33 protein-coding genes are annotated in these 40,807 nt (G+C 46.9%); 14 read left to right on the plus strand and 19 right to left on the minus strand.

The features are described from left to right. The first annotated feature begins 138 nt into the window (after window positions 1-138). Entirely contained in the window at window positions 139-309 is a 171-nt protein-coding gene (locus ACFQZI_RS19925) for a hypothetical protein (RefSeq protein WP_377145643.1), read from the plus strand. Between the two features lie 57 nt (window positions 310-366). Here ACFQZI_RS19925 and ACFQZI_RS19930 read toward each other — a convergent pair whose 3' ends face one another. The 4 genes from ACFQZI_RS19930 to ACFQZI_RS19945 form a co-directional block, all read right to left on the minus strand. Then, complete coding sequence (locus ACFQZI_RS19930; RefSeq protein WP_377145645.1) at window positions 367-1,119, minus strand: hypothetical protein; 753 nt, start codon at window positions 1,117-1,119, stop codon at window positions 367-369. 4 nt (window positions 1,120-1,123) lie between these two features. Next, a complete protein-coding gene (locus tag ACFQZI_RS19935) occupies window positions 1,124-5,551 on the minus strand; it encodes a DUF6443 domain-containing protein (RefSeq protein WP_377145647.1) in 4,428 nt (1,475 codons plus the stop codon). A 114-nt stretch (window positions 5,552-5,665) separates the two neighbouring features. Next, window positions 5,666-8,776, minus strand: a complete 3,111-nt coding sequence (locus ACFQZI_RS19940; protein WP_377145649.1) for a hypothetical protein — start codon at window positions 8,774-8,776, stop codon at window positions 5,666-5,668. A 1,092-nt stretch (window positions 8,777-9,868) separates the two neighbouring features. Next, window positions 9,869-10,147, minus strand: coding sequence for a helix-turn-helix domain-containing protein (locus ACFQZI_RS19945; protein ID WP_377145651.1), 279 nt, complete (start codon window positions 10,145-10,147; stop codon window positions 9,869-9,871). Between the two features lie 96 nt (window positions 10,148-10,243). Between ACFQZI_RS19945 and ACFQZI_RS19950 the strand changes: the two genes are divergently transcribed. After that, the gene (locus ACFQZI_RS19950; RefSeq protein WP_377145653.1) at window positions 10,244-10,492 is read left to right on the plus strand and encodes a hypothetical protein; all 249 of its coding nucleotides are present in this window, start codon (window positions 10,244-10,246) and stop codon (window positions 10,490-10,492) included. On the opposite strand, the gene ACFQZI_RS19955 is transcribed toward ACFQZI_RS19950, so the two are convergent. Further along, window positions 10,470-11,285, minus strand: a complete 816-nt coding sequence (locus ACFQZI_RS19955) for a hypothetical protein (protein WP_377145655.1) — start codon at window positions 11,283-11,285, stop codon at window positions 10,470-10,472. The two genes, ACFQZI_RS19950 and ACFQZI_RS19955, sit on opposite strands and share 23 nt — an antisense overlap. 530 nt (window positions 11,286-11,815) lie before the next feature. On the opposite strand from ACFQZI_RS19955, the gene ACFQZI_RS19960 reads away from it, so the two are divergent. Both ACFQZI_RS19960 and ACFQZI_RS19965 read left to right on the plus strand, forming a co-directional pair. Then, a complete protein-coding gene (locus tag ACFQZI_RS19960) occupies window positions 11,816-12,907 on the plus strand; it encodes a sensor histidine kinase (RefSeq protein ID WP_377145657.1) in 1,092 nt (363 codons plus the stop codon). Continuing rightward, window positions 12,904-13,641: a LytR/AlgR family response regulator transcription factor gene (locus tag ACFQZI_RS19965; RefSeq protein ID WP_377145659.1), complete on the plus strand. Its 738-nt coding sequence runs from the start codon at window positions 12,904-12,906 to the stop codon at window positions 13,639-13,641. Before ACFQZI_RS19960 ends, ACFQZI_RS19965 begins: the two co-directional genes overlap by 4 nt. Here the strand turns inward: ACFQZI_RS19965 and ACFQZI_RS19970 are convergent. After that, window positions 13,630-16,539: a lantibiotic dehydratase gene (locus ACFQZI_RS19970; protein WP_377145661.1), complete on the minus strand. Its 2,910-nt coding sequence runs from the start codon at window positions 16,537-16,539 to the stop codon at window positions 13,630-13,632. The two genes, ACFQZI_RS19965 and ACFQZI_RS19970, sit on opposite strands and share 12 nt — an antisense overlap. Before the next feature lie 105 nt (window positions 16,540-16,644). Between ACFQZI_RS19970 and ACFQZI_RS19975 the strand changes: the two genes are divergently transcribed. Both ACFQZI_RS19975 and ACFQZI_RS19980 read left to right on the plus strand, forming a co-directional pair. After that, the gene (locus ACFQZI_RS19975; RefSeq protein WP_377145663.1) at window positions 16,645-17,076 is read left to right on the plus strand and encodes a MauE/DoxX family redox-associated membrane protein; all 432 of its coding nucleotides are present in this window, start codon (window positions 16,645-16,647) and stop codon (window positions 17,074-17,076) included. Window positions 17,077-17,136: 60 nt separating this feature from the next. Further along, window positions 17,137-17,418 (plus strand): hypothetical protein, encoded by a 282-nt coding sequence (locus ACFQZI_RS19980; RefSeq protein WP_377145665.1) that lies wholly within the window; start codon window positions 17,137-17,139, stop codon window positions 17,416-17,418. Between the two features lie 66 nt (window positions 17,419-17,484). On the opposite strand, the gene ACFQZI_RS19985 is transcribed toward ACFQZI_RS19980, so the two are convergent. The 4 genes from ACFQZI_RS19985 to ACFQZI_RS20000 all read right to left on the minus strand — a co-directional run bounded on the left by ACFQZI_RS19985 (window position 17,485) and on the right by ACFQZI_RS20000 (window position 23,577). Beyond that, window positions 17,485-18,846 (minus strand): RagB/SusD family nutrient uptake outer membrane protein, encoded by a 1,362-nt coding sequence (locus tag ACFQZI_RS19985; RefSeq protein ID WP_377145666.1) that lies wholly within the window; start codon window positions 18,844-18,846, stop codon window positions 17,485-17,487. Between the two features lie 7 nt (window positions 18,847-18,853). Beyond that, window positions 18,854-22,006, minus strand: a complete 3,153-nt coding sequence (locus ACFQZI_RS19990) for a SusC/RagA family TonB-linked outer membrane protein (RefSeq protein WP_377145669.1) — start codon at window positions 22,004-22,006, stop codon at window positions 18,854-18,856. Window position 22,007: 1 nt separating this feature from the next. Beyond that, on the minus strand, window positions 22,008-23,324 hold the full coding sequence (locus ACFQZI_RS19995) for a TlpA family protein disulfide reductase (RefSeq protein WP_377145670.1): 1,317 nt from the start codon (window positions 23,322-23,324) through the stop codon (window positions 22,008-22,010). A 112-nt stretch (window positions 23,325-23,436) separates the two neighbouring features. After that, window positions 23,437-23,577 (minus strand): hypothetical protein, encoded by a 141-nt coding sequence (locus tag ACFQZI_RS20000; RefSeq protein WP_377145672.1) that lies wholly within the window; start codon window positions 23,575-23,577, stop codon window positions 23,437-23,439. 479 nt (window positions 23,578-24,056) lie between these two features. Here ACFQZI_RS20000 and ACFQZI_RS20005 point away from each other — a divergent pair, with 479 nt between their 5' ends. After that, window positions 24,057-24,293 (plus strand): helix-turn-helix domain-containing protein, encoded by a 237-nt coding sequence (locus ACFQZI_RS20005; protein WP_377145674.1) that lies wholly within the window; start codon window positions 24,057-24,059, stop codon window positions 24,291-24,293. Next, window positions 24,290-24,529 (plus strand): hypothetical protein, encoded by a 240-nt coding sequence (locus tag ACFQZI_RS20010; protein WP_377145676.1) that lies wholly within the window; start codon window positions 24,290-24,292, stop codon window positions 24,527-24,529. Before ACFQZI_RS20005 ends, ACFQZI_RS20010 begins: the two co-directional genes overlap by 4 nt. A gap of 199 nt (window positions 24,530-24,728) precedes the next feature. Here the strand turns inward: ACFQZI_RS20010 and ACFQZI_RS20015 are convergent, their stop codons facing one another. From ACFQZI_RS20015 to ACFQZI_RS20030, 4 genes are read right to left on the minus strand one after another with little or no spacing between them, the layout of a single operon-like run. After that, window positions 24,729-28,964: a hypothetical protein gene (locus ACFQZI_RS20015; RefSeq protein WP_377145677.1), complete on the minus strand. Its 4,236-nt coding sequence runs from the start codon at window positions 28,962-28,964 to the stop codon at window positions 24,729-24,731. A gap of 34 nt (window positions 28,965-28,998) precedes the next feature. Beyond that, entirely contained in the window at window positions 28,999-29,379 is a 381-nt protein-coding gene (locus ACFQZI_RS20020) for a hypothetical protein (protein WP_377145679.1), read from the minus strand. Continuing rightward, complete coding sequence (locus ACFQZI_RS20025) at window positions 29,370-29,501, minus strand: hypothetical protein (protein WP_377145681.1); 132 nt, start codon at window positions 29,499-29,501, stop codon at window positions 29,370-29,372. Before ACFQZI_RS20025 ends, ACFQZI_RS20020 begins: the two co-directional genes overlap by 10 nt. 11 nt (window positions 29,502-29,512) lie before the next feature. After that, window positions 29,513-29,854 carry a hypothetical protein gene (locus tag ACFQZI_RS20030; RefSeq protein WP_377145683.1) on the minus strand — a complete coding sequence of 114 codons (342 nt, stop codon included), beginning with the start codon at window positions 29,852-29,854 and terminating at the stop codon, window positions 29,513-29,515. Window positions 29,855-29,934: 80 nt separating this feature from the next. On the opposite strand from ACFQZI_RS20030, the gene ACFQZI_RS20035 reads away from it, so the two are divergent. Genes ACFQZI_RS20035 through ACFQZI_RS20055 form a run of 5 tightly spaced genes read left to right on the plus strand, consistent with a single transcriptional unit; the run spans window position 29,935 to window position 32,445 of the window. Next, window positions 29,935-30,213, plus strand: a complete 279-nt coding sequence (locus tag ACFQZI_RS20035) for a hypothetical protein (RefSeq protein WP_377145684.1) — start codon at window positions 29,935-29,937, stop codon at window positions 30,211-30,213. Continuing rightward, window positions 30,210-30,800: an alpha-ketoglutarate-dependent dioxygenase AlkB family protein gene (locus tag ACFQZI_RS20040; protein ID WP_377145685.1), complete on the plus strand. Its 591-nt coding sequence runs from the start codon at window positions 30,210-30,212 to the stop codon at window positions 30,798-30,800. The genes ACFQZI_RS20035 and ACFQZI_RS20040 overlap by 4 nt, the downstream gene beginning before the upstream one ends. A 54-nt stretch (window positions 30,801-30,854) precedes the next feature. Next, window positions 30,855-31,091 carry a hypothetical protein gene (locus ACFQZI_RS20045; protein ID WP_377145687.1) on the plus strand — a complete coding sequence of 79 codons (237 nt, stop codon included), beginning with the start codon at window positions 30,855-30,857 and terminating at the stop codon, window positions 31,089-31,091. Continuing rightward, window positions 31,088-32,206, plus strand: a complete 1,119-nt coding sequence (locus ACFQZI_RS20050) for a S1/P1 nuclease (RefSeq protein WP_377145689.1) — start codon at window positions 31,088-31,090, stop codon at window positions 32,204-32,206. The genes ACFQZI_RS20045 and ACFQZI_RS20050 overlap by 4 nt, the downstream gene beginning before the upstream one ends. Next, the gene (locus ACFQZI_RS20055) at window positions 32,206-32,445 is read left to right on the plus strand and encodes a hypothetical protein (protein WP_377145691.1); all 240 of its coding nucleotides are present in this window, start codon (window positions 32,206-32,208) and stop codon (window positions 32,443-32,445) included. Before ACFQZI_RS20050 ends, ACFQZI_RS20055 begins: the two co-directional genes overlap by 1 nt. Window positions 32,446-32,752: 307 nt before the next feature. Here ACFQZI_RS20055 and ACFQZI_RS20060 read toward each other — a convergent pair whose 3' ends face one another. Further along, window positions 32,753-33,301 (minus strand): cupin domain-containing protein, encoded by a 549-nt coding sequence (locus ACFQZI_RS20060; protein ID WP_377145692.1) that lies wholly within the window; start codon window positions 33,299-33,301, stop codon window positions 32,753-32,755. Between the two features lie 190 nt (window positions 33,302-33,491). On the opposite strand from ACFQZI_RS20060, the gene ACFQZI_RS20065 reads away from it, so the two are divergent. Continuing rightward, window positions 33,492-34,004 (plus strand): peptide-methionine (S)-S-oxide reductase, encoded by a 513-nt coding sequence (locus ACFQZI_RS20065; protein ID WP_377145694.1) that lies wholly within the window; start codon window positions 33,492-33,494, stop codon window positions 34,002-34,004. Between the two features lie 224 nt (window positions 34,005-34,228). On the opposite strand, the gene ACFQZI_RS20070 is transcribed toward ACFQZI_RS20065, so the two are convergent. From ACFQZI_RS20070 to ACFQZI_RS20085, 4 genes are read right to left on the minus strand one after another with little or no spacing between them, the layout of a single operon-like run. Next, window positions 34,229-36,712 (minus strand): GmrSD restriction endonuclease domain-containing protein, encoded by a 2,484-nt coding sequence (locus ACFQZI_RS20070; RefSeq protein ID WP_377145696.1) that lies wholly within the window; start codon window positions 36,710-36,712, stop codon window positions 34,229-34,231. Continuing rightward, window positions 36,709-38,517, minus strand: coding sequence for a DUF262 domain-containing protein (locus ACFQZI_RS20075; protein WP_377145698.1), 1,809 nt, complete (start codon window positions 38,515-38,517; stop codon window positions 36,709-36,711). The genes ACFQZI_RS20070 and ACFQZI_RS20075 overlap by 4 nt, the downstream gene beginning before the upstream one ends. Before the next feature lie 24 nt (window positions 38,518-38,541). Then, complete coding sequence (locus tag ACFQZI_RS20080; RefSeq protein WP_377145700.1) at window positions 38,542-39,918, minus strand: hypothetical protein; 1,377 nt, start codon at window positions 39,916-39,918, stop codon at window positions 38,542-38,544. A 22-nt stretch (window positions 39,919-39,940) separates the two neighbouring features. Further along, window positions 39,941-40,573: a hypothetical protein gene (locus ACFQZI_RS20085; RefSeq protein ID WP_377145702.1), complete on the minus strand. Its 633-nt coding sequence runs from the start codon at window positions 40,571-40,573 to the stop codon at window positions 39,941-39,943. Between the last annotated feature and the right edge of the window lie 234 nt (window positions 40,574-40,807).

Here is a 40,807-nt window from a genome sequence, read left to right on the forward strand (position 1 = left end):
TCTCGTTGTGGGAAATTTTAGCAACCATTATCGCAATCAGTCTAATAATCTATTTATTAAAGAGAAAACGTAAATAACATATAAATTAGTCTTTTTAACTACTGTCCGAACTAAGGGAGGGTTACAGATGCTTTGGAAGTGTCTTTGGATTATTTGGCCGGCGGTAGTGATAAGGCCGCTTTTGATAAGCAGACCTTAAAACTTATTGATGAGATCGAGGAACTGGAACCCTCTGTTAAAGATAAACTTATCTTCCTGGCCAATGCCATTATCAGGGATGCTAAAACTGGCAAAGCTTACGCTCATTAAACAACAAAGCCCAGCGATAGGCCAGGCTTTGATTAGTATCATTTAAGCTTTTTATAACTAAAAATCGATTAATATTTCCTTTGCTAAAGATTTAATCTCTTCCTTTAAACCATCAGTACTTCTTAACTTCGGGTTGTAGGCTATCGCATAAGAACCATTAGGTTCTATATTTAAAACAAACTCTTTAGAGTTATTAGATATTGCAAATACATTGTTATTAATCCACTTTGCTGAATTTACCAACTGAGTGTATATATAATATACCGGAACAGTCTTAAATAAGTCAACCTGAATAACGGTATTTTTATCGTTAGAGAAAGTAACTCGGATTAATGCATAATCTAAAAAGTGTTCTGCTGTTACAGATGCTTTAATTGCCCCTTTCTTATTTTGTTTAACACCGCCGCATAGTTGAACACTAAGTATAAAATGATTGGTGATAATTTGCTTATATGCTAATTCAACATCAGAGGAATTTAATCCAATATGTTCATATAAGTTCAACAAACTTTTATAAACACTATCAGTTAACATGCTTTTTTTTTCTAATGGCGATGCATTACTGAACTCGGCGAATGTAAACTTTTCTTGAATAGTATATATGCTTTGACCTTTTTCTTCAGGAAAAGCAAACCCTGTAATAATACTATCAGAAAACTCTATTAATAACTTTTGAGTGTGTTTAATTGTAACAACAGGCAAATTAAATGTAAACAAATTACTTACAAATGCAGCATACCTAATAAATACCTCATAGCCAGCAATCTGATTTGATGTTGCAACAATTTGAATGTAAAGTCTTTTTTGCATCTTTTTATTTAATAGGTAGTGGTTTTGGTGATACTTGTTTTGGGGGTAATGCGAGATGTAAAGTAGCATATGCACTCACTAAGAATACTTCAATAGTCTTTGCGCTTATTCTTCCATTAGTTCTTGCACGTTCCACCCATGAATAAGCACGCGTAGGATCTTGTTTATTGAATTTATTAACTTGATAAGCTGGCCTACCATTATTGCCATCAACATTATCTGCTCTACTCGTTATACCATATTTTTCAGTTCGATAATCTCCGTCTTTCCCCATACTAAATATTTCATATACAAGATGAGGATCAGGGTTATTGTCACTATTCGAATGCAGATAAGCTACGGCTAATCCACCAACAACCGCCTCGCCAACCCATTTAGGCCAAGCTCCGTCTGTAGGGTCTGGAGTTGCAACATCGGTTTGTATACCAGCTAAAACTAAACCTGCTATCTTATTACCAATATCGTCCGATTGATCTTTTCTCTTTTCTGAAACTACAGGACCCTTTTTCTTGTTTTTTTCTTTGTCTTTATCTCCGCCTTGCATTTGAGCCTGCAGGCTTCTGAACATGGCTTGTGCTTCTTCGGCATTATCAGATGATATATTACCATTAGCGTCAGTTGAAATCATTCCATCCAAATCAACGTTCCGAATAGGATTATTCATACCATACACATAAGGAGACCACCTTCTTCCTAACTCCGCCAACGGATCCACACTGGTCCACCTTCCAATAACTGGGTCATAGAACCTGGCGCCATAATCGTACTGATTTTCCAGATCGACCTGTATTTCCTTTCCGTTATAAAGAAAACGATTCTCCAGCGAAAAGTTGTAGCCGCCGCTTTGTTTTCTTAAGCCGAAGGCATAATATTCATCCTCCTGTACCACTCTGCCCTTACTATTAAAGTTGTCAATTGTTACCCTGCTGTTACCCAGGTGGTCTTTGAGGTTGTACTCGTATGTAAAGATAGTACCACCAGAAGCCGGCGGCACGGCTCGACCTTCTTCCGTTGCGATAAACTCCAGGGTATTGTTATGGTATACGATCCCGTCAATATAATCGCGGGCGCCGTCATTGCCCGTAACACGTAGCTTGTTTCCTTCGCCGTCATAGTAATAGGTCGCAATTGTGGTGCCTGACTGACTGATAAGTTGTGGCAGATTAAACAGGTTGTAAGCGATGTCCTTACCCGTTCCGTTGCTTTTGGCGTTGCCGTTCTGGTCGTATAAATAACTGCGTGGACTGTAACCCGTTACAGTTGCAAGTTGGTTACCATTATACGTATAAGATAGAGTACCTGAGGCGCCGAATCCCGTACGGCTGAGCGATAGAATATTACCTGTTTGATCATAAGTCACCTGTTCGTCAAGGGCATCATTGGCCGGCCCGCCGGTAAAGGCCGCCTTAGTAAGCCTATTCAACTTGTCGTAACTGTATTTAAAGCTTCTCAAACCCGGGTTCGTTTCCTTCGTGGTCATGTACTTCATCTGCGCAATATTGCCATTGTACTGCGCATCTGCGCCCGGCTCAGGATTGTTGTACCTAATATCTTCTGCAAACAGTTTATTGGGAGTTGCCGCTGTACCAGGATTATTAATCTTTGACAGCCATCCCCTTTCGTTATAGACATAATCGATATCCTGTAAATATGTAGATATTTGAGCATTAAACGTCGAACCTGCGGCTACAAAGAAACCCGGCGTAAATCGAATACTACTTGTCGCTAAAACTGTTTTTTGCTGGCCCGGACTCAACGCATCCGAAGGTCCTAATATCACATCAGTGGGTAGATTGGTGCCGGTCATACTTCCCATACCGTGAAGGCTCTTTTTAGAAACTTGCCCTAACTCATTATAGTTGAAATGAACCAAGACCTGATCTCCTAAATTATTGATATTAATCTTAGCATCCAGTTTTCTATTCATATGATCATAACTGAAGCTATTTGCTAAGGCCAGTTTCAATACTCCCGAGGTATTTCCGGTATAGTGTTCCCTTTTAGTATTGGTAAGCAAATTGGTGATGTTTTCATAAGTATTGGTTGATACATCGTAATTCCCCGCCGTTGAAGAACCGCCAAGATAATGTCGTTTAAATGTTTGAACATTTCGACCAAAGCCGTCATAATAATAAACAGACCAAAGCATATCCGGTGTAGGTTGTTCAAGGCTATTCAGGACAGCGACCTTACTAGCAGTAAGCAAACCAACCGGATCAGTAAGCGTACCGGGTAAATTGGTATTATATGGCTTATCCGGAAAAAGGTAATCGTCGTAATAATTGATCGTCAAAACTTTACTTGGAACCGGAAAGCTTTTGATATTATAACCTAATGGAAAACTCACAGAATTATTATTTTTATCAGCGACATCCCACTGATCTTGCATGTTGACGTTTTCCTGCAAAGTTGATATATTAACCGTTGTTCCCGCGTTCCACAGACCGGTTATAATGACACGGCCAAATTTATCATATTTGATCACTGACCATTGATGGTTTTCACGCTGTAAACCATTTTGCGTCATTACCGGCTGATCCAGTTTATTGTAAATCGTAATCTCCCAATCCTTCCCTGGAATTCTTTTCTGCGTGAGCCTGTTATATTTATCATAAATGTAGCTGTATCCCAAGGTGCCTACATTTTGTACAGAGCCATCAGGAGAGGTACCCGGCGGCAGTACGAATGCCAGGTTACCCAAGTCGTCGTAAACATAATAAGTTGAGAGGATTTGCAAAGCATCTTCCGCACCATTAAATGTCCGTTGCAGCACTACATGTCCTTCCTTATCTCTATACTCTTCCGTTGTGCCGCTTCTGCCACTTATCCAATTCTCGTCTTTACTAATGGTTACATACAACTGGCCTGCTTTATAATAATTACCCTCATTATTACCTAACACCAGCGTCTGGCTGCCGTTGGCATTAATAATTGTTGTATACAACATCGCCAGCATTGTACCGGCTGTATTAGAAAGCGGGATCTCATTGTTAGATGTATATTCGATCTTTTTCGTATGGCCTGCTGCTGGCTGCCAGTCTGCGCCCGGAGCTCCTTGCTCTACTACCCGGCTCAATGCCGACGGCTCAAATACCGTTTGAGCGAATGGCTGTGGAACCACTACGATACTATTACTCTGTTGTGTTCCACTAATACCATTACCGGTCGGGTTATAGAATCGGTCAAGCCCTGCTCCTGGATTTAGTGCATCAACCTTATAGCTTCCGTCATCGCTTACCGCGGTGGCATAAGGCAGATATGTCATTACTTGCCGCCCCAACAAATCATAAGCGTAGGGCTGAATAAAATCTTTCTTTGACGGGGAACCTTTCACCTGAACTGTCTGTAAGGGTCTGCTGAGGGCGTCATAATATTGTACCGTCCTCATCACATTGGTGTTGGCTGGGTTTTGAGGATTAGCAATACCACCAGCCCTCGGCACCGAAGTCAGAATATAATTCTGATCGGGGCTGCCAATGCCGGGAAGGTTTACATGGACCACTGCAGGAGATGAACTTGCGGATTCTGTCCCGCAGGTGATTGCGAGACGATAATAAGTGGTCCGCGTCAGCGTGGAAGGTGTGTAAAATGTCCCGGTAGCATCGGCGATCATGGTATAAATAACGCCATCAGGCGAACTGAACCATTGGTAAGTATAATTACCGCCACAATTTCCATCCAGACCGGTAGTCACCACGCTGATTGCGCCTGGACTCGCACCACTATAAATATATTGATCAGCCGGAATCGCTTTCCCTCCCTTTAAAGGTGGAATAACATTCACGGTCGCTATATTGGAATAACCGATTTGAAAAGCATTGGAAGTTACCTTTCTCCGATAATAGGTATTTGAATAAATAGCAGAACTAAAGCTCAGATTTAAACCGTTTGCTCCCGCAATATCCGTCCATTGGGACTGATCGGCACTTTGCTGCCATTGATAACTTTCCTCCACAGGAGGACAGGCCCCGCCTGATGCAGCGCTGCAATTAATGGTCGCAGGAATACTTTTGTAGACAACGGTTTGCAAAGCATCACCGCTAATACTACCCGGCAATAAAGGCGTGAGTTCTCCTACATCGATGGAAGCGCTAAGGTTAGCGTTGTAAATATGCAAACCGACACTCTTTGATCCGCCGTTGCTCCAGGTAACCGAAATGGAGGATATGCCAGGTCTCGTCTCTTTGTTACTGCCGGTCTCCGTAATGACACCACCGCTAAGCTCCCAATAGGTTTGCGAACCTTGGGTAATGGTTGTACCGCTTACGCTATATGTGTACGTTTGACCCGCGGTAACGCACCTGCTACCCGAAATGCTAATTTGAGCAACAGCCTCTTGTTGCTTGGCAACGCAAATCATGAGTACGAGTATCGTACACTTCCATATCCTGCTGTTTTTCCGTTTTGTTCCGGTGTAAACTATATTTCGCATCTTCATAAGCTTTATTGAACATGAATGATTTAGAGCCTCTGGTACTATTTTAATCGGCCCAGTGTCTTGAATGACACATTCTGATGGGTTTGCTCCTACTGAACAGCCTTTGATCTATAAGCCCAGGTAGTGGTAATCGTAACGGCTAATAATGTTCTTATCTTTGTCTTTGACGTGCATCAGGCGTTTAAAATCATCGTAATCATAATAGGTAGTCATGCCCTTAGCATCGGTTGAACTTGCCGTGCCGACTAAAGGTAAATATGTATAGGTAATTGTCTGGGCATTTTTTGTCCTGCTGTCTGTGCGCAACGTATTAAGCAGGTTCCTTAAAGCTTCCTCACCGCTGTCTGCGGCAGCATCTATCTGAGCCTGGGTGAGCACGCTGGTTACAGTAGCGTAATCACTACCGGTCACCTCGGCTACCGGATACTGCCCCTTATAACTCCATAGATAAACTACTTTTGGAGCCCCATCGGTAACCTGTTTCTCAAGGAGATTTCCCTTCAGGTCATATCTATTAAATAATGCTTTAGTTCGTAATGGGCCGTTGCCAACCTGAACCTCCATGGATTTTGGGAGTAAGATGTTATTTGAGTTGAACCGATCAAAATTGATTCGGCTTAGTAATATTTGCCGATTATCGTCTATAGTGGATGTTTGTTCGATGACCGACGTAAGCAAGCTTTTGGAAATCATTTCCTGATAGACATCTGAAGAAAAATTATACGGGTATTTATAAGTAATTTTATTAAGCGTCCCTTTCGAAGTTTCCGATGTCTCTTCTATTAGATTGTTGTAAGAATCATATTTCAATTTCTTTATGCTTACGACAGTTCCGGATTTCTCGTTTGCTACAGTTTTAACTTCTCTCAGAAGATCAGGGTATCTTTTGTATGAGATGGCCGAATAGAAAAAATCAGGAGTTGAGTTTGACATGTAAATAGCTCTGTACTCAGGAAACTCCGAATCGCTAAAATCATGTTGATATTTGAATACTTTTTCCTCAACAGGCAAAGTTTGATCATTGCTCATTTTTTTCACGGACTTCAATTTACCTCGTTTAAAAGAAAAATCGAGGAAAGCATTTTTAATGTCAAAAACAGTCGTTGTGAAATTTTTAGTTGCACTGACCTGATCGCCAAAAGAATTATCGAAATTAGTGAACTCATTAATCGTGGCTATTAAATTCCCAACCTTTTCGATTACCCTTGAATAGGTCACATTACCTGAATTAGAAACATTGGTTGAAAAGCCCCGGAGGTCAAAACTATAAGTGCCCGCATCGGAAAGAGGTGGATTAGGCGATAAATATCGCGGTGGCGGAACGGCTAGTATACCAGACGTTGTTCCGTTCTCGAGGGTATAATAATAGCTTTTCGACAATAATTCCTTTTCGCGATCTGAAGCAGTGATATTTTTGATTCTAAGCCCCGCGCCGTGATTTGGCTGATCTGAAGGCAGAGGTATTACCTGTCTGGTATCATCATCTACCTGAGCATGGTAATCGTTAGGCTCATAAGCAAAAACGCTTTTTGCCCCACTTGCAGAGGATACACTTTCAAGAATTTCTGCCTTAGATAAGACAGCATCCTGTAACTTATAATTGCTAAATGACGTCAATATGGCATCGCTGTAAGGGCCTTTTGTATATTTTGAAAAAAAGTCGACACCATTGTAATAACCCCAGTGGTCAGTTTGCCGGCTATCATACACAGGCAACTTCTCCTGATTATAACTGAATGAAAAAAAGTCGTATACGTTAGTTCCATCCGTGAATTCAATTTTCCCCAACTGAAGCCTTTCGGTCGCTTTTTCGTTGAATTTAAATTTCACTTGTTTTATTAACGTACTTTCATTGTAAATGCTAATACTGTTCAACTTGTATAAATTATATTTTAATGCTGCACCATACAGAACAGGATCCTGGTTAAATTCTTGCTCAGAGTGTATATTTTCATCACTTAATAGTTGACTGGAGAGACTTGAATCAAATATTATTTTATATCCGTTTGAACAAATAATCGATTCCAACTTTTTTGTTTGATGCATCACTTTATAATTCGCATTGTAACTGTTCCAATCGGTTGAATTCCAAGACGTAGCGATTGTGGTATTATTATATATTATATTGTTGCTTGTACCGAAGGCTGAATAAAATTTAGATCCTTGATAATAAGAGGGGCTATAGTTGAAGACTATTTGCTCTTGCGTGTTTAAGTTTTCTACTTTAGCAATATTCCATAGGGTGGGCGTCAAATCGTAAAAATAATTCCCACTCGGTGGTATAAAATAACCATATTGCGCTGCAGTCGATACTTTGGAATTTTCAAAGTCACCTTCAAAAGTATATTTGATCCCTTTGCTGCTGGTTAAAACAATTTTATTAATTACTCCAGGCGTTCTTAAACTTCCGGTCATGTAGTAATCATCCACAAATACCTCCACTTTACACGTGAGATTATTATTTGATACAAAAGACCACATACCGGTAAAATCTTTAAAAAAAACACCACTCAGCTCTCCGATTTGAACGATAAAATCATCGGGAACCAAGTCGATCACTGGATTCATGTTTGTGGTTATAATATCTGTTTTTCTAAAAGTAGGGGCTGGATTAGAGGCAGAGCCTTGATTCTGCCAACCTGTACTATAAAAGCTGGAAATCGGATCACTACTTTTATAAGACATGATCTTAGAAACGGAGTTCCAGTCATTAGTATTCAAAAGCGGATAGTTAATGAGATAGTCTCTGTTTTGCACATGTGGGGTTGTTGCAAGACTTTTAGTCAGAATAGTTTTAATAGAACCTAAGATACTTGGGTCTCCAAATGAGTCGTACAAGATATTTAGCTCTGATTTATAAGTCTGTAATTCATCCGGTTTACCTTTTATTACACGGTAAATATAACCGGGAGTATTAAGTCCCCAACCTAATCCGACCCAAGATGGCAACTCACTCACCTTTACGCCGTTTCCAGATAAGTACTTCAATTTTACAGATAGGTCTTCTCCAGCAAATTTTAAATCAATCAAATTAAAATTCACATCAAGCTTTCCTGTGAAAAGATCTACATCTGGGTTGAATGTGTTAGAGAAATTTGCAGACGGGCTAGGTTGTTTGACAGAATTTTGTCCTTTACTGGTAAACGATACTAAGACGTTTACCGATATCCACAACCAGATAAACGATGATTTCCAACTTTTACTGATTTCTTTTGCCATAACTTTTAACATTCTATTATTTTCTTGTCCAATATTTATGCGTTTAATCAGCTATCGTATGTAACCATAGGCCGTGACCTGACCTAAAGCATTTAGTAAAATTTAGGGTATTCAACAGTTTAAGATTCGATAGCTGGTAAATAAAAAAGTTCACAAATTCATCGAACTGAGCCCACGCCTATGCAGCGTCTAATGTTGTTTTGTACATTTGAACTGCCCGATGTCGGCTAACGAACCGAATTTATTTTTTGAAACTCAACTGATTACCAAGAAGTTGCTATGCCAGTACTGTTATCTCAGGTATTGGCGGTGTAGAAATTATTTTTGAAGATAACTGTTGTACTAAAGCAACAAACGGACATAAAAACGGAAGGGAAGTGATTTTTTTCATGAAAAAGGCTTAGGTAATGAGCAGGTATACGATCTGCTATCCGCTATAAATCTACAAAATATAAATCATTCTTACAAAGCATATGTGAGATGATCATAGAGGTAGTACCGCCGGTTGCATTTTTATCCAGCCGTGGTACCTTGAACGCTCAGATATGAATAAAGGTGCTGTCGGTGCAGATTACATCAGTGAATAGAAAAGTCAAAAAAACCGTTACGATTCCCAATGAATTGCTTGAAGCAACGAATGAACTAAAGCGTTTGGGTGCCTATACTGCACATATGTTCGCAAAAGCCCCCGAAGCAATGGGTTAATATACCTTGTCAAAATCGTAATCGATGGTGCCGGTCCCATTGCTGTTTTTAAGGTAATGTCCTGATGCAGGTTAAGGCTCTTGGCGGTAATGGTTATCTTGCTATCAGCATCAATACGCTTGCCGGTATTGTCCATAAGCGTAAGCATATTGTTTTTAACGCTGTATTTGTAAATGTCCCGTGTTCCATCACTTTTATAAACAACAGTGCCGTCATTATTATATTGCACGTAGCTGTTTACTGTAAAACTTCTCGTACAGCAACATAATTTAAGCAACGATGTGGATGATATCTTCCATACCTGTGCGAGACGACCTTAGTAAACTGATATTTGAAAGACTCGCCCATTTAGTTCTCAGGAACAGAAGCGTAGGCACCGGCAACGCCTCAGTGTGTGGATCCACGTGGCGGCTCTTCGAAACCTTCACTGTAAAATTCTCTTAAGGATACCCTTAACGCCTGCAGCACCTTCAGCAGGTTGGCATAATTCAGGTTCTTTCCTTTCTCGAACTTGCCATACTGTGCCCTGCCAAGACCGCGCTCATTAGCAAAGGTTTCAGCGCTCGTAAATCCCTGTGCGATCCGGATCGCCCGGATGCGCTCACCGAGCTTTTTGTACTCGTGATCCCAGGGATCATTTTCGGTATGGGAACCCTTTTTGGCCATACCGTAAAATAAATTAAAAGACGAGGTAAAAATAACTCCATTAAAGACACCTCTATATTTGGAGTTATTAGTATATTTACCTAAAGAATTTTGAATATGGTACCTGTAAAAGACATTCAGGAACAGCCGCTTAAGGACTTGGGGTTAAGCCTCGATTTTGTGGAGCGCTGTAAGCAAATGAGCTTCGTAACGATCGCAGATATTGTCGCCACCGGCCCGGAAGCGCTGGTTCACCGCCCGGGGTTCACATTTCACTGGCTCAGCGAACTGATCACATTTTTACAGGACAAAAAAGCGTTGTATCTACTGGAGGGCAGGTTACCTAAGGAAAATACAGGCGGTTGATCTCCCCGATCATGCGCTCCAGCATTCCCTGCACTTTGGCTGCCGTCACCTGCGTTGTACCATAATACTCTTTGCTCAGGCTCCTTGCAGATATTCTTCCCTGGCGTTTACTGCTAAAGTGGTCGGCAACAAAGTTAAATAACCGGCTCAGGTTGCGGGTGCCTGTGAGATCAGACATTACAAATACTTTTAAAAAGCAGGCCAGATGCGCGACCGATACATTCAAAGGGTATTTTTCCGGCTGAGCTGAGAACACCTCATTTGCAGTTAATTTGTGCATTTCGTTCAGGAAAGCGATCTCTTCGGCCATCCAGCCGCAGAGCATTGACTTTAAGGAGGGCCAACGGGGGTTGCAGGCCAGACCATCGGTTAAGGGCAGTGCTATTAACCGGGACCTTTCTGCATGGAGGTAACCGATCTTTTCCGCGGCTGGTGCCGTGCAACCCGCCAGGATCTGTTGCCGGTACTGGTAATAAGACAGATCATTGAAATTTAACAGTTCAAGGGTTTCGTGCAAACGCGGCCCTGTAAAATCTACGCAGGACATTTCACTTACCCATATGCTGAAGTAGTCCAGAAATTGGAAGGTGCTATCGGTTGTTAACGCTTCCAGGAAGGTGAGCAGGCAATCTTTGAGTTTGAGATCGAGCGAAGCCGCATACAGGCGTTCGGTTAATTCCCTTTTTTGCCCGCTAATGTGTGCCTCGAACCGGCAGCGGTAAATGGCAGGAGCCGTAAGGGGGACATCAACATACGAACGATAATATAGCCATAGATGGTCGATCAGGGACAACGCACCCGTTGATAAGCAGTGATCTGCGTCGTTAGCCAGTTCAACGCAAATTCCGGTCAGTTCCTGTAACTGATATTGAAAATACCGCTTTAGGCTTTCCTGGGTCGCCGATGAAAAGGCTGCCATTGTCCACGCGTTGCAGATGCGTTCACATTCCGCTATAACGGGACACTGATTCCCGCCTGTCGCTTCCCGGCTGATGGATACCCGGGAAGCGGCCCAGCTTTTCATGAGAACGAGTTCATTGGTAAGCATAGCGGAAAAAAGTATGACCCAGTGGCTATTTCTGCCAGATGTGCGTGGTCGTTAACACGGTTGAAGTCGTATTGGTGGGGTCTCCGCTGGTGTTCGTAGTCGTTTCTAAAAAGCCATCACTCCTGGTAAAAGCATACAAGGTCTCCGTTTTTTGCACCGGTAATTTGTTAATCGGTTTTTTCATGTTTTTAAATTGTTTTTTACTAAATTATATTCATTAAAAGAAAACGCCTATTTTGTTACATAACCAGCATTATTCGCGTGACGAAATCTGTATGAGTACCATCCGCAAGTGGCTTCCTGTCCCGGTCAAAAAACGGACTGTTTTTTTACATTTTTGCTGCTGGAGCATTTTTGTGATCTATGAACTGGCATTTCTTCATTTCACCCAGTTCAAATTCACCTCCAGATCGATATTTACTTTTCTCGTATATTATTCCGTTAACATTTGCCTGTTCTACGCCCAGTTGGGCTTCCTCGATTTCGCCTTTCATAAGCGGAAGAATAATTTCAAATGCCTTTTGCTGTTCCTGTTTATATTTTTGTTGTATTTACTGATCAAAGCATCCCTTGATCTGCTATTCGCTTCCAAGTTGACTTCATTGGCGGCGATGTTATCCGTTATCAAAACCTATCTGTTCGTCAATATATTCCGCGGCGTTTATTTCAGCGTTTTTGCCGCATTTTATTGGGTTGCCGGTAATATCGCCGGTTACCGGAAAAAAGCCGAGCTTTCTGAAAAAAACGAACTGATCGTCCTAAAGGATAAAGCTGAACTGGAAAAGCGGCTATCCGAAACCCGCAACGCCTACCTGCAGCAGCAACTTAACCCCCACCTGTTATTTAATTCCCTGAGTTTCATTCATAGCTCCGTCTACGCGCATTCGGAAGATGCAGCCCGCTGCGTTTTGCTGCTTTCCGATATCATGCGTTTCAGCATGGACAGCACCGGTAGCGACGACAAGGTTTTAGTAACAGACGAACTGAAACAGTTAGCTAATCTCATTGCGCTGAACCGTTATCGGTTCGGCCCTGAACTCCGGCTGAAAACATCTTTTGAAACGGAGCGGGAGGATTTGCGGATCATCCCGCTGGTCATGCTGACCCTGACCGAAAACCTCTTTAAACATGGCTTTGTGACCGACCCGGCGTACCCCGCTTTACTGGAGATACAGGCCAATTGTGACGGCGTTTTGAACTATCGTTCACGTAACCGCAAAAAGATCAAAAGCCGGACAGCACAGCGTCGCGGGCTTGGCCTCCAAAATACGCGTATCCGCCTGGACCATAGTTATCCGGGATCATATCAATTGGACATTAACGAAGATGAAGATAACTTTGAACTTACTTTAACGCTGCAATTATGAAGAACCTGAATTGCCTGGTGATCGATGACGAGCGGCATGCCGCGGAACTGATGTCAGCCTATATTGAAAAAACCCCCGGTCTTTCCTGCACCGGTATCTATACGAACCCGTTAAAAGCCCTGGAAAACTTTGACGGAAACCAACAACTTCCGGACATAACCCTTCTGGATATTGATATGCCGGAATTATCGGGCATGGATCTGGCCGGCCTGATCAACCACAGGACGACCGTTGTCTTTACAACCTCTTACCGGGAATTCGCGCCTGAAGCTTTTGAGCAGAACGCGGCGGATTACCTGCTCAAACCGGTCAGTTATGAACGCTTTTTAACTTGCATTCAAAAGATACGGGGAAAGGCCGCCTCCATTGCGCAGCCCGTTGCCGATTATTTCTTTGTGCAGACGGATATCAAAGGCAAAATACGCAAGATTGACATCCCGGAGATCCGGTACATCGAAAGCAAAGGCAATTATGTGCAACTTTTTTTGGGCAAAGAAAAGGTCCTAGCCTATTTGACCTTAAGCGAGGTGCTCGACTACCTGCCAAAGGGTCAATTCTCGAGGATCCAGAAATCGATCGTTGTCGCGCATACGCATATCCGGTCGGTGGAACATTTCCAGGTCAGGCTGCAGGACCTGCCGGAAGCGCTTCCCATAGGCAGGGCCTTCAGCGGGGTCTTCCTCCGGGAGATGCAGACCGCTTTGCTCATCAGCAAGCGGAAGCTAATGAACTGAGCGCTCAGTTTGTGCTTTCAAAGAACGAAGGTACTTGCTCAGGCAATACCAAACCAGCAGCTCCTGTTTACGCTGATCGTTCCGGAAAGTACGGTTGACCTGCATGTGCACGAGATCTGCTGCCAGTTGTTCTCGTTTGACCGGTGCCTCACCGCCGGCTGCCAAGGCCAGCCGTTGTAATTCTTCCAGCAACATTTTCATCCCGGTGCCGGACGCTTTTTCTTTGGCGACCGCATTTAGGACCGGCCTCAGTTCGCGGAACTTCAGGTCCAGGCTTACCCTCATTTTCTTATCCGCCCGGAATTCGGCCAGGAAACGTTCGGACATTTGACTTGCGAAATCCGCCGCCCGGCTTGCTTCAAAAAGGCAGCCGACCATCCTGAGGGCGGCGCTGAACCCCGCCCGGAATTCCTCCCCGCTGTAACCCAGCACCAGTTCGCTCCCCCGCCAGAAGACCCTTTCCGCCTGGTCGATATAAGCGGCACCATAGCGCTCCATTTCCCGCTGGTAGGTGTCACCCTGAAGATTATAGACGAGCCGGTCATGACCGCTTTGTTCCAGTTGCCGGCAGAAACGGGCCAGTAAGATAGCTCCGTCCCGGCCATCCGCGATCCGGAAACGCAGGCGCAGATGATAGCCGGGATCCGTATAACGGATAAAAAACCAGCTTTCAACCAGGTCCCCGGATCGTTTCAGCAAAGGACGTACGACATCCTGCAGGATGATATCCGAGGTCAGGGCCGTACAGTACACTTTCAGGTAAAGCCAGTCGCTGCCGGGGGCAAATTCACGCCTGACAGCTTTTTGCCGCTTATTTTCCTGCGCCAAAGCCGGAAGATAAACCGGTCTTTCGTGCTGCAGGATCCCGGTGTATTGCCCAGCAAGGGGGCGGTAGCCTGCCCTGACGGAGCGGTCAGGCAGCAGGTATTCCGTCAGGGTTATCCGGGTCAAGCCCCGGGCGCAATCCAGGAAAAATGCCGCTTCCCCTTTGTCAGCCAGGTTAAAGACCAGCTGCTGGTCAGTATCTCCCATGCTGACCCATTGTGGCAGGCGGTGCCGCTCACGGAAGCGGCGCAGATCGCCGGTCATCAGGGCCAGTTCTTTTTCACCGAACGTCCATCTGGCGGGGCTGAGCACTACCCTTCCGGTGCAGAACCTCGGGTAAAAGGACATGCCGGGGAACCATCTTCCGGGGTTAAAGGCCAGCGCCGCGTGGGTGCCCTGGTACTGCAGGTCGCAAAGCATCCGGAAGATGCCCAGCCCGCTGTTCTGATGGTTGTACGCGCTGGCCAGCCGCGGTACGACCCTTTTGCCCAGTTTGCGGGATTCCAGGACCAGTTCTCCTTGCTGCAGGGATAACAGCAGGTCCCCGGGCGGAAGCTGGCGGTCATCCGGCAGGACGGAAAAAACATCCAGCGGGATCTCGTAAGGATATACGGGCCGCCTGCGATTGATGTTATCGGCGTGCGCATGGGAGAAGTGGCCGATATCCGCAAAAGCCACGTCCGGGTTTGCCGCGCATTCCAGCGCGGCCATCTCCCTGGCCAGCCCGGCAACTTCCTCGCTGAACACACCGAAACGCGCGATAAGCGCCGCCCCGTTCGCGCCGCCCGCCGAATCGATCAGGAGCTGATCGCCGCTCTGGCAAAACAGGATACCGGTCGTGTTCGGAAACAAGGCATGACTCTCACCGATCCCGGCTTCATACAGCTCCGCTTCGGTCAGCTCCACAGCCGCGTAAGGGTCAGAAGCATTTTTCCAGACACTGAGCAAATACCGGTGTATGGCTGTCCATTCCAGGGATACCGGGCCGGCTTCCGGGGGCGGGAATAACAGGTCTTTGAGCACTTCGTTTCCGCCGCCGGCTTCCGCTAGCCCTTCATAGGCAATCCCGCTATCAGGGTCCAAAGCCAGCAGCAGGGGCACTTTTTGCCGGTCGAAACGCGCTTTGAAGTCCGCTGTAAATTGTTGAAGGCCCGGGATCATCGCGGGCGTTGAGAGTCTTTGCAGGATGCGCACGGCGCGTTCCAGTTCATCGCGGTCCTCGGCGGCGATACCGCCCTTAAACGAAGGGCGTTCGGCGGCAGCGTAAAAATAGGGTCCGGCCGCATACCCAGTGGAAACAAGCGCCGCCACATCGCTTTCTCCGGCGTTTACCGACCATCCTTTCCTGTCCTGCCAGAACGACGGATCCGCTTTGGGGATGAGATCATCACCAATGATCCCGCCCCGGTCGCGGCTATATACCATTTGCTGCTGCATTAAAAAACTGATGTAGGACGTGGCATCCTCCCGGCTACACGCACCCCTGCCCATGACCCATTTATGTAATTCTCCAAAGCGCACCGGGCCCTTATCCAGCCATTTGAACAGGCTTTTATAGAAGGGGTCCGCGGTAACGCTGTCTAAAACAAACTGGTATTTTCCCTGATCATCCTGTTCAGAACGGATAAAACGGTATTGTTTGCCAAGCGGGTAAAGCAAGGGGTTCCTGATCAGCAGGGTATCATCGGCAGGCTCACCCCCCGGTGCCCTTAAGCCTTCGTCAGGCCTCAGGTGCAGCAGTACCTCCTGGTCTTTGGCCAGCTCCACACCCTCCGCGCCATTGTCCGCTAAAAGCGTAAACGTAGCGAAAGAGCCGAATGGTGTCGGGCGGAAGGCCATCCGGTTATAATATTTGCGCAGGGTATGCCGCTCCCTTTCCAAGCACTCGTCCCAGTTAAAATCCTTGCGCCGCAGCATTTCGTAAAGTGCCGGGCTGGCCAGGTAAAGCGCGTTCCGGAAGTGCAGGTCCCCCATCACCTGTGGCATCCGTTTCAGGTCATAGACGGCAAAGCTGTAAAATGGCGCCCGCAGCAATAAGTGCGGCAATAAACGATAGACCGCCTGCTTTTTCATATCGCAACCTCCCCTTTCCCCTTCAAAAAAGGGTATACCACCCATTTACCACTGTTTACGGCCTTCACCGCAGTGTTACTTTGCCTATAAAAAACGCCACCTGCTATGAGAACATTCCTGAAGACCGGCGCCCCCGCCATGCTGATCCTCTTATTCGCATATGCAGCGATCAGCAAGCTGGCCGTCCTGCGGCAATTTCGCCATGAGATGCATAACCAGAACTTCCCGCCGGAAGCGGCTGATGCCCTTACATTCCTTATCCCCGCAGTCGAAATAACAGCGGTCATACTACTGCTGACCGAAAAATGGCTGCGCGCCGGCCTGGTCCTGTCCGTCATATTGATGACCCTGTTCACCGGGTATATCGGGCTGGTACTGGCCGGGTACTGGGACCGTGTGCCCTGCTCCTGCGGCGGCGTGCTCCGGAACATGTCCTGGCAGGCGCATTTCCTGTTTAACCTGTTCTTCCTGGCGCTCAGCCTCGCAGCGGTCGCCTTACCGTACAAGGGGAAAGCCGAAAACCTTCGAAAAGAGTAGGCAAAATGATTATTCACTAAAAGTTTTCGTTCGTTTTTGACCTTAAAAGCGTTCATCGTCATGAAAAATCTAAAATTGAAAATGTCCGTAGCAGCCCTTTTACTGGGCTTCGGCAGCGCCATGGCCACCGCCCACCACGCGTTCGCCAACCGCAAATGGGGCAAAGACCCGATGACCGGCGTCTACAGCGACCTGACCGGCGTCAGCTACATTTGTAACCAGTCGACCAGGGTCTGTACCGAAGAGTACCCGGCCGATGTCGACCCGAACAACCAGGCCGGCGACCAGCACCCCGGCACCGTACAGCCCACCAACATCGTTTTGGGCGACCTCGATTTCTAATCGGTGCCCCTTCTGTAGCCCGCCCTCAACCCGGGGCGGGCTTTTTTATGCCCTTAACATTGACCCCTACCGTTCATTTTGCGGCAAGGAGTTCAGCTTCAGCTCATCCGGCGGGATCGGATAGGTATAGCGCTTACTATCCGGCGCCAGCGCATAGGTCTCCCCGTTCAGCGTGCGCGTCAGTGTGACCGCGAACCGCGCGTCGCCGTTCAGCCTGCGCAGGTCCGTCCAGCGCGTCCCCCGCATCGTCAGCTCCTTCCGCCTTTCCAGCAGCACCAGGCGCAGCGCGCTTTCCGCGTCCGCCGCCGTGACCGCCGTGAACTGCCCGGTCTTGTAGCGTTTCACCAGCAGCGCGTTCAGGTCCGCCAGCGCCGCCGCCTTATCCCCCGCCCTGGCCGCGCACTCGGCCCGCGTCAGGTAAGCTTCGTCCGCCGCGATACCCGAGAAATAGGCGAACGAGCCCGAGTAGTTGCCTTTGAACTTATAGTTGCCCGGCGTCACCTGGCGGAAGAAGATCAGCTTCCTCAGGTCAGCGGCACCGAACAGGGCGTAAAACTCTGGTGCCAGGTAGGTCGGCGAGGAGGAAGAGCTGTAATTATAGCCCAGCGCACCAGAGTAAAAGATCACCTCCGGGTTCCCGTTTGGCAGCGCCGCCGGAAAAGGCCGCTGGGCCGTCGTGCTCAGGGTATTGTAATCCGTCAGCGTCGGGCGCAACCGGATACAGGAATCCGCATATTTTCCTGCTGCCGGATAATCCCCCATGGACAGACAGACCCGCGACAGCATCCCATACAGTGCCTCGCGTGAGGGATGGCTCTTATAACTGACCTCCAAAGGCAGGAGCCCGCGTGCCGCGGACAGGTCACGGAGCACCTGCGCGTAGGTTTCAGCGACCGTGCCCCTGCCTGCCTGTTCAGTGACTACTGGCGTCAGCTTCAGCGGGATCCCAGCATCGGAGTTCGCCGTCGCCGCCGAATACGGCCGGGCGAACATTTGCGCCAGGCTGTAGAAAGCCCAGGCGCGGTAAAACAGCGCGCGGCCCCGAAGTTCCCTGTTCTCCGGACCGGCGTCCAGCCGGCTCAGACCATCCAGCACAATATTGGCGTAAAAGACCTGCTGGTACATCCTGTTCCAGTCGAAGCCCGACTCCGTCCCAAAGATATCCGCCGACCAGGTATAGCTCGTGCGTTCCTGCAGGTTCGGATAGTTGTTCCAGCCGGCAGCCGTCGCCACCAGGTCCCCGTCGGCGAGCGTTGTCAGGCCCGGACTTTGGTTAAATACATTAATATTGTCCAGCAGCGCCCGCAGATCGGCCGTCGTGGCCGGCACCAGCAGCGCCTTGTCCGGCTTTTGGTCCAGGAAATCTTTCTGACAGCCGGCCATCAGCAGGGCCGTCAAAAGGTAAAGCGTATGTCTTGTTTTCATCATCTTTGGATTAAAAATTTAAACGGATCCCGCCCGCCACCGTGCGCGGCGTGCTGTACGAATTAATAGCATCCGGATCGGTATGGGAATGGTTGGCCCGCCAGAGGATGCCGAGATTGGCGGCATAAACGTATACCTGCAGACCCTTCCGGACGGTCCAGGCCAGGCGCAGGTCCTGCAGGCGGATATGGTCCCCCTTTTCCACCAGCGCCGAAGAATAGCGGTAAAACAGGTCGCGCTGCAGGTCCGTGACCAAAGGCAATGCCGGCACCACCGTATGCGCCTCGTCCCCCGGCTGCTGCCAGCGCAGGGCGTAATCACCGCTTTGCTGCGCCAGACCGTAATTGTTCCCGTAAGCCACCGACGGCCGTCGGTAATAATAGCCCAGCCTGTAAGTGACATTGAAGGAGAATTCCAGCGGGCCGTAAGCCAGCGTATTGCGCAGGGCGCCGAAGGCGGAAGGCCGTGACGGGCCGTTATAGACCAGGCTCTCCGGCGTCGCCGCGTTCAGGATGGCCGCGTAATCGGTACTGACCTTTCCGTCCAGGTAGCCCCTCGGCGCGCCGCTCGCCGGGTCCAGCCCCGCCGAACGGTAGCTGTACACCGCATACAGCGGTTTGCCTTCCAGCGCGTAGAGGCCCTGGTCACCGCTTTCCAGATAGTTCAGCGCGGGCGAAGCCTGCTCATAGCCCGTCACCACATCGGTCACCCGGCTCAGGAAGAAATTACTCGTCCAGCTGAACTTCCCCGTCAGGTTGCGGCTCTCCAGCGACAGGTCCAGCCCGTGCCCTTTGGTATCGGCCGTATTGCCGGTAAAGAAAGCCTGGCCCGAGGACGGCGCCAGCGCCGAACTGCCGATCAGGTCGGTCCCCCTTTTGAAATAAAGCTCCACGCTGCCGGAGAGCCTGCCCGCGAATGCCCCGAAGTCCAGCCCAAGGTTGATATGACGCACCCGCTCCCAGCGCAGCTCCGGGTTCGGCGGGTTGATGATCCGGGCATACGGCAACCTCGTCTGACTGTCGCTCCCGTCATAGTAGCCCGCCGTCGTATAGGCCGACAGGGTCTTGTTGATATTCCCGTTATACCCGAAGCTCGCGCGCAGCCTGAGCTGCGGCAGGAACGCGGCATGATAAAACCCTTCCCGGGCGATATCCCAGGAAGCGCCCAGGGAGTACAGGGGCACGCCCTTCTGATTGGAGCGAACGCCGAACAGGTTGCTCTGGTCTTTACGGGCGCTGGCCGACAGCGTGAGCCTGCCATCATAGGTATAGGCGGCATTGGCATAATAAGACCGGTAATGATCGGTCGCGTCTGACCCGGCTGTATTCGAAAGCAGGGTACCCTCCTGCCCCGGGTCATCATAGAACGGGAACAGCGTCACCATATCCACGTTCCGCGAGGTCGCGTGCTCCGCGTCATAGCCGTACAGGCGGTAACTGTCCCCCAGTACGTGCAGGGTCTGGACCTCGTAACCCGCGATCGCGGTTAGCGCATGTTTGCCGAAAGTCCGGTCATAGTTTAGCTGCCCGCGGATATCATGGTTCACAGAGGTACCTTCCGAAAGGTCCAGGATCCCGCCAAAGGGCACCGCGTGCAGCAGTTTGCCGGAACCATCATCATAGCTATACCGGTTATACAGTGTGCGCGTCAGGTAAGACCCTGGCCCGTTCAGGTCGCGTCCCGAATTCTGCGCATGGTCATACTGGTAAAGCACCTGCGCCGAAAACCCCAGCGGCAGCCGGTACCGCAGCCCCGTATTCAACCGGACATCCGAGACCTTCACCCGGTTGTCCGACGCCCCCAGTTCATCGAGCGGGCTGTAGGTCCAGTCCGCCAACACCGCCCCCGGCGCGGCATCCACGAAGGACGCCCGGTAATCCCGGGTATACGCCAGCGGCACGCCCGCATCATCCGCCAGCCGCGCGTAGGGATAGATCCGCTGCCCCCTGTTCCAGGTCAGGCTGCCCAAACTGTTCCGGTCCGTACGGCTACCCGTATAGTTCAGCCCCAGGGACAGTTCCAGCCTGTCCCCGACCAGCGACCAGGTATTATTCGCGTTCAAGGTCAGGCGCCCGTAAGCGTCCCCCGCCGTGCTTTCAATATTGCGGTCGGCTCCTGCCGAAACAAAATAACGCTGCACACCGCTGCCGCCGGCAAGGCTCAGCGCGTATTGCTGCTTAACGGACGGCCGGTACAGGTATTTCGAGATATCGTCCCGCACATCATACCGCGCCAGTTCCGCGATGCGGCGGTCCGCCTCCGCCTGGGTAACCACGCCGTCACGCGCCGCCACCAGCAGCTCCACCACCGGGGAAAGCGGCAGATAGTTATTGGACTGTTCCGCCCCGTCGAAGTAACCCTCGCTGAACAGGCGCTTTTCCAGGCCGATATAATCCGCGCTGCTCATGCGGGGCACGGCAAAAAGGTCCGGCTTTTCTCCCACGGTGACATTGGAAGAGAAACTGACCTGCGGCGCCGCATCCCGCCTGCCCCGTTTCGTTGTGATGACGATCACACCGTTCCCCGCGCGCGAGCCCCAGATCGAGGCCGCCGCCGCGTCTTTGAGCACCGTGACGCTTTCCACATCGTTCGGGTTCAGGTTCTCGATCGGCTGGTTGTACGGGAAATTATCGACCACGACCAGCGGCTCGGCATTGGAGAACAGCGTGCTCTGCCCGCGCACCGACAGCCGGCTGCTGCCGACCGTATTAAAGGTCAGGCCCGGTACCACATCCCGCAGGCGTTCCAGCACATCCGTGCCCACGCTGCGCTCGATCAACTTCCGGTCCACCTGCGCAAAAGAACCCGTCGCCCGCTCCTTCGGCAGTTCCTGGTAACCCGTAGAGACCGTCACTTCCGACAATACATTTTCTGCCGCAGCAAGTTCTACCAAAAGCGTATCCCGCAACGGCAAAGTGACCATCCGCTCCGCGTTTTGCATGCCCACAAAGCTGACGCGCATGCGGTACACGCCCGCCGGGGCATCGATCTTAAAATGACCGTCCGGACGGGTTACCGCGCCATAAGCCGTATTGGTGAGCACGACCGAGGCGCCGGCAACCGGCGAACCCTCACCCGCCTGCCGGACGGTGCCTGACAAGGTCTGCCCCAGGGCACTGCCGAACCAAAATAAGCTTAATAAAAAAGTGTAAATATTTTTCATATCATGATTTAGGTTTAGGTTTATCCGCGATCACCAGCACCTCCACGGCCTGGTCCTGCTCTTTAAAAGCAAGCCCGTAAGGCGACAGCGCGCGGTTCATATCGGCCACGTCATATAGTTTCGCATCCAGCTCCAGGTCCACCCGGCCCGTATAGCCCGTCGCATCCACCAGGGGCAGCTTATTGTTTTGCATATACTGACGCTCCAGGCGCATCATGAGTTGAGACAAATGCGCATTTTGCAGCGTAGCCTTGTAAGGGTTGATATCCACCACAAGCTCACCGCCGCGGCTTTTCAGCTTATCCTCATCACCCGACCGGACCAGCGCCAGGCAGCGCATATGGCGCTTTTCCACCGCGACCGCGTACTGCGGGAACAAGCGGGCCAGGTCCGCCTGCATAAAGCTGTAAGCAAAACCCGCGAGCTGCGGCGGCAGGGCCAGCTCGTACGTCCAGCCGTTACCCGCATCCAGCCAGCCCTCGAAATCCGCCCCCGACAGCCGCGTATCCATCGATAACGAATCCCGGGACAACAGCAACGTGCGCGACGGCGGAAACACCCGGCCATTCTCACCAAAAGCCAGCCTGCAAAGCCAGGGCAAAGGCACATTACGCGCCGTAAACCGCTGCCCCTTCACCGCATCAAAAGCCGACACCGAAACACCCGCCGTCAGCCCCCGCTTAAAGCCCGCGAGCAGCGAATGGTAAACAAAAGCCCTCCCGTCGCCACCATTACCGCCCACCAAAAGCGGCAGCCCCGCGTCATACGCCACCACACTGTCGCGCTTCACCGTCAAGGCAGCCCCGGCCCCGGCAAGCATCTTTTCGATATTCGCCGCCGTCACTTCCTTCTCCTCCGTCGTCGCCAGCAGCACCCCCGACCCGCTGATCCACACATAATGCGGTAAATACTTATGCGGGAACAACCGGCCCAGCGCCACATCCGAAAAAACCTCCGGCAGCTCAAACGGCCTGATCTTCTGCATTGCGGCCAGCACCGGCCCCGCCACCCTTTCCGGCTCATAGGTCACCGACAGGAACTGCACCCGGCCATTAAACGCCCGCTGCAGCGTATCCATCACCGGCATCATCCGCCGGCAAGGCGCGCACCACGTCGCCCAAAAATCAAGGATCAGCAGCTTCCCGCTAAAATCAGACAGCCTCGCCCGGTCAACGGGTTTCCCCTCCAGCCTCAGGCCTTTTATATTTGTTATCAACAGATCGGGAACCCTGTCCCCTATTTTAATTCCCTGAGCATTTGCCATACCGAACCAAAAAATCAGGCAAAGCAAAGCCGGGAAGCATATTTTAAGCTTCATATCAGTTTTGTTAAATAAATAATTGTATTAACGTTTCTGAGAACTCAAAAACGGACGCGCGGCTATTTACTCCGGCGGACAAATGACCAGGAACCAGACGGACACGGCGTAACTAAACATCGCCTCCCCCTTCCTGCAATAAGGGTGCCCCGCCCCCCGCTTTCTGCAGGGCTTCTACCGCCCCCGCCAAAGCGATTAACTGATCGAAGAGCGTGGCAACTTCTTCCGCGGAAACCGGTTCCCCCTTTTCCACCAGGCCCCCGTTAACGGCAAAACGATAAGTTTCCAATAAAACGTTGCGAATCCTTCCGAGACCGGACACTTCTACCCCAGTAAGCACCCGGGATGGTGCTTGACGTCTTTTAGTAATATGGTCTTTTATCCCGGCTTCCATAAATCAAACATTTAATCAATGGTAGAGCCAAAAAGGCTATTCCCCGTACGCAATGACACCTCGTTGGAAAGGCGGGAGCAAGCTCCCTTAAGCACGCGTACGGGGAACAGCCCGATATCCTACAAATATAGGATATGGGCAATTCATTCTCCGCAACCTCGCGTGCTTTTTATAGATTTCCAACGTCTGTCAAAGCAAGGTTTCTTTGTCTGAACTACCTAAATATTTTTATTTCAGTTTTATAGAGTCTTTCTTTAGATTTTTATAAAGGTAGAAATAAAAAATTAACTTGTCAATACTGACAAGTTAATTTTCGTTAATCGAGCGAAATTTCCTGCATGAAGGAAAAATTTTTACAGCATTATCAAACAATTGGGAGAAATGTTCGAATTCTAAGAGAACTTAAAGGATGGACTCAACAAGAATTAGCTAACCGTTGTAGTGTTAATGCGGAACAAATCAGCCGCATTGAAAATGCACGTAGAGATTATATGTTTTCCACACTACTTGAGGTTTGTGATGCACTTGGCGTTACCATTGAGGAAATTATAAAATTGGAAAAAACTCAAAAATGATCACCCTTTACGACTTTCATGCCATGAATATTAATGACAAAATGGAAGCTGTCTACCTTGGTAACTATATCGGCGACAGGCTGGAAGCCTCTACAGTAATCCAACTTTATAATATGGGTAATTTCTATGCGGAAGTATTTTACCACCGGGAAAAGAATGAGATCATTAAAATCCGTGGATTTAAAACAACTAAGTTAATTGAGCCTTATGTAAAGGATATTAAGATTACGTTTTGATTCAATAACATTTAAGATTAATGTATCATTGTATCAATCTGGCCTATTATCTGAAATTTTTTTAACGGGCCTTCTTTCTCGACTTTACACTTGTTAATGTTTTAATTAAGCCTTCACTCGATAATAAATAGTTATCCATTGTGACAGTTCCTAAGTCAAATTGATAAAAATAATTTAATGGCGTACCGTAATATAAATTTTATCCGCCATAGATTTTTACATCTTGGAACTCAAAGTAGCCATCGATTCCGTTCTCTTTATTAAATACAGTACGGTATTCAAAATCGAATTTTGGCTCTTTTTCGCCCCAGATACCCCAGACCAGGCATGATTTAGAGGTGTTCAGATATTCGTCTAACAGGTCTTTTCTCAGGAAGGCCAGGCGGTATTTGCGGCTCTCAGCTGTAAAAGATTCTTTATACAAAGTAGCCTGCTCTTCTTGTGACGTGATCAATTCAAAAGACGATGGCTGCGGGTAAAGCTGCATGTCCCTTGCCAGTTCTTTTGATAGAATGGTGTAATGACCGATATTATTGACAAAATCATTATTGGACCAAGCATATTCCATAACCGGGATGAGTGCCTTAAATTTTGCCGACGTAATAGCATCCACAACCATGCTTTTAGGCTTTGTGGTGGTAAATATCAGATGATTACCTTCAATCTTTGAGTTCATTTTTGGAAAATACCCTTCCTCACCCTCTTTAACCCGCTTTTTCTTCCGGGAGAGTTCAAAACTCATTTCCGCAATATTGGAATAGGATGCCGCGTGATCCAGGTACAGTTCTCCCGAAAAAGAATAGTGGTTTTGCAGGATTTCCGGAATCCATCTGCCACCAAGCCGCTGTTTTAAAAACAGAGGCATAAACTTTTCCATGTCTTCCTGTTTAACAATCAGGCCACGAATGAAGGTAAACCTTGCCCGGTCATAGAGGTTATCAACCTGATTAATATAACCGTCCATACAGATCCATTCATGCCCGCCTTCTGTCGTGCGTAAACAATTTTCAATAGGCGGCAGATCTTTTATTTTAAGCCATTCCGCGAGCGGAATTGAGCGGTCGCCAAGTAGGTCGTTGATATTAAAATTGGATTCCTTTGGCATTTCAGGGAAGCAAGGATCAATATCTGCCGCTGAGCTCCGAAAATCTTTAAATATATCATCCTCTAATAAACCCATGTCCTCACGGTAACCGGCAAGCTCGAAATAGGCTATCCAACAATACTTTTTACCATAACGTTCCACAGCAGGACGTTGGCGGTCATAACCTCCAAGATCTTCTATGTGCTTGTCAATCGTTTCAAAATCCTCCATACTCCAGCCCAACTCATAGACCCGGTGAAAAACCTGTCCCCTGACCTTGGTTTTTTCCGCTGGATTCTTGTATGAAAATCCATCCTTGACTAAGCCGCCCAGTGTATAATTACTAAAATCCATACGCATAGGTCCCCGATAGATCTTATCCGCACCTTTGACCACCTTAAATTTAAGCGTCTTACTTTGTTTAAAGGGTGTATTAATATCTACCGCAGGTATTTGCGATGCTAACCCTGTTGGATTATAATGTATGGCCGCTTTTATTATGCGACTGGCATAATCCCGTGCCAACACATGGGATGTGTAATGAGGGGCCTTTTTCCTGAACATCAGATTATACAGGTTAAGCGCGATTTCCGATAATTCTCCGGTTTGAAAATCTGCGTCCGAAGGCTTTTGCCGGGACAGGGTGACACCGTAAAGAGCAGCCAGCATACGCTCCCAAACATAGGGGTCATTGCAGGCCAGTGATGCAAACACCATTGCAGCAAAAGCCTTCGGAAAACGGCACCCATAATAATAAAGTGCCTTAGTAGCCATATCCCGAAGCTTCCGGTCCGTTGTAGTCAGGAACCATTCCACATAGGCCATAAGCAAGTGTAATCTTTCTCCTGCTTCAGTACCGATATCAGCTTTTTTGCATTCCCTGATAATTTCTTCCAGCAAAGGCAGATATTCATAGCTTTCACTACGCAGGTGTTCTGACCAGGAAAGATCTCTGTCTTTTACGCTGATATTGAACAGTAGCGAGGACAACATTTTGCTGTTTAACGGATGATCCTTTTCGGTTAGGGTGATCCGGAATAAGGAAACAATAGTTTTTCTGTTTTCTTCAGCCGCCGAAAAGTACGATTTTATGATGCCGATATCTGCAGGCCGGATATATCGCCCGTGCAGGCGCCACAGGTTGCGTACTGATTCATCATGGATATAAGCATCGTCTGTTGGCCCGTAGAAATCATGCAACATACTTGTTTTGTACTGTGGCAGCAGCAAGGCGACTTCCTGGACAATATTTTCATAAAGAGGGTGAGGATTTCCCTCCCTGACTTTCTGATGAAATTCTCCTCCCGGTTTAAAATAATCTTCAGTTTGCGAACTGACCAGGTATTTCGCGATAATAAATCCTGCAATTAACTCAAATGTCAGTGAAACAAACTCTCCGGCCTCCCGGATATCTCTTGTCAGCATTAATCCTTCATCAATGAGGAGGTCTGCTTTCGAATTACCCTGTTCGTAGGGTTGATCACCATCTAACAGTCGGTAATAATCGTCGATTGGGATTTCACGGAGACTATTGTTCCAAAGGTAGGCTGCGAGCTTGTTCATGCACTGTAGCACGAAAGGCTCATTTTTACGCAACAAATGCGAAGTCCTAAGCAATTTCTCATTGACCCGCTGAAAATAAAGACCAAACAGTTCATCGTTACTATCGCTGTCAATATTTACCCGTACTTCTTTCCCCGTACGCCATTCCGGATTTTTGATCTCACAAAATACCCGAAGAAAAATTGGCCTTTCAAACCGGTAAAGGTTGGCAAAGGTCAGGTCTGCTGATATCCGGTACTTATTAAAGTATTTATCAACGGCCTCCCTGATGATGTCATAATCGAAGCGTTCCAGGTAATGAAAATAATGCCGGTAACTATTATCCCAGATCGTGTCTTTGTAGGAACTTCTGCAGGTGGTTACCAATACAAGATTTTCTGTTTTGGCAACCATATTATAAAAAGTTGCCAGATGGTCACGCCAGATGGTTGAAAAGTACCTTCCATAAATAGTTTCATTAAGCCCGTCAATGACGATCGGTATTTTTGCACCATGAACTTTCCCATAATTATCCATAACGGCAAGCAGGTCGCTCAATGAATAGGTTTTAGGAACATCTAATAATTTCAGGAATGCCTCCGCTAAATTGCTTTCATTATTGAAGGAATCACCCGTCAGAAAGATCGCCGGTAGTCCCTTTTCCAGCCTTTTATAAACGATATCACAGGATACGTGGGTTTTCCCGGCTGCAGCATTTCCCACAAAAATCATATAATTCGTGGTTTGATGTAGGTAGTTCCGGACTACGCGATCATAGTTTTCAAAATAGCGCCGCAGGGAATTGTAAATATCATTAGCAATTGATTTCAGCGTAGAACCATCTTTAAAATCTGCTATAGGAAATTCTTTTAAATAATTATAAGCCTCCTGGTCACTTCCATCAGGTTTGATCAACTGGTTATATTGGTTAAGATCAAATTCTTTGATACAATCCATGACCCGGTTAAACCAGGCATGTTGTTTTTGATACACCACGGTGAACCTGGAAAAATACTGGATTACCCGGTTTCTAAGTTCCTTTTCTTCCGGGTTATGGGAATATCCCTGGGTAAATTCCTCAATCTCCTTTTGAATTTCATTGATGGATTTTGGGATATCCGCGAATAGTCGTTCTACCAGGTCTTTATAATCCGGGTTCAACAAGGCGCTATCAATCAGAGAATGTTGATAATCACCAATGGTGTGCAGGTAGGGATCATATTTCTCTCTCGTTTTGTTCAGGGCATGCTCGCACTTTGCTTTGAACCAATCCTGATTTATTTCCAGTTCGCCAAAAAAGAATTGCCGCAGGCCATAGCTTTTGGGATCAGCCAGTGCAGAAACGATTTCACTTTCCCCCTGAAACTTTAATGTCAGGCCACGGCCGGCCGGGATCTTTAGCGGAAGGGTGTCATGGAACCAATCCAATTCCCCCAACTGCTTTTCCCCCTTTTTGTTCGTTAGGCCGATCGTTAGATCGGTCCTTAAACAAAGTGTCCACTGGGTCATCCCGGGATAATTTTTGCACGCAGTTTCCAGGGAATTCTCGATGCTTTTGATGCGGCCAGCATGACTTAACCGTCCATTGTCTTCATAGAATTTACATTGCCAGCCCCAAGTTTCGCCATTTGCCAACTGAAGATAAAACTCAATTCCACCATCACCGCCATCGCCTGCTATCGGCGTGAAATTCCCTAAGTGCCCAAATTCCTTTTTTGCCAATTGATAGACCAGGAGCTCGAAGGAACGGGTCGCTTTGTGGTTGAATGGCTGAAGTCCGGAAAAATTAACTTGATTTATGGTTGTCATTCTGTGCTGGTTTAAGTCGCATTAAAATAATTGGTCAGGAACGGTTGAACAGTTGGTAGTTTGACCATTCCACATAAAACTGGTGAATTCTGTCCAAGAACAATGGGTCCGTCATATAGGATTTATTGGCTTGCTTAATTCTTTTCAGCGCATGGGTACCAGGAAAACCTGCTTCCATCGCGTTGATCTTTTCCCAGTTTTCTATTGCCGAAGCTTCAAAAATTTTTCGGTCTGCTTCATTGTTAAAGATAAGGAAAGGCGCACCAAAACCCCTGGACCTGAAATCCAGTTTATGGTCACATAGAAATTCAAGGAAGTGTCCGTTCTTTTGAGAAAGGTCATAATAGTAATACCATTCTTTTTGTGCTCCAACCCTGAAATAACCGTTTTCAGGCACACTCAGTACTATACGCATTTCATCTCGATCGAACCCAGGCCAAAGCTGCCTGATTCACCCGGCTTACGCGGGCGGAAGCCCTCCCAGCGCAATATATCCTGACGAAGCTTACCGATGATCTCTTCTTTTGCTCTGTTCATGGCATTGGTCATTAAAAATCCAGTAAGAACTGCGCAAACCCAACTTTTGACTCCCGGTTATATTGAAGAATGGCAGCAGTTATCTCCTTTAATTCATCCGCAGTAAATACTCCGTGCTCATCATAAGCCGGCAGTTTTTCGGGGTATTCGACGGCTTCAAGATGAGCCTCGGCACTCTGCGGTGTAACAATTTGAGGCTCCTTAATAACATTGATCCGGACCACGGACCGGCGTTCCCCGGTCCGGATATCATAACGGCTGAAGCCGTCCGCATCAGCAAAACGTTCCAGTTGTTCGATCGTAAACACTGTATGCTCACCCGCTATTTCTACTTCCAAATTGAATGGTACCATCTTTAAAAAAAATTAAGGACTACAAAACTAATACTAAAAATATTAGCATTTTGTTTATGTTTGTAAAAAAGTTTTGCACCATGCAACACACAACACAATCACACTATATCGCCACGGAAGCTAAAGCCTGGCTGAACCGAGATAACGGTTCAAGTGAGGTATTGCGGGTGATATCATCGGCGGCGCCCGCAGGCCAGCAGTGTTATGAGCTTTACCCAGCTTATGAGCAAAACGACTATGACCTTGGCCGAATTTTGTTTGATGACAACGGCTACTGGATCTATGACGGCAGTGACCTGAACATCGCCGAACAGGAACAGGTTGCGGCATTTATCATCAATTATGTAGAAAGGTTATGATGGAACAGCTTGCTTTATTCAGCCCGGCAGGTCAAAGTAAGGGCCTCCCCAAACATTTGTTAGATTACCAGCCGGGAATGATCGGTACAGAAGAAAGTGACCGCCTCTTAACGCATTTTATCGACAATACCCCCTGGAAGCAGACGAAACAAAAGCTTTGGGATAAAGAATACGTCACGCCGCGCCTTACGTGCTGGTACGGTGATACAGAGAAGATCGCCGGTACGCTGCCATGGACGGCTGAATTGCGGGCTATCCGTGAAACGGTTGAACCACTCGCAGGGATCAGCTTTAACAGCGTATTGCTGAACTATTACCGGGACGGTAACGACTCCGTCGCGTGGCACAGTGATAAAGAAAGCATCATGGGGACTCAGCCGATTATCGCTTCTGTAAGTTTCGGGGAGGTCCGAAATTTTGACATCCGCAATAAAGCTGATCACAGCGAAAAGTATGCAGTGCGATTGGAACATGGCTCTTTTCTGCTGATGAAGTCCGGTCTTCAGGAAGGATGGGAACATCGCATAGCCAAATCTGCTCGCCCGATGAAAGCGCGTATCAATTTGACTTTCAGGCTTGTCATTTGAAACAAAAAAGAATCAGTATTTTATACCAAGACATTTCAATATTTTTGACATTCCATGACGCTGCTAGAATTTAATGCCCTGAACATGACCGAAAAAGCCGAAGCGGTTTGGCGCGGAACTTTTCTGGCTGACCGTCAGGCTGATGGCCTGCTTGTTCAGCTTTATTCCCTGCCGGGTTGTTATGTTGAACTATTTTATGATCAGGCGGCCAATCAGATCACCGGATTTGAAGCCTTTACCAATAAGCAATTACTGGCGCCTTACCTGGCGCAAATGAAATTCACTGTATGATAAGAAAGATTTTTTTTGCCGCGCTGGCGCTGGCCGGCGCATCTTGTTTGATTTCCTGGGGCTATAAAGGCCATCGTGCCATCGCGACCATCGCGCAGAACCACCTGACCAGCAACACTGCTTATGTAGTTTCAGCCTATTTAAAGGGAGAAGCCATGGCTGATGTTGCGACCTGGGCAGACGAAAATAAAGATCAAAAAACAGCCGCCTGGCATTATCTGAACCTGCCGTTGGGTCTGAGCTACGATGTTTTCAAAAAACAGGTTACGCAGAGCGATAATAACGTGTATACTGCGATACTGAAGACAGAGGCGAGTCTCAAAGACAAAAACCTTTCAGCTGATGAGAAAAATGCGGCGTTAAAATACCTCATACACCTGATCGGCGACGCACATCAACCTATGCATGTCAGCCGTAAGGAAGATAAAGGCGGTAACACAATTCAGTTACGTTTTGATAATAAGGGTACAAACCTGCATAGTCTATGGGACAGCAAGCTGATCGACCGTGAAGGATTGAGCGAAGCGGACATTGTCAAAAATTACGATGTGGCGACCGCCGCGCAAATTAAGCAATGGCAGTCGGATAGCCCAATGGAATGGCTTTGGGAAAGTTACCAGATAAGTACCGAACTGTATAAGATGGCCAAACCCGGTCAAACCATAGACGATGCCTATTATCAGAAGTATATACAGGTAATTCATAAGCGCGTGGATCAGGCTGGTATCCGTCTGGCCGGCGAATTAAACAAATTGTTCAATTCAACAACCGCCCCAGCCCCTGTCCAAAGCACAGATTTGGCAAAAACACTCGAAAACAACGCGACGAAGGGAATTGTTATCGGTAACGTCCCTCTCAAGGACGTCGCAAATTTTGTTGGTAAAACCGTGAGCGTTTCCGGGAAAGTTTTCAGCTCAAAAGATATCGGCAGTATGGTATTGGTCAATCTTGGCGCAGCATACCCTAATCAGTTACTGACCGTTGCACTTAAAGGCAAAGCCAAAGAAGTTAGCTCTACCCTGGCCGACAAGACGATCTCGGTAACGGGAGAAGTGATCGATTATAAAGGCAAGCCGGAGATCATTATCACCGATCCCGCACAAATTAAGTATTAATGAACGAGCCGTTTTTTATCCCGGTAAGCTACCAGGGGCAGGAACAGGAATTTAAAGCCCGTTTTGAGCGCTGGGGATATACACATCGGATCTCCGTTTTGATCAATGAGTCAACAGTTGTCTTTGAACCGGATGAAGAAGGTGGCTACCGGGCGTTGAAAATCGACGATGCTGCGTCCGTACCGCTGGAACTGCTACAGGTCTTGGCTAAAAAGCTCATTCAGTTACTCGATAGGTAAGACAGCAAACTTAGCGCTTATGTCCTACTTTATAATGATGCTTTAACATAAGTCGAAGTACGCTGTCGCAATGCCGGAGCAAGTCATTATAAGTGTTAAGAGCTATTGGCATCACTCGTAGCACTTGCTTGATTGAAATTTGTAGTTATTAGAAATAATTGCCTGATCAGAAGTGGCGCGAGCTTATGATTCAAAGCGTCGCGCCACGGATTTTCGGAATTTTTTATCAATATTGGACTTCAATATCACGGGTAAATCATGACTGTATTTATCACATGTTCACCAAGTAGAATATCAAAAACCTATGTTATTTGGCAGGACGCGCCAACGGCTGCCCTTGCGCGACGATATAGGTGACGACCACTTTAAGCGGTACGCTTCCTGTGGTTTTGGCGCGGTGAACCCTGCCGGCCGGGATCGCGAAGCTATCCCCTGCCCTGATAGTACGCGCTGGTTCTCCGTCGACCTCGAGAAGGGATTCACCCTCAAGCACGTAACCGACCTCGTTTTCTACATGGCTATGGCGTTCGGCAGGCGCACTTGGCTGGATTACCGCCACACCGATGCTTTCTTCCTTAGACGGATCGGACGCGAGTGGCAGCTTCTCAAGTTCTTTCCAGACAATGCCTTTGATGTCGGTGCTTGCGGTAGCTTGCGTAGCGGATCCCACGCCGGTTTCTTTCGCTTTGTCAATTGAAGCAGTGTCGCTAGTATCTACAGATGTTATCGATTTACTGGCTGAATCGACTGGATTTGCGGTACTGTCTGATTCGCCTGTTGAACTTCCGGAATGGTTACCGCATGATTGCACTGCTATGGTTACAGCGATCGCTAAGAGATAAAATAACTTTTTCATGTTTGAGTGGCTTTTACGGTTTAGTCGAATATATCTTTGAAACCTTACAATCAATTCGTCGGTCATCTTGTCAATGCAAGTACGGCGAAGCAGGTATTGGTCAGATTACTTTTATCGATAAACCCTGACACCTATACTGTGTTGATTACGATGTGTGTGGCAAACGCAGGTTTTATCTATCTTTACAGGAATGCAAAAGGTCGGGTTCGGTGGTTCATGTCATTGGTGTACGGAGGCGATATTTCGTTCCCTAAAAGGCGTAACAGCCGTGGAGCAAGGTTGGATTTCATCACATGGCGAACATTCTGTGCCGTCCGAAGCTGTCATCGTTCATTTTGACCGGGCCGTCATCGATTTAAAAACTTTGGTTGCTGTTCACCTGCATACACATAGTTGTACCGCTCAACATAGTATGCGCAGCAAGTACCGCTCGGCAGTTTATACGTATAACGATCACCAGTCAGGTGAAGCCCGACAGGCAGTCGGTGAATTGCAAAGCGAATTTTTAGAGCCCATCATTACCAAAGTGCTTTCGTTTGGTTCGTTTAAACTAAATGAAGAGACTTACCTTGACTATTATTACAAAAACCCCGAAAAGCCGTTTTGTCAGAACATTGTGAATCCGAAACTGCAGGAACTGATCAGGCGCTTTCCCCACAATATTTCACCAGAGCGGGAAGCGCAGCTTGCCGGCCTGCATTAAGCTTTACCGAGCTGGAAACCGACTTTTTTTGGCGCTTCGTCTTAGACAGCAATCCCTTGAATATAAAGCTGGTCGTCGATCCGTTTATAACTCAGCGACGTCCCGTAAATCTTATAATGTTCCGTTTCAAACCGTCAATCTTTTAACAATTCAACTTCAATCGGGCAAACTAAGTGAATGTTTCCGCTGGGCGGTATTTTCTTCCAAAGGAATGAGAGCATTTTTTAAGAGAACAAATTTTCAAGCTTTAGTGTACTTTCCGTGATCGTGGTTAAAACGTTATCCATTTCAGCGATTTCGTTGACAACAGCGTAATAGTGATTTTGGTCTTTACTCATGAATCCCGATAATGCGCTTGCTATTTCTTGTTGATATCTGGAGGTGTCAACCCTGATCTCAAATCCTTTTTTATTTCCTTCCAAAGAATAGCTGTAGTTGATAAAAATGAAAAGGTCTTTCGTTCGGTTGGTAATCTCAAGCCGGGCGTAATTATCAGGCCGCCTGTTGAAGTTAACATCGACATGCTTGATGTCAAATTTGGACTGCTGTTTCAGATGCTGTTCTAAAACGAGCAGGTACATATCCGTATGCTTTCCGCTATATGATGTTCCTTTTAGGAGCCTTATATCCAGGCCGTCTTTATTTGCACGATCAAACAGTCGTTCCTTGCAGTATGAAATGATAACAGGACAGGAAATAGCATACTTTTCCCAGCCTGTTCGATCATGATCTTGCATGATTTCTGATAGGTGCCTCTGGTCATCCAATAGTGTTTTCAGTATGCTTAACCTGTCTTTATTATCAAAAACTTTTCGCCAGTTATCATTGCGCACCCTGAGCCCACCATTGTCAGATTTGCAAAACGAATAACGGTTATTCGATTCATATACGGTATAATCGCCCTTAGCCAACAGTGCCCTTTGAAGCAGGTGATGGTTTCTTTCGATATCTCCGTTAAAAAGAACGGCCAGCTTGTCGCCATAATGAATAAACAGCCCCAGATCATCGCGATCATCGCGATCATCACCTAACAAGTCAAATATAAATTTGATCTGCCCGTAGAAGTAGGGATGGTTTTCGTACTCCAATATCTTTGCTTTCCATTCAGCATTTCTGAAGTACCTCAGCTTTAACTTTTCTTCTCTTGCCTGAGATTCAAAAAAACTGACCTTGATATCTTTGTTCAACAGCGCGTCTTCGATCGTTGATTTATGTTCCGATAACTCCCGGATCGATCTTATGGCATTAATGAAATTGTCCGGATTTTGAATGTAAGTGTTATAGATGAGATTTCGCGTCATGCGCATCCAGGCCTGATAGCGTAATACGTTATCAGGATCTGAAAGGTCGGGGAAGTCTATTATAAATAAAATGAATGCATAATAATAGACCCTGTCGGTTAGTTGCGGAAATTGATTATCTTTTAGATAGAATGAACTGATGGTCGATCTGTCTGCGCCCGGCTTACCCGAAGTAAAAGGTTCGGTAAAAATGTCCGACAAGTGCGCGTCTGCAACAGGAGATAGTTTTATCAGAGTATCCAGGACTTTAAAGAGAAAATCGAGGCTTGTTGCCGTAAAGAAACCGGTTTGTTCGAATTTCCGCAGAGGAATGAAATTTTTGTCCCTGTTTTGTTCCCTGATCGTTTCAATCAGCTTCTTATCTACTGCCGCCTCATTACCGCTGTTTACATATTGGTAGAGATTGACACTTTTGATAAAGTTATAGATCAACTTGTCAACCGAATTTGAACCGGACGCACGCTTCCTCCAAAACATATCCAGCCAGGTCGTATCGATCTTTTCTTCCCAATCCTGGTCGGCAGGAGCAGGATCCATTTTTTTAATGTGTTCGATCAGCCACGCTTTGAAATGTTCAAAATCGGTCAATTGCTTTCCGCGAGCGTTCATTTTCACATAAAGTTCATCGGTCTGATCCAACTTGTCCAGGTCGAGAAAGTCAAAGGTTACACGCTTACCGAAGGTAAGGCCATCCCAGATTTGTGCCATAACATTTACGTCAGCATCTCTGAATTGATTATGCAATGCGTCCAGCATGACCAGCATTCCTTTTACTGAGGGATCGTTGTCCCATATCTTAAAGTAATAAGTTGAACGGCGTACCTGTTTGGACAACGGTCCGTCCGCTGCGGTGGTACCGATTCTAAGCGTATCCGGCCTCGCTAAAAAGGCGCAGAACTGCATGGTGCTTTTACGGGTTTTATAACGGAATCCCTGAAGTGTTTCTAATAAGGCTTTTTTATCCGGCAGGTCAAGTCGCATCAGTGTGTACCAATGCAGCAAATACAGCGTGGTCAGCCGCTGCTGCCCGTCAAGCGGTATAAGCTTAGTAGACTTCAGCGCTGTTGACTCTTCCTGCCGCTCCCTAATCTCGAATGCCGTTTCGAGATTGAGCGTTTCTGCGTATTGTTTTACGGCCGAAAGAACTCCCTTTACCGCGTTCTTATTCCTCGCCAGGATTGCAGCGTGATCTTTACCTTCTATGCGCCCATAAACGAAATCAAGGTGTAGTCCTTGATCCTTATCGCCTAGTAACGCAGCGGATATATCGATAATCAGCTTTTCACGGATCTCCGTGATCCGCTCCGTGTTGCGGCCCTGTGCATAATCCCGCTGAATGACGGGAATTTCGATCTGGTGTTCACTGATGATCTGCCAGAATGTATTTATATTTTCGATATTGCTCATTTGGTTGCTGGGTTCAGGTATTTTTTTACAATGGTTTCGACCTTTTCCTCATAGTCCATCCGGTCATTTGCCCCCCAATAGGTAAATTGTATGTTATCCGAATCGGTGGAATAGTATTTTAGAAAGACATTTTTTGTACATACAGGGATAAATGTCCGAACGAGCTCGCCTTTTTCGTTCTCCACTTCACCCCTCGCATCAATTTTTAAAAGTTTTTCGCGCTTCTTCCTGAAATTCAAATTACTTAAAGCGCTGTTGGTCGGCCCGTCCAGCAGGCATATATTCCTGATGCTGTCCACATCCATCAGTGAGTCAAGTGAAAAGTTAACTGATTTGGCCTTTTCCATGATAGTTCGGGCAATAACAGAACTGTCATCTTTACCGGCGATCATAGCTGACAGGTCACTGAGCTGGGGCATTATAATATCCTTCACCTGCTTTTCGTTAGCTATCAGAAGACCAATATCGTCGATCCAGTCTCTAAGTTCTCCGCAGACTTTGAACTTTTCTGCTTTCTGCGCATGAATATGCTCCAGGCTCCAGGATTGTGTTTTAAGCTTGTCGAACGGAAACCTGTAGTTCACATCACTTTTCTGGTACGTGGCAATGTTAAAAATGACCATCGCCTTTAAGGCTTCATTATCCCCATAAGCCATTTTGAAAGTTGCATACTTGCTTTCAGCTTCGTCGAATTTCAAGCCGCCCCTGATCCAGCCTTTGATCACGGACTCAAATATGTCCTTATCACTTAGCTGTTCATATTCTATATAAACTTCTGCTACCGTTTTGAGTTCGAGATAGATCAGTAATCCTAAAAGATGGTAAACATTTCGTTCTGAATACCATTCATTTAACAGGTTGAATAGCACACTGACTTTGGACCATGCCACACTGCCTGAATCGGCTGCATTCAATATTTTAAGGTATTTATGGTATGCGTAGAGCGGATCCTGATCGCCACGAGGTTTGCCGCTAAGGATATCGAACAATAGGTCGATCCGGTTGGCCTGCTTTCGATCGGAACTGTCATTGCTTACGAAAAACCAAAAATTATCATCCTGAAGTTGATTTTCTATTACGTTCCACTCATCGGCAAATTGGTTTGTCCGATAGGCGCGAAGCTCAGCATTGGGTTTCTTTCTGAGCTTTAGAACGAATAATGCCTTGATCAGTTCAGCTTGTTCCAGTTGGATCTTTCCCCGGTTGAAATTGATGAATATTTGTTCGGGGCTTTCATCACTGATAATGCGATACCAGATTACCTTGGTATGAACTAGCAATTTTTCTTTAAAGATCAGCCGATTCTCTTCCGTTTGCTTTTTTAGCCAATTGCTGATGATCTGGTATGCAATAAAGAAATGGTAATTGTCTACGTTATCATTTTCTTTATTTAGTCCGGCATAAGCATACCATGCTGCATTCAGCGCGGTCTTGAGCTTCTTTTCATCCTGATCGATATCAAGATCAAGTTTCTCCAAATGGGTAATGTTCAGCAGGAAATGCTCACTTTGTTCACGGGTTCTGTAGGTCATACCAAAAAGCGCGCTTTGCATGCATTGGAGGGTAATATAAATGGTAGTAAGACGCTGTTGTCCGTCTATTAGCTCGAAGAAATCTTTATCCAATCGCATAACGACGACCGGCTGAAGACAATAGAACGACTGTCCGCCGATATCGAATTCATTAATATCGTTCAATAAGGCGCAAACCTCCCCTATTCCCCATTTGTAGCCGCGCTGGTATTTTTCTACTTTGAAGGTTTTATCCCGGAGCTCTTCAATAGCCCTGACTTTATAGTTTTTCATTCTGACTGCTTTGTATTCCTGACTTTATTTAATATCAGAACGGATCGCATAGCGGAAACCCTGGAATTCATTTACCAGGAACGGACTAAGCTCGAAATACCGCAATTCCATGGTAAAAATTTCTTTTGAAGGATGTCCATGCCTGTTCCCTGTTCCGTAATTAATGAAGAACTCGCTGAAATCCGAAAATGAGGTGAAAAAATCCTGTGTTACATTCTTGACCGAACCATGGTGCGGTACTTGTACCAGCCAGCATTCCTGCAGATAACTTCGATATTTTTTTTTGAATGCTTTTAGGTCTTTTGCTTTCTTCAGAAATCCGTCTGAAGTGAGCATAACGACTGGCTTCATTTGATATTTTGGGTATATTCTGGAAGGATTGTAATAGATCGGCGAGAGTTGTATCGGTTGTGTATGCTTAGAAAAATGATGGATGTGGTAACAAACCGGATCGTAGTCGACAAACGCTTCGTACTTTGTTTTTGTGTTGCGGTGCAGCAGGCAGAGTGCTGTTTTGTTCAGGTCGGAAACGGATACACGTCCAAGACCGGACTTTTTCTTTGCATCCTCGAAGATCTTCTTAACCTCGGTCGCGCTCCGGTAGTTGTTGGAGATATAGCCTACGATCCGCTCTGTTAGATCCCGTGCATGACGGTCGATTTTAGATTCGTTGAAGAACCCCTTAGCAACAGCTTCGAAAAAGGCCTTATCTTTCGGACCGAGACTTTTTTTGTAGAAAAGAAACTCCATCAGGTTGATACTGCCGGCATTGACCACCGATTTTTGGTTATCTTTCACTAAATAGGTATTAGCAGATTTTGGAATGCCTCCCTGAGATGATTCCGCAGCATCTATTGGCACGCTGCCGGGGAAATCGATATCGAGGCGCTCTACATTTCCTCTTCCCTGAAAATTGTCGGTGACAATATTGTCTTCCCCGGGTGCAGGTATCGGGTCTGGATCGCTTTCGATCAGGTAAATTTCCGAGTCACCATCAAGGTTATCACCTAAAGCCGATACAGGATCAAGGGTCAGCCTGTAAACTGCGCCCGCATCATAACCTTCGGCACCGGCGATCTGCTCCAGGATAAGGTACAGGCGCTCTTCAAAAGTTATAAATGGCATCACAAGTCTGTCGACAATAATACCGCCTGCCAATAATTCATGGATCAGGTTGACATGGTCAGCGTCGAAATGTGAAATGACCAGCATATTCAGACGATCATTTTTAGATAAGACATCGTGGCGGTATCTGGCTATTTCCCGCCTTGCATCGTCTTTATCCTCGCTACCGCAATCGAACACGAAGTCAAACCTCGCATAATTACGGTAAACAGCCGAACCACTGTAAAATAAGCCCTGCCCCGCGGCATGGACATCGATTTGCTGTATAAAATTCATGAGTGATAGTAAAGAGTAAATATCAAGGAAGATTGAGCTTTATGGCCTCCCGGTACATCTCGATCAGTTCCTGAACGGGCCTCGTTACTCGCTTTGAGGGAGAACAGACGCAGATGATTTTGATCGGCCTAACATCCCAAGGAATGATCCTGCTCCAAGGCAAAACATCCTCTTTCTTGGGTTTCTGAATGTTAATGTGGTTGAGTGCACAGTAGGCTCTCAGCCAGCTGAAAACGCTATTGCCATCAGAAGAACTGGTCACGATAAGCGTGTTAATTTTCGGATTTTCTGTCAGTATCTTAAAAATATCCGTAAACTCTACCGGAAATAGCGCACTGTCTGCGGAACTTTCCTTGTGCCGCAAAACGGTCGCTCCCATATCGGTGATACCTAATCTAAGCTTATTCAGGATCCTCTTCCGCTCTTCTACCGTATCTGGTGAGTCATTCATATGCTTTATCTTATGCCCGGCCACTTCAGAAAGTACTTCCCAAAAGCGGTTGCTTGGATTAGGATAGAAAAAATCAAAAGCACGGTTCTTTTTCCTCGTCGGAAAAGTACCCAGTATCAGTTTGTCCGCTTTCTTGGGAATATGTTCGGGCCATGGCAGATCTTCAGGCTCTGAAGACGCGTTGGTGTGGTAAGTTCTCGGCATTATTGTGATATGATCAGATTTAGGGTAGTAAAATATCTTATTTCTCCTGAATTGTAAAATTTAATAAATATTCTTCCGCCGATTCTATTAACACGACTATAGATACACTGTAACCCTCCCTTAGTTCGGACAGTAGTTAAAAAGACTAATTTATATGTTATTTACGTTTTCTCTTTAATAAATAGATTATTAGACTGATTGCGATAATGGTTGCTAAAATTTCCCACAACGAGA

It is taken from the genome of Mucilaginibacter lutimaris, from assembly GCF_042676625.1.
Lineage (GTDB): Bacteria > Bacteroidota > Bacteroidia > Sphingobacteriales > Sphingobacteriaceae > Mucilaginibacter > Mucilaginibacter lutimaris.

Bases quoted from the DNA above. Each gene is read 5' to 3' on its own strand.
- ACFQZI_RS19930 (WP_377145645.1), bottom strand. From the start codon at position 1,119: ATGCAAAAAAGACTTTACATTCAAATTGTTGCAACATCAAATCAGATT.
- ACFQZI_RS19935 (WP_377145647.1), bottom strand. From the start codon at position 5,551: ATGCGAAATATAGTTTACACCGGAACAAAACGGAAAAACAGCAGGATA.
- ACFQZI_RS19940 (WP_377145649.1), bottom strand. From the start codon at position 8,776: ATGGCAAAAGAAATCAGTAAAAGTTGGAAATCATCGTTTATCTGGTTG.
- ACFQZI_RS19945 (WP_377145651.1), bottom strand. From the start codon at position 10,147: ATGGCCAAAAAGGGTTCCCATACCGAAAATGATCCCTGGGATCACGAG.
- ACFQZI_RS19950 (WP_377145653.1), top strand. From the start codon at position 10,244: ATGGTACCTGTAAAAGACATTCAGGAACAGCCGCTTAAGGACTTGGGG.
- ACFQZI_RS19960 (WP_377145657.1), top strand. From the start codon at position 11,816: ATGAGTACCATCCGCAAGTGGCTTCCTGTCCCGGTCAAAAAACGGACT.
- ACFQZI_RS19965 (WP_377145659.1), top strand. From the start codon at position 12,904: ATGAAGAACCTGAATTGCCTGGTGATCGATGACGAGCGGCATGCCGCG.
- ACFQZI_RS19970 (WP_377145661.1), bottom strand. From the start codon at position 16,539: ATGAAAAAGCAGGCGGTCTATCGTTTATTGCCGCACTTATTGCTGCGG.
- ACFQZI_RS19975 (WP_377145663.1), top strand. From the start codon at position 16,645: ATGAGAACATTCCTGAAGACCGGCGCCCCCGCCATGCTGATCCTCTTA.
- ACFQZI_RS19980 (WP_377145665.1), top strand. From the start codon at position 17,137: ATGAAAAATCTAAAATTGAAAATGTCCGTAGCAGCCCTTTTACTGGGC.
- ACFQZI_RS19985 (WP_377145666.1), bottom strand. From the start codon at position 18,846: ATGATGAAAACAAGACATACGCTTTACCTTTTGACGGCCCTGCTGATG.
- ACFQZI_RS19990 (WP_377145669.1), bottom strand. From the start codon at position 22,006: ATGAAAAATATTTACACTTTTTTATTAAGCTTATTTTGGTTCGGCAGT.
- ACFQZI_RS19995 (WP_377145670.1), bottom strand. From the start codon at position 23,324: ATGAAGCTTAAAATATGCTTCCCGGCTTTGCTTTGCCTGATTTTTTGG.
- ACFQZI_RS20005 (WP_377145674.1), top strand. From the start codon at position 24,057: ATGAAGGAAAAATTTTTACAGCATTATCAAACAATTGGGAGAAATGTT.
- ACFQZI_RS20010 (WP_377145676.1), top strand. From the start codon at position 24,290: ATGATCACCCTTTACGACTTTCATGCCATGAATATTAATGACAAAATG.
- ACFQZI_RS20015 (WP_377145677.1), bottom strand. From the start codon at position 28,964: ATGACAACCATAAATCAAGTTAATTTTTCCGGACTTCAGCCATTCAAC.
- ACFQZI_RS20020 (WP_377145679.1), bottom strand. From the start codon at position 29,379: ATGCGTATAGTACTGAGTGTGCCTGAAAACGGTTATTTCAGGGTTGGA.
- ACFQZI_RS20025 (WP_377145681.1), bottom strand. From the start codon at position 29,501: ATGAACAGAGCAAAAGAAGAGATCATCGGTAAGCTTCGTCAGGATATA.
- ACFQZI_RS20030 (WP_377145683.1), bottom strand. From the start codon at position 29,854: ATGGTACCATTCAATTTGGAAGTAGAAATAGCGGGTGAGCATACAGTG.
- ACFQZI_RS20035 (WP_377145684.1), top strand. From the start codon at position 29,935: ATGCAACACACAACACAATCACACTATATCGCCACGGAAGCTAAAGCC.
- ACFQZI_RS20040 (WP_377145685.1), top strand. From the start codon at position 30,210: ATGATGGAACAGCTTGCTTTATTCAGCCCGGCAGGTCAAAGTAAGGGC.
- ACFQZI_RS20045 (WP_377145687.1), top strand. From the start codon at position 30,855: ATGACGCTGCTAGAATTTAATGCCCTGAACATGACCGAAAAAGCCGAA.
- ACFQZI_RS20050 (WP_377145689.1), top strand. From the start codon at position 31,088: ATGATAAGAAAGATTTTTTTTGCCGCGCTGGCGCTGGCCGGCGCATCT.
- ACFQZI_RS20055 (WP_377145691.1), top strand. From the start codon at position 32,206: ATGAACGAGCCGTTTTTTATCCCGGTAAGCTACCAGGGGCAGGAACAG.
- ACFQZI_RS20060 (WP_377145692.1), bottom strand. From the start codon at position 33,301: ATGAAAAAGTTATTTTATCTCTTAGCGATCGCTGTAACCATAGCAGTG.
- ACFQZI_RS20065 (WP_377145694.1), top strand. From the start codon at position 33,492: ATGCAAAAGGTCGGGTTCGGTGGTTCATGTCATTGGTGTACGGAGGCG.
- ACFQZI_RS20070 (WP_377145696.1), bottom strand. From the start codon at position 36,712: ATGAGCAATATCGAAAATATAAATACATTCTGGCAGATCATCAGTGAA.
- ACFQZI_RS20075 (WP_377145698.1), bottom strand. From the start codon at position 38,517: ATGAAAAACTATAAAGTCAGGGCTATTGAAGAGCTCCGGGATAAAACC.
- ACFQZI_RS20080 (WP_377145700.1), bottom strand. From the start codon at position 39,918: ATGAATTTTATACAGCAAATCGATGTCCATGCCGCGGGGCAGGGCTTA.
- ACFQZI_RS20085 (WP_377145702.1), bottom strand. From the start codon at position 40,573: ATGCCGAGAACTTACCACACCAACGCGTCTTCAGAGCCTGAAGATCTG.